This window comes from Pseudomonas sp. RIT-PI-r (assembly GCF_001297015.1).
In the GTDB taxonomy this organism is placed as follows: domain Bacteria; phylum Pseudomonadota; class Gammaproteobacteria; order Pseudomonadales; family Pseudomonadaceae; genus Aquipseudomonas.
In genome coordinates this window covers 173,015-230,685 of sequence record NZ_LIGE01000025.1, presented here as the reverse complement: position 1 = coordinate 230,685, position 57,671 = coordinate 173,015, and the positions used below count along the sequence as shown (strand labels likewise).

The window sequence follows — 57,671 nt, the reverse complement described above, 5'->3', positions numbered from 1 at the left end:
CTTTATCTTTTCATCGGTGGTGAATGGATCAGTGCCGAAGGGCGCAATACCGCTGCTGTCGTCAACCCTGCGACCGGCCGGGAAATCGGCCGCGTCCCGCTCGCCACCGCAGGCGATCTTGATCACGCCTTGGAAGTGACTCGCCTGAGCTTCGAGCAGTGGCGCCAGACCGTGCCTGACCAACGCGCCAAGATCCTCAAGCGTGCCGCCGACCTGATCCTCGAACGTGCACCGCAGATTGCCGCGCAGATGACCCTGGAGGAAGGCAAGCCGCTGAATGAAAGCCTGGATGAAGTGACCCGTGCGGCGGAGTATTTCGAATGGTTCGCCGAAAGCGCCCGGCGTATCGATGGCCGTGTGGTCCCGGCTAACCGGCCAGGCGTGCTGCAACTGGTCAAACGCCTGGCCATCGGCCCGGTGGCCGCATTCACACCGTGGAATTTCCCGGCCATCACCCCGGCACGCAAGCTCTCGGCAGCACTGGCCGCCGGTTGCAGCGTCATTCTCAAACCGGGTGAGGAAAGCCCCTCCACAGCGTTGGCCCTGGCGCGTGCACTCGACGATGCAGGATTGCCCAAGGGTGTGTTGCAAGTGGTCTTCGGCGTACCGGATCAAGTGTCCAGCCATCTGATCGCTTCGCCGATCATTCGCAAAGTGACCTTCACCGGTTCGGTGCCTATTGGTCGCCTGCTGTCTGCACGCGCTGCCGAAGGCGTGAAGCCCATTACCCTTGAACTCGGTGGACACGGACCGGTGCTGGTGTTCGAAGATGCCGACATTGAAAAAGCCGCCGTTGAGGGCGTCGCCAACCGCTTTCGCGGCACCGGGCAGGTGTGCATTTCATCCACTCGGTTTCTGATCCAGCGTGGCGCCTATCAAGCTTTTATCGATCACTTTGTCGCGGCGACCCAAGCCCTGAGAATCGGTGACGGCCTGCATCCGGATACTCAGGTCGGACCTTTGGCCAACCCAAGGCAATTGGCAAAAATGGAAGAACTGGTCGCCGATGCCGTCGAGAAAGGTGCACGGGTATTGGTCGGTGGCGAAGCCTTGTCAGGCGAGGGCTACTTCTTCCAGCCCACCGTTCTGGCAGATGTGCCGATGAACGCCCGCGTCATGCACGAAGAACCCTTCGGCCCCATCGCCGTACTGATGCCGTTCGATGAGCTGGCCGATGGGCTGCAAGAAGCCAACCGCTTGCCCTACGGACTTTCGGCCTACGCGTTCACCTCCAGCGCGCGCACGGCCATTGACGTCGCCGACGGATTGGAGGCCGGGATGATCGGGATCAACCAATATCGCATCGTCGCGACCGAGCTCCCGTTCGGCGGCATGAAAGAAAGCGGTCACGGCTCCGAAGGTGGCATTGAAGGCATCGAGCACTATCTCACCCACAAATTCATCAGCCAGGTTTAAGGAACTCGCCCATGTCCAAGCTCAATTTCAGCAGTCCTCGCGAAGCCGCGCGCGCGTTCACGCCAAAGCTGTCGCAATTCGTCGACTCGACGCTTTATCCGCAGATCTGGAGTGACCCGGCGCTGTCCCCACGCGACCGTAGCCTGATCACCGTGGCGGCATTGATTGCCGCTGGTCACTCGGAAGAGTTGCCTGCTCACTTACGCCGCGCGGCTGGCAACGGTGTAACCCAAGACGAACTGGCGGCAGCGATCACGCACCTGGCTTTCTATGTGGGCTTCCCTGGCGCCATCACTGCGTCTGCTATCGCCAACGCCACGTTCAGCGAAACGGAGAACAACTGAATGAAAGCCATCAACATCAGAGAATTTGGTGCGCCAGACGTCCTCGAACTCGTCGAGGTCGCCGATCCTGAAGTCCGTCCTGACGACCTGCTGGTACGTGTCTATGCCGCCGGGGTGAACCGTGCGGATCTGACTCACCGGACCGGCGGGTACGGCCATCCGAATTTCGGTGACTCGCTGATCATCGGTCTGGAAATCGCCGGCGAAGTGATCGGCAAAGGTAGCGCGGTGACCGGGTTCGAGGTCGGAGATCGAGTCATGGGCGTGGTCGGCGGCGGTGCCTACGCAGAGCTGGCCCGCATCGACTACCGCATGGCCATGCACATCCCCGCGCAGCTTGACTATGTACACGCGGCAGCCATACCCGAGGTCTTCGTCACAGCCCATGAAGCGATGATGCATCTGGCTCGGCTCAAGGCTGGCGATTCGGTGCTGATTCACGCGGCCGCCGGCGGCGTCGGGTCTGCTGCGGTGCAGTTGGCTTACGCCACCGGCGCCACGGTGTATGCGACAACCGAAGGTAGCAAGCTGGCGCGTGTCGAGCATTTGGGCGCTGACGTGGCGATCGATTACAAGACGCAGGACTTCGCTGAAGTGATCGCCGACAAAACCCAGGGGCGCGGCGTCGATGTAATCATCGACTTTATCGGTGAGCCCTACTTCGCCCGCAACATCGCGTCCCTTGCACGCGGCGGCCGCTTGGTTCAGGTGGGAATTCTCGGCGGTGGCGGCAACGTCACCGTGGCACTGGAGGACATTCTTTACCGCCACTTGCAAATCATCGGCACGGTGATGAAGTCGCGCACGCAACCGGAGAAGCACGCCATGATCAAACGCTTTCGCGAGCACTGGCTGGATCGCTTCGAGGGTGCCGGCAGTCTTGAGCCGGTTGTCGATAGCACGTTTGCGCTAGCGCGGGCTGCCGATGCGCATCGCCGGATGGAGTCTTCCGAAAACGTCGGGAAAATCATTTTGACGATGCAGCCTGATGACCTGGTTTAGTGCTGCTCATCTCTAGATAAAACTGAAAGGTGCCTGTGACGGGCACCTTTTTTCCGTTGAGAAAGTGATGCTTCTTTAAGACCAGAAGCCTTTATGCGGCTCAGCCGCCTCCCCCTCCAGCATCGGCCCCAACACACTGACCTTGCGCTGCCCCTTGGCGAACACCTCGCGGCACGGCAGCGAGAACGTCGGGTTCTCCGGGTGGTCGCCCGTCAACCCCAGCAGCGCATGCTCCGACAAGGCATAAACCACCCGCCCGATCCCGGTCCAATAAACTGCGCCGGCGCACATGCAGCAAGGTTCGGCGCTGGTGTACAGCGTGCACAGTTCCAGATCCTGCGGCGACAGCAGTTTTGCCGCAGCGGCGGCCGCCACCAACTCGGCGTGCTGCGTCGGATCACCTTGCGGCGGCATCGAGTTGTTCCCCGCTTCGACAATCACCTTGCCGTTGCGATCGGCCACCAATGCCGCGAACGGATGGCGACCGCGTTGCTTCGATGCCTCGGACAAGGCGATGGTCTGGCGCAGCAACGTCAGATCAAGCTCGCTGACGCCGGCCGGGATGAGCTGAGTGAATTGATTCATGGGTAACTCCTGGGCAGTGGAAAACAAAAGTCAGTCGGCCAGTTCAGCGCCGATGGTTTCGGTCGATTTTTTATCGTTGTTGAGCAGGATGTTGAGGACGATGGCGGTGATCGCTCCGAGGAATATCCCGCTGTCGAGCACCAGTTTCAGGGTCGGCCCGACGTGTTCGAACAGCGCCGGAAAGGACATCGGCAGGACGCCGACGCTCACCGATACGGCGACGATAATGCCGTTGCGCGTGCCCTCGAATTGCACCCGCGACAGTTCCTGAATCCCCGCCACCGTGGTCATGCCGAACATCACGATCGCGCAGCCACCGAGCACCGGCGTCGGCACTGCGGCGATCAACGCGCCAAGTTTCGGGAACAGGCCCATCAGCACCATAATTGCCCCGGCAGCGGCCACAACGAAGCGGCTTTTGACGTTGGAAAGCGCAATCAAACCAGTGTTCTGGGTGAAGGCGTTGTAAGGAAAACTGTTGAACAAGCCACCGAGCATGGTCGACAACCCATCGGCGCGAAACGCGTTGCCGAGGGTCTGTTGCGTGGTCGGTTTGCCGGTCAATTTGCCGATCGCCAGGCAGTTGCCGGTGGTCTCAGCCATGATCACCAGCATCGCCAGGGTCATGATAAGAATCGGCACCGGCGCGAATTCCGGGGCGCCGAAGGCCATCGGCGCACTCAGTTCAAACCACGCCGCTTCGCTGACCCGGTTGAAGTGAGTCATGCCACAAGCCGCTGCGATCAGGCTGCCGACGAACAGGCCAATGAGCACGCTGAGGTTGCCGAGGAAGCCCTTGCATTTGGCATAGATCACCAGCGTCACGCTGACCGTGGCCAGCCCCAGCAACAAGTTCGCCGGATTGCCGAAATCCGCCGAGTCGGGATTGCCGCCGCCCAGCCAGATCGCCGCCGCCGGCATCAGCGAGATGCCGATAATGGTGATCAGACTGCCAATCACCACCGGCGGAAAAAAGCGCAGCAAGCGGCTGAACACCGGCGCCAGGGCAATGGTGATAAAGCCCGCCGCGATCACCGCACCGAAAATCTGACTGAGGCCGAATTCCTTGCCGATCATGATCATCGGCGCCAGGGCAATGAACGAGCAGCCCTGAATCAGCGGCAGCCGCGCGCCGAATTTCCAGAAGCCGAGGGTCTGAATCAACGTCGCCACACCCGAGGTCAACAGGTTGGCATTGATCAGCAATACCACCTGCGCCGAGGTAAGCCCCATCGCACTGCCGAGAATCAGCGGCACCGCCACTGCTCCCGCGTACATCACCAGCACATGCTGCAAGCCAAACGTGAACAACTGTCGCAGTGGCAAAACTTCGTCCACCGGATGAATGCGTTGTGTGGTCATTTCACACGCTCCTGAAGGTGCGGCATCTGTTGAGATCGCGGGCGCTCAGGGGCGTTTGAAGGGTAGATCCGCCCCGGAGATCGTTTGACGCGAGGGCATATTTGAACGTTTATTGCGATGAAACAAATTAGCAACCATCGCTTTTTTCGATGGCACGAATCTGGCATTCGTTACCTGCTTTCAACCCCCATCTTCGACCCGGGAGTCCACCGCTTGCGCTTCTCACTCGATCAACTGTTGATGTTCGTCCAAGTGGTCAAAAGCGGATCGTTCTCCGCCGCCGGGCGCAAACTGGGCAAGACCCAATCGACCATCAGCGCGGCGATTGCCAACCTCGAAACCGACCTTGGCGTCGACCTGTTCGATCGCAGCAACCGTAGCCCTGCCCTGACCGCCAGCGGCCACAAATTGCTGGTGCAGGCCGAAGCCGTGCTCGAACGCTGCATGACCTTCGAAGCCCACGCCGATTGCCTTTCGGACAACGTCGAAACCAGCCTGACATTGGCGATTGAAACGCCATACGGCCCGATCATGCCGGTGCTCAAAGCCTTCGAAGCCGCGTTCCCCTTCGTCGACCTGATCATCCGCCATCCGGTGTACGGCGACGTCAGCGAACTGGTCAGCAGCGGCGAAGCGGTACTCGGCGTGGCGTTCTCGCAGCCCGGCTACCCCAAGGAACTGGCGTTCCAGCAACTGGGCAAACTGATCATGCTGCACGTCTGCCACCCCGAGCATCCATTGGCCCAACTCGATAACGTCAGCTTCGACGACCTGCACGTCCACCGGCGCCTGGCCTTCAGCGCCCACGCGAGCAAACTGCCGAGCAGCGAATACCTGCGCTCGACCCAGTTGTGGCAGGCGGAAAGCTATCTGGCGTTATTGGAAATGGTCCGCGCCGGGCTCGGTTGGGCCACCCTGCCCCGCCAGCTTGTTCAGCGTGAACTGGCCAAAGGGGAACTGGTGGAACTGCAGCTCTCGGCGTATCCGCATACCGACTGGCAGATTGGTGTGGATTTGCTCTGGGCGCGGCAACGGCCGCTGGGTAAAGCGGAGCGGTGGCTGAAGGATAAATTGCAGGGGAATAAGGTGTATGAGCTGGATCGCAACGGGCAGATCACCACGCTTTGACGTGGGAACGAAGAGGCCCGCGAAAGCGGGCCTCTATCAAGGGCTTTTTTAGCTACGCCAATCTGACTGTTTCAGTCTGAGCCTTGTTAGCAGGGCGAATCTTGAACCAGATGGAGTACATCGCAGGCAGGAACACCAGCGTCATGATGGTACCGACGAACGTGCCGCCGATCAGGGTGTAGGCCAGCGTGCCCCAGAACACCGAGTGTGTCAGGGGAATAAACGCCAGGATCGCCGCCATTGCCGTCAGCAGGACCGGTCGCGCACGTTGCACCGTGGCTTCGACCACGGCGTGGAACGGGTCCAGCCCTTCCAGCGTGTTGTGATGGATCTGCCCGATCAGAATCAGCGTATTGCGCATCAGGATCCCCGACAACGCAATCAACCCGACCAGCGCATTGATGCCAAACGGCTGATTGAAGATCAGCAGCGTCGGCACCACGCCAATCAAGCCTAATGGAGAGGTGAGGAAGACCATGATCATCGCCGCGATCGAACGCACCTGCACAATGATGATCAGCAACGTCAAGGCGATCATGATCGGCAGCAACGGCAGGATCGCCTTGCCCGCCTTGCCGGACTCCTCGATGGCACCCGCCTGCTCGATGCGGTAACCGGACGGCAGCGTGTCGATGATCGGCTGCAACTGCTTGATGATCGCACTCGATACATCCGGTGGCTGCAAGCCTTCGGCAATGTCGCCACGCACGGTGATGGTCGGCGTGCGATCACGGCGCCGCAGAATCGGATCTTCCATGCGCACATCGACCTCGCCGATTTGCGACAACGGGATGCGTTGTCCCGACGCGCCGACCAAAGTGAAACCCTTGATCTGCGCCGGATCGAGCCTGATATTGCCCGCAGCACGCCCGACGACCTGCACAGAACGAATATCCTCGCGCACCGCGGTGATCGGCACTCCGCTCAGCAGAAACTGCAATTGCTGGGCGACCGCATTCGAGGTCAACCCCACGGCTTGCAGACGGTCCTGATCGAGACTGAAATGCAATGTCGGGGTCAGCGGTCCCCAATCGGTGTTCACGGTTCTCATCATCGGGCTGTCTTGCAGCACGCCCCGGACTTGCTCGGCGATGTCGCGCAACTTCGCCGGATCAGGCCCCATCACCCGGTAGGCAACCGGGAACGGCGAATAAGGACCGAAAACAATTTGTGTTGCCCTGACACGGGCCTCCGGCGCGAGCCCTTCTGCAACCGCTTCGCGCAGCCGGAACTTGAGGGCTTCGCGTGCTTCCTGACTGTCTGTAAGCACCACAATTTTCGCAAACGAGGGGTCGGGTAATTCCGGCGCCATCGCCAAAAAGAAACGCGGCGCACCCTGGCCGATATAGGCCGTGACGATTTTCGCCTCATCCTGTTTGTGCAACCAGGCCTCGACCTTGGCGGCGGCGGCGCTGGTCTGCTCGATCGAAGTCCCATAGGGCATTTGCACCTCGATCATCACCTCGGGGCGGTCGGAGGTTGGGAAGAACTGTTTCTTCACCAGGCCCATGCCTGGCACGGCGACGAAAAACAGCGTGACCACCGTACCTGCCACTAGCCATTTTCGCGCGATCACGGCAGTCAGCAGCCGGCGGAAGCGGTTGTAATTCGGCGTGTTGTAGATCGCCGCGTGGCCACCTTCGACCTTCTTGATGTCCGGCAACAACTTCACGCCCAGATACGGGGTGAACGCCACCGCGACAACCCAGGAAGCGATCAGCGCGATGCCGACGATCCAGAACATGTTGCTGGTGTACTCGCCGGCAGTGGACTGGGCAAAACCGTTCGGCAAGAACCCGATTGCGGTCACCAGCGTACCGGACAGCATCGGCGCCGCCGTATGGCTCCAGGCATACGCGGACGCTTTGATGCGGTCGTAGCCCTCCTCCATTTTCACCACCATCATTTCAATGGCGATGATCGCGTCATCGACCAACAGCCCGAGCGCGAGGATCAATGAGCCGAGGGTGATGCGATCGAAATTCTTGCCGGTGGCGGCCATCACCACGAACACGATCGCCAGGGTCAACGGCACAGCTGCGGCGACCACCACGCCTACTCGCCAGCCCATACTCAGAAAGCACACGAGCATGACCACCAGCAGCGCGACAAAAAACTTGACCATGAACTCGCCGACCGCCGAGTCGATATTGACTGCCTGGTCGGTGACTTTGGCGAGGGTCATGCCCAATGGTATTTCTGCATTGATCCGCGCGGTTTCCGCATCCAGCGCCTTGCCCAGATCCAGACCGTTCCAGCCCTCGCGCATCACCACACCCAGCAGCAGCGCGTCTTCGCCGTTATTACGCACAAAAAAGGTGGCAGGATCTTCGTAACCGCGTTCAACCGTGGCCACATCAGAGAGCTTGAGCGTGCGCCCCTGCACGGAGACCGGCGTATCGCGAATTTTCTGCACATTGTCGAAAGCACCGTCCAGACGCAGAAACACCTGAGGCCCATGGGTTTCGATGGAGCCGGCGGGCGTCAGCACGTTCTGACCGTTCAGCGCGGCGAAGATGTCCTGCGGCGACAAGCCGAGGGTCGCCAAGCGGTCATGGGAAAACGAAACGTAGATGCGCTCGGCTTGCTCACCGATGATGTTGACCTTCTTCACCCCCGGCACATGCAGCAGACGCTGGCGCATGGCTTCCGCATCACGCACCAGCAAGCGCTGCGGCTCGCCTTTGGCTTTCAAGGCGAACAGCGCGAAGGTCACGTCGGAAAACTCATCGTTGACCATCGGACCGATCACACCGGACGGCAGCCTGATGGCTTCATCGTCGAGTTTCTTGCGTGCCTGATAGAACTCTTCCTGCACTTGCGCGGGTGGCGTGCTATCGAGCAACGACACCATCGTGAACGCCAGTCCCGGACGGGTATAGGTTTCCGAGCGGTCGTACCACTTGAGTTCTTGCAGGCGCTTTTCAAGGGGTTCGGCGACCTGATCCTGCATCTCTTGCGCCGTCGCGCCCGGCCACGCGGTAATCACGGTCAACTGCTTGACCGTAAACGGTGGATCTTCCGCACGTCCCAACTTAAAGAACGACAACGTCCCTGCAACAGCGATCAGAAAAATCAGGAACACCGTGATCGCCCGCTCGCGCACGGCGATGGCCGAAAGGTTGAAGCGCCCCTGGCTCATGGGCGACTCCCGGCAACGCTGGCTTCGCTCTGCTGCGGCAATCGTACTTCTTCGCCATCGCGCAGCAGATGGGCGCCCAACGCTACAACCTGCTCACCGGCAGTGAGATCGCCGGCGATGCGTGCCGAATCATCACTCAACCCCAGCACCTGAACCGCTCTCCAGGTCACTGTTGCCGGTGTTCCGGCGATCACCCATACACCGGGTCCTTTGCCCGGGTCGTAAACAGAGGCGATGGGGACTTGTAACGCCTGTGTCTGAGTGGCGCCGTCGGCAATGCTGAGGGTCACGGTCGCACCGATTGGTGCGTTGGCCAGCGGTCCCTCGAGCACATAGCGCGCTTCGAATGTGCGCGTCGTGCGGTCTGCGGAGTCCGAAAGCAGCCGCAGTTTTGCCGTCACCGCCGCTGAATTGACCCCGTAGAGGTTCGCTTGTGCGGTGGAGCCGGCTGCCGGACGCAGGGTTTCGGGCAAATGCACGATGGCTTCACGCTGACCTGCGCGCGCCAGGCGCACCCCCGGTTGTCCCGGGCTGACCACTTGTCCTGGCTCGGCGAGCGTTTCCACCACCACGCCATCCGCATCAGCGACCAGCAACGCATAACCTGAAGCATTACTCGCTACGTCCGCTTGCGCTTGCGCGGCGTTGAGCTGCGCCTTTGCCGTCTCCGCGGCGGCTCTGTACTGGTCGTAGGCTGATGCCGAAATGGCGCCAACGCCGACCAGTTTGCGATAGCGAGCCTCGTCGTCGGCTGTCTGTTTGGCGCGGGCGCGAGCCGCTATGACCTCCGCCTGCTGCGCCCGCGCTTGCAGTCCGAGGTCGATCGGGTCGAGACGCATCAGCGGCTGCCCGCGCTTGACGGCCTGCCCTGTATCCACCAAACGTTCGAGCACCTTGCCCGAAACGCGAAACCCCAGGTCGCCCTGAACACGCGCCGCGACCACTCCGGTGAAAGAGCGAGCGACATCGGCTGATGCTTGAACGGCAGCGGATCTGACCAGTGGCGCCTGTGTGCGGGGATCTGCAACGCTGGAAGATTCGCCACAGGCGCTCAGGGCGAGAGGCAACAAGCATGCGGCAATGGGGAAAGGTCGGAGCCGGCGCATAGATTCCCTTACTGAGGAATAGGATGATCATCATATTCTCAGTCTTGTGACCATTATCGTCAATAGTCACTATATGAGAAATAACTGCATCCTGACCATCAGCAATATCGGCCTGCAAATCGACTGACAGGCCCGACTAAAAACGGTAGCTCACCGAAGTCCCCAGCCCGCTCGCACTGTTCTTGTATCTGGCACTGTAGGCACCTCTCGATGCCGAGGTGTCGTTAACCTCGACGCTCTCCTCCCAAAGGTAGGAATAAGCCAGGTCGATCGTGACATTTTCCATGGGCGTCCAGCCTGCCCCGACGCTGAGCACCTTGCGGTCGCCCGTCGGAATGCGCGGCCCCCGATTGGTGTTGTTGGCCGGTGACTGATCAACCGAGAAACCGGCACGAAGCACCCATTGGTTATTCAATTGATAGGCCGCACCGATCGCGTGAGCCCAGGTGTCGTGCCAGTTCTGCTCTTCGCTGATCGTCCCCAACTGGCCACTCAGCAACGTCGGCAAGCCACTGTTCTCGATCGTCAGCTCCTTGAAGCGGCTCCAGCGCGTCCAGGTACTGCCCAGATAAAGCGTCCAGTCGTTATTGAATTGATGCGTGACCGAAAAATCCACCGACTCCGGCGTGTCCACGTCCAGCGATGCGTCATAGCTGCGGCCGCTGACGCCCAGCACGCTGAAGATGCCATCGGTGACCTTGGTTTTCGCATCCAGGTGGTAACTGACTTTGGAGTGATAGGTCAGCCCCAGGCGGGTCCGGTCTGTTGCCTGCACCAGCACGCCGGCGTTGAAGCCCAGCGCGGTGTCATCGCCGGTGCTTTTCAGCTTGCCGTCATTACGCCCCGGGCTGAGTGGATTGGGGACCATGCCCGATATCTCGCCGCTGATACGGTTAATGGTCGGGCCGAAACCGATCGAGACTTTTTCGTTAAAGGCGTAGCTGATGGTCGGCTGGAAAGTCAGCGTGGTGACTTCGCTCTTGTTGGCGTAATAGCGCCCGGCATAACCACTGCCGTAGTCGGTGATCAGCCCGAACGGTACATAAAATCCGACGCCGAATGCCCAGTGGTCATCAATCGGTTTGACGTAATACCCCATGGGCACGGTGGTCGTCGGCACCATGTCGCCATCTTCATTGCCGCCGAACGTACTGCGCGTCCGGCTGATATCCGACTTGGCGAACAGCGTCGCCGCGCCCACGCTGACCTGCTCTCGTTTAAGCCGCGCCATGCCCGCCGGGTTGCCGTAGATCGTACTGGCGTCTTCGGCTGAAGAAGAGCGCCCGGCAAAACCGGAGCCCATCCCGCTGATGCTTTGTTCGTTGAGTGCAAAGCCACCGGCAAACACATTGGAAGACGCAAGTACGAAGGCCAGGCCCACGGGGCTCTTGAGCATTGTTTTTTTCATTATTGGACTCTATGGAGATCACTGGAATAGAACATCTAGCACTACAGCGAAACCATATTATCCATGTGACCTATTCAGTCAATGGTCACTTAAGACTAAATTCAATGCCCTCCCGGCACTGATGTGCCGTTGGGCAGGAAACGTAATGAGGGGATGTCGTTTGACTCGAATCGCCTGAAAACCTTGCTCAGCGATGGGTCAAGGCATGAGGCTGCGCAGGATGAGATTGGTGGTCAGCGTGGGCGCTTGCTCGATCAAATCCAGATTGTGTTGCAACAGCAGCGGATTGACGAAAGGTCGCAGCGCCAGATTGATCGCCTCGACGGTCTCGTCCAGCGGGGTCTTGCGCTCGAACTCCCCCGCTTCTCGACCATGGCGCACGATGTCGAAGATAAAGGCCTTGATCTGCGCCTCGTACACCTGGGCACTGTTCCAGCGCTCCGAAGCGGAAAACGCGGCGATGTCGTAGAGCTTGCGATCATTGAAGAACAGGTCCACGCCCGTAGCGATCACGGTTTTCACCAACCTGCGCAAACGCTCGGTGGCTGAAATCGCCTCGGTATTAACCGCTTGTTCGACTGCCGCAGCGATTTGCCCAAGACAGTTGGCGCAAATGGCCTCGCCAATCGCCTGCTTGGAATCGAAGAATTTATAGATGTAGGCCTTGGAAAAACCGATGGCCTTGGCCAGGTCGGAAACCGTGGTTTTACCGTAGCCGTATTGGCTGAAATGCTCGTTGGCCGCGGCGACAATCTGGTTACGAATGTCGTGTTCGGCGGGGCCGCGAGTGCTCGGCGAGGAGGCAGATAGGGATGGCTGATTCATGGGGGCAGCTTACTCATCCTCTCGAATACTGACAACTCGCCGAGCATTGTTGAACGTGTTACACGACTGCAGCTTCAACCGTTCTGGAACGCCACGCAAACCCCAAAACCATCAGCAGCCCCAGGCCCGCCATTGCCGCGCCGGCCAGGGAGATCGCCGGATAACCCAAGCCGCTGCTGATCACCGCACCGCCCAGCGCCGCGCCAATCGCATTGCCGAAATTGAAGGCGCCGATGTTCACCGCCGAGGCCAGATTGGGCGCGTCCTTCGCCGCTTCCATCACACGCATCTGCAGCGGCGGCACCAGGGCGAAACTGGCAATACCCCAGATCAGAATGGCCACGGCGGCCGGCAGCGGCCAGCGCATCAGTACGGTGAACGCCAACAGGACCAGAATCAGCACGCTCAGCGAAACGATCAGGGTGCGATCGATTGAGCGGTCAGCGGCTTTGCCGCCCCACATGTTGCCCAGCGTCAACCCGACACCGTAAAGCATCAGCATGGCGGTGATGAAGGCGGTGGACGCATGGGTCTCGCTGCTGAGGATCGGCGCGATGTAGGTGAAGACGGTGAACATGGCACTCGAGCCGACCACGGTCAGGGCCAGCGCGGCCAGCACCGGGCCGCGGCCCAACACGCGAATTTCTGCCATGACACCGACGCTTTGCGGCGCCCGCACGTTGGGCAGAGCGAACCACAATGCGGCCATGGTCAGCACGCCCAGGCCGGTAATCCCCCAGAACGCGGGGCGCCAGCCGAACAGACCGCCAACCCGGGCGGCCGGCGGCGCACCGCCGATGGTCGCCAGAGTCAGGCCCATGAACATCGCCGCCACTGCCCCGGCGCGTTTTTCCGGGGCGACCAGGGTAGCGGCGACGACGGAGCCAACGCCAAAAAAAGCACCGTGGTTCAGTGAGGTCACGACCCTGGCGACCATCAGGCTGTAGTAATCGGTGGCCAACGCTGACATCAGATTACCCAGGGTGAAAATCGCCATGAGCCCGATCAGCAGATAGCGCCGGGGAATCCTGCCGGTGGTGAGGGTCATCAGCGGTGCGCCGAGCAATACGCCTAGCGCATAAGCACTGACCAGCAAACCGGCTGCGGGAATGGAAACGCCCAGATCCGCAGCGATACCCGGCAACATGCCCATGGGGGCGAATTCTGTAACGCCGATGCCGAAGGCACCGATGGCGAGTGCAACAAGTGGTGGATTGATACGCATGAAAAGCTCCTCATCTATGCTGCCAATGCTACGATCCCGCCCTTTCAGGCGGTAGATAGCGTTTTTGGCAATCACCTTTGCGTAGGAGGCACAAGTGGATTTCAACGGCAGGTCAGGTGAAATGAGCGTGTTCACCACCGTGGCGCAGGAAGGCAGTCTGTCGGCCGCCGCACGTGCGTTGGGCCTGACACCCTCGGCAGTCAGTAGGATCATCGCGCGCACCGAGCAACGGCTTGGCACCCGCCTGCTATTGCGCACCACACGAGCGCTCACCTTCACCGCCGAGGGCGAAGCGTTCCTGCGCGGCGCCCGGCGTATCCTCGCCGACATGGACGAGGTCGAAGACGCCATCGCCGACCAAGGCGTGCCCAAGGGGCGATTGCGGGTCAGTGCCGCCCTTGGTCATGGACGCCTGGCCATCGTTCCATTGGTCGCAGCCTTCAGCGCGCGTTACCCGAACATCGTCGTCGACCTCACCCTCGGCGACGAAGTGGTCGACATTCTCGGCGGGCAGGCCGACGTCGCGGTGCGCTTCGGTCATCTGCCCGACAGCCCGCTGACCGCACGCAGGATTGGCACCACCGGCCAGGTCGTGGTGGCATCGCCCGAGTATCTGCAGCGCCACGGCGTCCCGCAGGAACCGGAAGACTTGCTACAGCACAACTGCCTGCGCTTCAATTTCAAGCGTGCCGAACCCAACTGGCCATTTATCGGCGATGGCAAAGCGTTTTCCCTGAAGGTCAGCGGCAACATCGAATGCAGCAGTGGTGAAGCGTTGGCACAATTCGCCCGAGTCGGTGCCGGCATTGCCCGTATCGGAGAGTTCAGCGTGAGCGAGGATCTGCAGCGCGGCGAGCTGATTGCGCTGCTGGAGGCCTGGAACCCCGGAGACCAGGAACCGATTCATGCGGTGTTCGTTGGTGGCGCGGCGATGCCGGCGCGGGTGCGATTGTTTGTGGACTTCTTGCTGGAGCATCACCGGATGTCAGCCGGGGCGTAAGCTGATATTTGCGGATACTCGTGAAGTTGATGGCTGTCGTTAAAGACAGATTTCGGCCAAGAGCAGCCGCCCACGCATGGCCTTTTCCAGCCCAAAACGATAATAATCGGAGCGGAGACGGCCTATTGAAAATTGGCGACATGGCTGAATCCGTCTCTTCTTCAGCATTCCATTATCGAAATCAGAGTAAGACTCATGGGCGCGCCCATCATTATCGGCAACAGCTATGACCTCTGGGTCAGCAACAGCATGAAAGATACTTTTTGCGATGTACTAACCGCTGTCGCGACCTTGGAAGGCCATGATGTGAAGGCCATATATGAGGAGGCACCAGGTGTGGCCGGCACCTATGGTGTTCCAGGCGTGGGTATCCTTCTCGACGAGTTCTATCTCTATCTTGGTGGATTTTCCGGGGTTCGACGCCACCTCGATGTTTGCCGAGTACGGCTAGACGAAGTCAGAGGATATTGCAGACTGTCGCCAGTTGCTGCCGAACGCATGGCACACCTACTGGCATGGGCCGCATACCATATGGATGGCAACCCGATACCTGTAGGCGGCTCTTTCTATGAAAGCTGGCCTCCTGGCGTAGCTGAAACAAGGTAATACCCGCCTGCTTTCAGCCAGAAGGGGAAGTTCGGTTCCTGTGTTAACCCCCAAATGAAAGCGGTCCGCAATACATCAGGGTGTTGCACATAACCATCTGGGCGACTATGAATCCCAAGGCAGTTCCCAGAAAGCCAATGCCCGCGACGATCCACGGCAAACTTGCTTTCACGCGGTATCTCAACAGCCAGGCCGACGCTGATGCACCAACCAACATGCCGGGCATTGAGAACACATGCCCGAGCCCAAACAACCCTTCGGGGTGGTCGAGGCTGGCGATGATGTTCATGTAGATCGACAGTGTGGCCACCGCCGCGGCTGTCGTACCAGTCAGAAACAGGGCAGGCGTTCGAAAAATCGAGCCCAGTACGAACACGGCTGCGGGGACTGCAACAAGGTAACCACTGCCTGTATACAGCGGGTTCGCACCTATACTGGCGTAAAGGAGAACCGGAGTGATTAACAGGATGGAATAGGCTAGATCATCTCTGCGGCCAACTGTCATCCCAATCCTCGCTTTCAGTATCGTGCTTGGTGGAATAGCGTAGCTGACGCAAACATTCTTGCTTGGAGGCTCCGTTTTGGGCCGATTACGGCCCTCACGACAGGCAGAGATCGGCCAAAAGCAGTCATCCTGGTTTAGCATTATCTGGAATGACTTAGGTTTCGACATCAAATCTGCCCAATAGCGCGGCGCCGTCAGTGGCACCTAAAATTTGATCGATCGCAGCGATTTTTTGGGATGCGTCGTCGAGCGCAAAGTCAGCATTGGTGTAAACAGCCTCCGCCTCGTTATGAAGTGCATAGGCAATATGCGCCGCCACGCGAACATTCGTCGGGGCGTCTACAACGCTACCCAGATAATCAACAAGTAAAGTCTTGATCTCTAGCAATGCGAGGGCGAGTAGTCTGTTTTGGTCTGTCTGCATATCGGGAACCTGGATATTGCAATGCGGGGTTCGAAACGAATTTCCCGAGGTTATACAAAACGTTGGATAGGCAAAAGCAAATGACCGCTCCGGGGCCGAAACATTTCGCTTATGACAGGCTGCTTCTGGCCGATAGCAGCTGATCACGAATGGCAAATTTCGGCCCAGCTTTTAAAACAAACGGAAGCAAGTATTCAGCTTACTGTCTGTGAGGTGCAACCCGCAGCAGTCGGCCGCTCAGGCGCAGGCCGTCACGCATATTCATCCCCATTAATGCGAGATTGGTGGCCCCTGCGATCAGTTCAATTACCTGCACGAAGTAAAAACGCGTATCCAGACTTCCCGCCGACGCCCATTGGTTAAGCAAAATGGCGCACGGCAGCAGAACCAACAGGCCATTGGCGGCAATGAATGGCATGCGTTTCTTCTTCAAAGCGACCAGTCGTCCTTGTCGTTTCCGACTCATTAACACTCCACTTGCACCGGTCGCAATCATTGCCGGTACCAGTATCCAAAGCCCGGGACTCACAATCAGGTGCTTGAGTGTGGCTGTCGAGTGTCGGGAGCCGATGAGTTCGACAAAAATGGTCGACAGAAAGAAGGTGGCGATCGATCAACGAGCTTTCACAGGGTCTGGCAGATCAAAGCGACTCACCCGCCGAGCTTCCACTGGATACAACAAAGCCCTGACTATTCAGGGCTTTGTCGGTTCTGGGCACGCGCGACCTGCTCCACATGGGTGGATCGCTTGCGCGTTTTTTCAGCTCTTTACGCGTACTTGCGAGAAGCACTCTCCTGATTGACCAACGGCTTTGCCACTCCAGATCGCTGATGGAATGCAGACGAGGCCATCAAACAACAACCGAGCCGTGCGCATCAGTCCGCACCCGAGCAATCGCTCGTCCTGCAAGCGCAACTCCACAGTGAACTCGCCCGTCGGATGTTCGATCGACAGGCGTTTCACCTCGCCCTCCTCCGCCACCGCCATGACCGCCGCCACACTGCCTTTGATCAGGCAGGCGGCAGCCACGCTGACCGCGCCGAACACGCCAATGCTGGTGTGGCAGCGATGGGGAATGAAACTGCGTGTAGTGATTGCACCACCTACCTGCGGCGGTGCAATCAGGCACATCTTCGGTACGTTGCGCTGACTCACATCACCCAGGTTCATGCGCCGCCCCGCTTGCATGCGGATGGACTCCAGACGCTGTTTCAGTGAAGCATTGACGTCGAGTTGCGCGGGACTCTCATAGCCACTGCAACCAAGCTCTTGCGCGTTGATCAGCACCACGGGCATGCCGTTATCGATGCAGGTCACTTCAACGCCGTCAATCACGTCCCGGGCGTTGCCGGTCGGCAGCATGGCGCCGCAGCTGGCGCCAGCGACATCCTCGAATTCGACAATCAGCGGTGCGGCCTGCCCCGGCACGCCGTCGATACGCGCGTCGCCGTCGTAGCGCGCCTCACCATCAGACGTTGGCACATGGGCGATGGCGATCTGTCCGGTGTTTTCCATGTAGATCCGCACTGGGGTGACATCGGCTGTCACTGCTACCAACCCACGCTCGATGGCGAACGGACCGACACCGGCGAGGATGTTTCCGCAGTTCTGACCGTAATCGACGCGCGGCTCATCCACCAGCGCTTGGGCGAAAAGGTAATCGACATCGGCACCCGCGCGGCTCGACGGTCTGACGATCGCCACTTTGCTGGTCAGCGAATCAGCGCCGCCAATGCCGTCGATCTGCCGCGCATCCGGCGAGCCCACCACCGCCAGCAGCACGCGGTCTCGCAGCGCAGGTTCTTGCGGTAAATCGTCGGCCAGAAAGTAAGCACCTTTCGACGTACCGCCGCGCATCAGCAGACAGGGAATGCGGGTCTGCGCCATGCTCAGTCTCCCAGTTCTTCAAGACTGTCGACGTAACGCAACCCCTTTTCCGCCAGGCGCGCGCGCATGTTGTAGATGTCCAGACCCAGTTCGCCCTTGGCCAGGCGCAGGGCCTTCTGTTCCTCCAGGTCGGCGCGGGCGCGACTGGCTTCGACGACTTGCTGCAGCTCGGTGCGTCGCACGACCACCACACCATCGTCATCAGCAACAACCACATCACCCGGGTGCACCAGTTGCCCGCCGCACACCAGCGGCAGGTTGACCGAGCCCAGGGTTTCTTTAATTGTGCCTTGCGCGCTGATGGCACGGGACCAGACCGGGAAGCCCATTTCGCGCAGGGTGTGGGTGTCGCGCACGCCCGCATCAATCACTAGCGCCCGAACGCCGTGGGCCTTGAGCGAGGTGGCCAAAAGGTCGCCGAAGTAGCCGTCGGTGCACGGCGAACTCGGTGCAACCACGAGAATATCGCCGGGCCGGCATTGTTCGACGGCCACGTGGAACATCCAGTTGTCACCCGGGGCGACCAGTACCGTGATGGCTGAACCACTGATCACCGAGCCTTGTTGAATCGGTCTGATCGAACTCGCGAACAGGCCTTTGCGACCCTGCGCTTCATGAATGGTCGCCACGCCGAAGCGTTTCAACTCATCGATTAGCGCTGCTTCGGCGCGCTGAATATTGCGCACGACAACGCCAGTCTTGCCGATATGTTCGCTCATCCCAGATTCTCCGTGACACGCGGGAAAATACTCTGGTAACCCTCGCCATGGACGATGTTGCGGGTTGAGGTGATCCCGACATTACGCTTGGCTTGCACCCCGCGTTGCAGGGCGACGCGCGTGTAGTACTCCCACAAATGCTCCTGCCCGGCCATGCACTGGATGGCCGCGTACTTCTTGTCCCAGACATCAGTGATGTCGAGCAGCACATCGGGGCGCCATTCGCATTGCTCGGGCTGGTGCGGCTCGAAACTGTAGACCGGCGGTGCGCCGACGATTTTCTCACCCGGTTTATAGCCTTCGGCCTGGGCGATGATGCGCGCCTCCTGGGTCAGGTTCATGGCCAGCGGGTGATCGTAGTTATACGGGTCCTTGAGCGAGTGACTGAGGACGAACTCCGGTTGCACCCGGCGGAACACATCGGCAAGACGGAACAAGGTTTCCTTGTCGGCGCGCATCGGGTAATCGCCGATATCGAAGAACTCGACACTGGCCCCGAGAATGTCGGCGGCGGCCTGAGCCTCTTCGCGACGTGCGGCTTTGACCTTGTCTTCGCTCATCTCGCCCTTGCGCCACAGCTTGGCGGATTCGCCGCGCTCGCCGAACGACAGGCAGACGATGTGAACGTGGTAACCCTGCTGTGCATGCAGGGCGATGGCGCCACCGGCACGCCAGACAAAATCGGCTGAGTGGGCGCTGACAACCAGCGCGTTTTTGGTTGAATCGATCATTGCGGATTCTCCTCTTGCGTTGCGAAAGAGCATCGCATCGCACCCCGCCGACGGAGTAATGCGTTCGAGTGTTCGAGGTATGCGTTTTTTTTATTGCCACTCGAAAATAGCGGCGGCATAGTCGTCGAATTCGCCGACCCGCAGAGCCCTTGCCCATGGAAAACCTTGAACTGCCGAGCCTGATGCACGTGCGCGCCTTCGTCCGCGTGGCTGATCACGGCAGCGTCTCCAAGGCGTCAATCGCGCTGTACCGGGCGCAATCGGTGGTCACCCGCTCCATTTCCGAGTTCGAAGAACGGCTGGGCGTGATGCTGTTCGAGCGCCACGCCAACGGTATGCGCCTGACCGATTTCGGTGAACGCTTGCTACCCCGTGCGCGAAGGGTATTGGCGGAGCTTGGGAGCGTGCCGACATTGCTCGGCCAAGGTGAGAAAGCCGCGATTGAACCGCTTTATCTGTTCCAGGCGCGACGCCTGCAAGTGTTCGTCAAACTCTGTGAAACCCAGCACATGCAGACAGTGGCCAACCTGCTGGGGCTGAGTCAGCCTGCGGTCAGTTCGACGCTGAAAGTGCTGGAAAATGGCTGCGGCCAATCGCTGTTCGAGCGCACGCCGCGTGGTTTGCAACCGACCCGCGCCAGTCATGACATCCTGTTTGCAATCCGCCGTGCGCTGAACGAACTGCGCCATATCGACAGCGACATCACCGCCCTTCGTGGTGCCTTGCACGGTGTTGTGCACGTCGGCGCCCTGCCCCTCGGCCGCACCCGCATCCTGCCCGAGGCCATCGTGCGCCTGATGGCAGAGCATCCCGGCATTCAAGTGATCACCAATGAGAGTCCCTTCGACCTGCTGGCGACCGAGTTGCGTGCCGGCGATGTGGATTTCATTTTGGGTGCACTGCGTTCATCGACTTATGCCAGCGACTTGGTCGGTGAGTCACTGCTGACAGAGGAAATGGTCGTGCTTGCGCGGCGTGATCATCCGCTCTACGGCAAAACCGGCCTGCAAGATCATCTCGCTAACGCGCAGTGGGTATTGCCGCGCGCCGGTTCTCCGGCGCGCAAAATGCTCGACGACTGCTTCGTCGGTTTCGGCATTCCGGCGCCTTCCCCGGTGGTGGAAAGCGCCGACATGGCGATCATTCGCGGACTGTTGTTACGCTCGGACATGCTCGCGGCCGTTTCAGCGCATCAACTGGAACAGGAGATCGCGTCCGGCGAGTTGTGCATTTTGCCGCTGGAATTGAAACAGACCGTCAGAGCCATTGGTCTGACCTACCGCAGCGGTTGCCTGCACTCACCCGTCGCGCAGGCGTTGATGGAGATGATCCGCCGAGTGATCCGAACTCAGGCCAATGAGGCGCTTAAAGCAGGCTCAACGGATAGCTGATGATCAAGCGATTCTCGTCGAACTCATTGCTGCTGTAATCGCGGCGAATGCTCGAGTTGCGCCAGCGCAGGTTATGAAATTCTGCGTCCATTCCTCGGCTTTGCCCTGCGCATTGGCCGGGTTGGTGAAATTACGATTGATGTAGAAGTTGCGCAGGTTGAGATTGGCGCTGGCGTCTTCCACAAAGCCTGCGGCGCTCGCCTCGACAGGCAGAGCACAAACGGCGGACAGCGTGAAGACTACGCGGGTATTGGCGGTGATTTTCATTGTTATTGTTATCCATTTTTTTGGGATGAAGCAGTCCGCTACGCCCGCATGAGCCGGGCGCAGTGAAGTCATTCAATGGTGTTGCGAAGCGGCCCGGAACGAGCCGCCGATGACGCCGTGTCGTTAGCGTGGGGCCTTGCCCGCTACCGAATAGAGCACCTGCTGATTACGGGTTTTCATGAATTCCTCGAGGCTTTGTCCGCGCATCGCCGCGTAGATCTGCAGATTCGGCACCCCGACCACGGCAGCGAGCTTTTCCAGCACGAAAAAAATCGCCCCGTAGTGAATCAATCCGCGCCAGTCGCGACGTCGCAGCAGATCCCGCTCTTCATCGCTCAGCCCTGCTTCATCGAACAGCGCCTCGGGTTGGTCGAGGAAACGCTGACGCCAATGCGGTTCGATCATGCGGTGCAAAAACTTGTTCAACCGATAGCCCTTGGCGCTGCGTTCCAGGGTGAACGGATAGGTGCCTTCAAGCTTCTCGATACCCGCCAACTGATGCTGCATGTGCTGCAAGTGCCGCGCAACGACGTCGACGGGAACGGCTCGATCCTGGTTTTCCAGCAGCAGTGTGGCAATGCCGGTCATCGAAGGCAGGTAGTAATCCTGGTGCAGGTTTTTCACCGTGGCCGACAGCGCGCCGCGCATGATCAGCCAGGTGATCACTTCCGAACCTTCCATACCCCCCAGCGCGGCGTACTCGGCGTGGGTCATTTCGGTCAGGCGCTCGGGATCATTGACCAACAGGTCAATGAACTGCTGGTCCCACTCCGGGTTGTTGAAACCACAGCGCTCGCCGTGCACCTGGTGGGAAACGCCGCCGGTCGCGACGATGGCCACTTTCAAGTCCTCGGGGTAGCTTTCAATCGCCCGGCGCAGCGCCTGACCCAACTTGTAGCAACGCCGCGCACTCGGCACCGGGAACTGCAACACGCCAACCTGCAGCGGCACGATTTCCACCGGCCAGTCCGGCTCGCACGGCAACAGCGCCGACATCGGCGAGAAGAAGCCATGATCGAGCGGCTTGTCACGGAAGAAACTCATGTCGAATTCATCCGCCACCAGGCTCTCGCCGATGTGCCGTGACAGCGCCGCATGGCCAGCGATCCCCGGTAACTCGCGTGGATTACCGCCCTCATCGGCGACTTCGTAACGCTCATCGACACCGAGGGAAAAGGCACCATAGTGATCAAAGAAAAACGACGTCACGTGGTCATTGAAGATATAGAACAGCACATCCGGTTGCTGCTCCTTCAGCCACACCTTGATCGGCTCAAAGCCACGGAAGATCGGCGCCCAGGCGGCCTCATGCTGCTTGTCGTGATCGACCGCAAAGCCGATGGTCGGGGTGTGAGATACAGCGAGGCCACCAATGATGCGTGCCATAACGAGTTCCTTTGTTGAAAAAGATTAATGCGCCAGCAAAGCCCGACTGACTCGGCGCCGTGCATGACCGTTGGCCAGGATCGCCAGTGCAGCGATAAAGGCAGGCACGCTCAACAGGGCAAACAGCAGCGGCAACCCCAGCCCGAGGCTGAGCACCGCGCCACCGATGAGTGAACCAAAGATAGCCCCGAAGCGGCCGATACCCAGCATCCAGCTGACGCCCGTGGCGCGGCAGTCCGTCGAGTAGTAACCGGGCGCGAAAGCATTGAGGCCGGTTTGCGCGCCGCTCATACAGAAACCTGCCGCCACCACGCCGAATGCCAGCAGGCCCGACTCAAGGCTGAAGGCGCCCAGCAGCAGAATGAAAGCGCCACCCAGAGCGTAAGACGTGGCAATCACCGCGTTCGGATTTCGCCGGTCCATCGCCCACCCAACCACGATGGCGCCGACAGTACCGCCAATCTGGAACAGTCCGGTGATGGTCGCGGCCCGTTCGATGGACAGCCCACCTTCACGCAGCAGGGTCGGCATCCAGCCCATGGTCAGGTAGATCACCAGCAACCCCATGAAGTAAGTTGCCCACAAGGCGAGAGTGCCGAAACGATAGTGATCGGTGAAGAGCAAGCGCAGCGGTGCTTTTTGCTGAGCCTGCGGTTCGGCGATGACGAATTTCGTCGCTGCGCTGAACGTGCCGCCCAGCTTGTTCAGCACCTTGGCAATCTGACTGGCGGGCGCGTTGCGTGCGGCGAGAAAACGCGCCGACTCAGGCAGCAACAGCCACATCAACGGCAGCAGCAACATCGGCAGAATCCCGCCGGCGAGCAACACCGACTGCCAGCCGTGATGGGGAATCAACCACGCGGCGAGAAATCCGCCCAACCCCGACCCCATATTGAATCCGGTGAACATGATCGTGATGAACAGTGACCGATTGCGTTCCGGCAAATACTCGGAAAGCAGTGTGGTGGTGTTTGGCAACGCTGCGCCCAGCGCCACACCGGTCAGCAGACGCAAGGCAGCCAGCTCGTAGGGATTACGTGCAAAGGCGCATGCAAGGCTGAGCACGCTGAAGCCAGTCACCGCCGTCAGGAGCACCTTTTTGCGGCCGATTCGGTCGGCGTAAGGGCCAGCGGTCAGCGCGCCGATCGCCAGCCCAATCATGCCCGCGCTCATCACCGGGCCGAACGCCGCTTTCGACAATCCCCATTCTTGAATCAGCGAGGGGGCAATAAACCCCATCACCGCGACGTCGAAGCCATCGAAAAGCACGATAAAAAAACATAAACCCATAATCAGCCACTGGTACGGGACCACTTTGCGGTTGTCGATCCATGCTTTGATATCGACCGTTTCACTACTCATGCTGTCACCTTCTTATTTTTGTAGAAGTCCCGACGGACAAGGCCTGTAAGTAGACCGTCCACGCTGAACGATGGAGGTGACTGTAAAGCCGCAGGTATACCGCCCGCCTCTGGGAAATCCTTAAGCAGGTATCGGTTTTTCTTATCGGGGGATGAACAGAGATAAAAACAGAGCGTGGTAGAACGAGGGGTTGATGACCGTGGCGCTAGCGGCCGCTAGAGGATGACGAAACGCTAATAACTGCTGCGTAATCGGTTCGCTCAACCGTTTCTCACGCACGACGGACGGCACGCCATTGCGCGCGACCTTGAATCCCTCCAGCGCCCGGACATGCTCCGGCGTAGTCCGCAAGCCCCTGATTTACACAACAACCCTTATGTAATCCAAAAACACGCCGATACCGTGCAGCAGCATGGAAGCACCGCTGCAACACTGACTCCCTGGAAGGAAGGAACCCGATCAATGTTGGAATACCTCTGGCGCAACATCCATTCCCCGGACTACTTGCCCAACGTACTGGAATGGATGATCCATATTCTCCTCAGCCCGTTCATGGTGATCATGTGCCTGATGGTCGGGGCGCTTGCCGGCAAATGGTGGAGAGCACTGCCCTACGGCAGTCTGACTTGTTATGTGGTCTTTCTGAGCCGGTCTTCTTTCTATCGGTGGGAAAGCATTTTCCCCATAGCCGGCCTGCCTGCGCTGGCGATTGATGGCGCGCTGTTGGCGCTCCTCGGTTTTTACTTGAAAGGCGTACTCAGAACCCGCGCAGACGCAAAACCCGAAGGCCATTGGCTGCGCAGGCTTTATCAAGGCCTTAGGGTCGTCATGCTGACAGTCATGGTGTTGTTCTGGGGAATCGTCGTGCTGTTTGTCGTGGTCTTCACTGTCTCGGTCGCGACCCAACCGCCATTGGTGCACTAAGCAGCCTTCTGCTGGCCAGCGGCTGTACGAAAAACCGCAGAATGGCAACCAGTAAGTGTTCGTACGGAGCCTGAAATCCCGATCAGACAGATAGCATCAACCTGTTTTCGGGCATCTGCTTTCGGCCAGACCCTTAGGTTCATGACCGAACACTTTGCCGTGGAAAACCTCGTATGCATGGCCATTTGCGGCCGTCTTGGTAGTCATTAACTGGCCAGCGGAATCACCGCTCGTCGCCTCATGTAGGCATGTAACCGCAATGCTCGGCAATGCAGCCATCGATTGAGTCGCAATGCGTGGCTCGACCTGTACAACAACTTTACAAGCTACTGATATACATAGAATTAATTTTTTTCAATGCATTGGTCTGAAAGTTTTCCACCCATTGAAATCCTCAGTTTGTCATCACTTACGATAAAATTTGTTTCACTTGATTTCTAAAATCGGTCGGTTTTTTCCTTGGCCAACCGAGAATTCCTACTACCTTCAAATGGGCTTGTTTTTGCGCTTTAGGCTTAGCGCATTCCTACTATGAAGGAGCGTAGAAGATGGTCTTGGGAATTCACTCGACAGTGCAACGTCAATCCGGAGGGGAATGGCGTTCGTTGAAATTGGCTGGCGCCGCTTTTTCGTTGGTAGCGGCCATAGCATTGGCTTCGCAAGCTCTCGCGGCTGATGGGGAAAAGCCAAAGGCTGCCTCGGAAGCCACCAAGGCAGCGAACAATGCGTTGCTAAATGAGCTGCCGTTCAACGACAAGACCTCGTTTGAACTGGCGCACAAAGGCTTTATAGCGCCGTTGCCGTCGACGGTCATAAAAGGAGGGGCGGGCAATGTCATTTGGGACCCTGCCAAGTATGCCTTTATCAAGGAAGGCGAGGCTGCACCGGACACTACCAACCCAAGCCTGTGGCGTCAGTCTCAACTGATCAATATTTCTGGTCTGTTCGAAGTCACCGATGGCATCTATCAGGTGCGTAACTACGATCTTTCGAACATGACCATCGTTGAGGGTAAGGACGGCATCACCATCTTTGACCCATTGATTTCCACCGAAACCGCGAAGGCAGCCCTCGATCTTTACTATCAGCACCGGCCGAAAAAACCAGTGGTAGCAGTGATCTATACCCACAGCCACGTTGATCACTATGGTGGCGTACGTGGGGTGATCAACGAAGACGATGTAAAGGCCGGAAAGGTCAAGGTTTACGCTCCTCTGGGCTTCGTCGAACACGCAGTGGCAGAAAACGTCATGGCCGGCACCGCCATGAGCCGCCGGGCCAGTTACATGTACGGCAACCTGCTACCTCCTTCGGCGACTGGTCAGTTGGGCGCGGGCCTGGGCACCACCACGTCGGCCGGCACCGTGACACTGATACCTCCGACCGACATCATCAAGACCACCGGTGAAACCCACGTTATCGACGGCCTGACCTACCAGTTCCTTTATGCGCCCGGCAGTGAAGCACCGGCGGAAATGCTCTATTACATCAAAGAGAAAAAGGCGCTCAACACTGCCGAGGACTCCACCCATACCCTGCACAACACCTACTCGCTGCGCGGCGCGAAGATCCGCGAACCGCTTCCATGGTCCAAGTACCTCAACGAAGCGCTGAAACTGTGGGGTGACGATGTACAGGTGATGTACGCCATGCACCACTGGCCAGTCTGGGGCAACAAGGAAGTGCGTGAGCAATTGTCTTCCCAGCGCGACATGTACCGCTACATCAACGATGAAACCCTGCGGATGATCAACAAGGGTTACACGATGGTGGAGATTGCCGAGCAGTTCAAACTGCCCAAGGCGATCGCCAACAAGTTCTCCAATCGTGGTTATTACGGTTCGGTGAACCATAACGTCAAGGCCACCTATGTGCTGTACCTTGGCTGGTTTACCGGCAACCCGGCCACATTGAATGTATTGCCTCCGGAGGAAGGCGCCAAACATTACGTGGAAATGATGGGCGGCGAAGACGCCGTGCTCAAGAAGGCCAAGGAGTACATGGATAAAGGCGAATTCCGCTGGGTCGCCGAAGTGGTCAATCATGTGGTGTTTGCCAACCCGAGCAACCAAGCGGCGAAAAACCTGCAAGCCGATGCGCTTGAGCAGTTGGGTTACCAGGCCGAAAGCGGCCCATGGCGCAATTTCTACCTCACCGGAGCACAGGAACTGCGCGATGGAGTGAGGAAACTGCCTACTCCGGACACGGCCAGTCCGGACACTGTTCGCGCCATGGATCTCGATTTGTTCTTCGATTTCCTGGCCATGCGCCTCAATGGTCCGAAAGCGGATGGCAAGCGTTTGTCGCTCAACTTTGACTTCACTGACCTGAAGCAGAAGTACTCAGTGGAAATGGAGAACGGCGTGCTTAACCACACTGAAGGCGTTGAAGGCAAAGACGCTGATGCCAAAGTGACCCTGACTCGCGACACCTTGAACAAAATCGTGCTGAAAGAAGCCACCCTGAAGGACGCCTTGGCCAAGGGTGATATCAAAGTCGACGGCACGCAGGGCAAGCTCGAAGAGTTGGTGTCGTACATGGATGACTTCGATTTCTGGTTCAACATCGTCACGCCGTAACGACCGAGTCAGTTGATGTTGGTCTGCGGTAGCGATTCAAAACGCTGCCGTAGACCAGCGTCACCAGTATTTCGACAATGGAGCTTCTCATGCGATTCAAAGCACTCGCTGTACCGTTGTGTGTGCTGTCTCTGGCCCTTTCCGGCTGTGCCAGCAAGTACGTGGACCCCGAGCAGTACTCCGGATTTCTCGGCGACTACAGCGTCCTGAAGGAAGAGAAATCTCCTTCGGGTGCAGCTGTCATGCGCTGGATTGATCCGAAAGTCGATGTCAGCAAATTCACCAGCGTTTACGTCGAACCCAGTCAGCTCTTTCCCAAGCCGCAACCTACCGCAAAAATCCCGCAAAAGACCCTCAACGGCATCACCCAGTATTACGATCAAACGTTGAAAAATGCGTTTTCCAGTGCGCTTCCACTCGCCAGCGGCCCAGGGCCTGGCGTGCTGGTGGTACGTCCGGCTATCACCGCAGCCAGTGCCAAAACCAAGGGGCTGCGTCCGTATGAAGTCATTCCGATTGCCTTGGTGGCCGCCGGCGTCAGTGCCGCCACCGGTATTCGTGATCAGGACACCAGTCTGGCGACCGAAGCGGCGTTTCTCGATGGAAGTGACAACAAACTGGTCGCCGAAGTGGTGCGCAAGGGCGCCGGCGCTGACCTCGACAACTCCGCACAGGTTCTGGAGGCCAATGACTTCAAAGCGGTGCTCGATGTCTGGGCGCGGGACATGGTCAAGTCATATGAGCAACTGAAGAAATAGCGCCGACCACGGCCACCTGACGTGAGCCTGCCGAGGTTAGTGGTACGCGAAACGGCTGCTCCTCTCAAGCAGTCGCATTCGCCTCGACAAGATGAACCTCCGTGGCATTGCGCCCCGCCAACCAGGCCAGCACAGACGCGACGACCAACACCGCAGCGCTAAGCTCGAATGTAGCTTTGTAACCGCTCAGGTCAAAAGCCAGACCGCCAATGATTGCGCCTCCCGCGATTGCCAGTTGCACAATGGCTACCAGCAGTCCGCCTCCGGCTTCCGCATCATCCGGCAGCGTCTGCGCCAGCCATGTCCACCAGCCGACCGGCGCGGCCGTGGCAACCAGTCCCCAAAGTCCGAGCAACACGGCGGTCAGCAGCGGTGATTTGCCGAAGCTGACCAACGCCAGCGCGATGGCCGCCATGATCAGCGGGATGACGGTCAACGTGCGGTAGAGGCCGCGACCCATAAACCGTTCGATCAGAAAGGTGCCGATAAAACCGGCCAGTCCCAACCCCAGCAGCATCAACGACAAGGTTGAAACACTGACGCCCGTCACGCCTTCAAGAAAGGGCCGCAGGTAGGTGAACAGCATGAACTGGCCCATGAAAAACACGCTGACGGCGACCATGCCCAAGGCCACTGGCAATTGTTTCATCAACCGCAGAACGTTGCCGCTTCCGGCCTGGCGCTCGACCTTGAAGGACGGCAGGCTGATCAGCAGCCACACGGCGGCCAGCACTGCGACTGGGACCACGCAGAAGAACGCGCCGCGCCAGCCGATCAGCGAGCCAAGAAAGCTCCCCGCCGGAGCGGCGATGACCGTGGCCAAGGCGTTACCGCCATTGACGATGGCCAGCGCTCGCGAAACCTGTTCGGGCTTCACCAGACGCATTGCAGTCGCCGCCGACAGTGACCAGAAGCCGCCAATCGCTATCCCGATCAGGGCACGCCCAAACATGAATGACGGATAACCCGGCGCGACCGCGACGACCGTACCGGAGACGATCATCAGCAAGGTCAGGCCCAGCAGCAATTTCTTGCGTTCGATGCGCGCGGCGACCGAGGCGATCAACAGGCTGGTGATCAAGGCAAAGGCGCCCGACACGGAAATCCCCTGCCCGGCCTGGCCTTCAGTGATGTGCAGTTCTGCCGCAATCGGCGTCAGCAGACTGACCGGCATGAATTCTGAAGCGACCAAGGCGAATGCGGCCAGCGACATGGCCAGCACGGCGCTCCAGCCGCCTGTTCTTTTAGAAGGATCTGTAGAACGAAATGTCATTGGAACGACCTGTGGTGCGAAAAACGTAAGGGTGTGATGCGCAGGGGCAAGCATTTTGTCGCTCTTGCGAGCACTGCCCCTGTAACAGATAGACACATTCTCCCGGTCAATCCGCCCCTTCCCTAGTGCATTCCTCTTGAATGCTTGCCTGATCCTCTGGCGATGCAGGGTGATGGATAGGAAACGTCTCGCGCGCGGATTAGAGTTCGGTCAACAGGAGTGACCCGACATGATCCCTACCCCTCTGCCCGAGGAATCGCCTTTGGCATTGCACATAGACCCGCGCGTAAGCGCACCGGGCGATTTCGCCACGGCCATACCCGGGCTGTCGCTGTTTCGTCGCGACCAACCGGCGCCGCCGGTGGTGTGCATGATCGAACCCAGCCTGATTCTCGTCGGTCGCGGCGAAAAGCGCTTATGGGTCGGTGGCGAGGGTTACAGCTATGACCCTTCGCGGTTTTTGGTGACCTCACTGGATCTGCCCGCCAACTCCGAAGTGACACTCGCCAGTCCCGCACAGCCCTGTGTCGGCCTCGTACTGAAACTGGATGTGAGCATGCTCGCCGAGGTCATCACCAAAAGCGGCTTACCGGCCAAGCGGCAGCCTGCAACGGGCACGGGCGCCGCGATTGGCAGTCTGTCGTCTGCGTTGGCGGGCGCGCTCGATCGCCTGCTGGCATTGCTCGACGAACCCGAGGCGATCCCGGTGCTGGCGCCGCTGATTTTGCGCGAGATCCACTATCGGCTGCTGCATACCGATCAAGGTGCACGGCTGCGGCAGATCACGGCCGTCGATGGTCAGGGTTATCGCATCGCCAAGGCGATTGACTGGCTCAAGCTCAACTACGCAGATGCCCTGCGCATCGACGATCTGGCCGCGCGGGTGCAGATGAGCGCGCCGACCTTTCACCATCATTTCCGCCAGCTCACCGGCATGAGTCCGCTGCAGTACCAGAAATGGCTGCGGCTCAACGAAGCGCGGCGGCTGATGCTGGTCGAGCGCCTCGACGTGTCGCGGGCGGCGTTTGCGGTGGGCTATGAAAGCCCTTCGCAGTTCAGCCGCGAATATGGCCGGCTGTTCGGCACCGCGCCAAGTCGTGACATCGCCCTCCTGCGCGGGCAGCCATTCGAGGCAGAAGCGCTTGGCACAGTCGCGAATTGAACGAAAAACGGTGATCCGCCTCGCCGCGTGTCACCGCTCATAACAATGCACGTCAACCGATGATCAGCGGGTGAACCATGGAACTACGAATCAACCAGAAGACCTATCAGGTCGATGCCGACGCCGATACGCCCTTGCTGTGGGTGATCCGCGATGATCTGGGCATGACCGGCACCAAATACGGCTGCGGGCTGGCGCAATGCGGCGCCTGTTCGGTGCTGGTGGACGGCAATGTGGTGCGCTCGTGCGTTACGCCGGTGGCCGGTGTGGTCGGCCGCGAGGTCACCACCATTGAGGCCATCGAAAGCGATGACGTGGGCAAACGGGTGGTCGCGACCTGGGTCGATCTGCAGGTCGCCCAGTGCGGCTACTGCCAGTCTGGGCAAGTGATGGCTGCCACCGCGCTGCTCAAGCAAAACCCGAAACCGAGTGATGCGCAGATCGAAGCGGCGATGGTCAACCTGTGCCGCTGCGGTACCTACAACGCCATTCATGCTGCCGTGCATGAGCTGGCCTGCAAGGGAGACGCGTGATGAACGTTCGAATCGACCCTTCACAGCAAGCCTCGGTGCTGGATCTGCACGAGCCGATCAATGTATCGCGCAGACGTTTTCTCACCGGTACCGCCGTCGGCGCACTGGTCCTCGGCTTCGGCCTGCCGCTGGGTGCGACGCGGGTGCAAGCTGCCGTTGCAGCGGCGACGGCCGAGCGCGGCACGCAGGTGCCGGCGTTTCTCGAGATCCGCCCGGACAACCGCGTGCGTCTGCTCTGCCCGTTCATGGAAGGCGGGCAAGGCACGTTCACTGCGATGGCGCAAATCGTCGGTGAAGAGCTGGATGCCGATCCATCGACCTTTCTGGTCGAAGCCGCACCGCCCGGTGAGGCCTATGTGGTGTTGGAAAACGGCATGCGCATCACCGGCGGCAGCATGTCGGTGCGCATGAGTTACCCGGTCATGCGTCGCCTCGGCGCCCTCGCCCGCGCCATGTTGTTGCAGGCGGGTGCGCAGCAACTTGGCGTGCCGGTGAGTGAATTGACCACCGAGCCCGGAAAAGTCGTGCACGCCAAGTCGGGCCGCTCGCTGGCCTACGGTGAACTGGCCGAGCGCGCGATGGATCTGCCGGTTCCTGATCCGGCTTCCGTGAAGCTGCGTGATCCGAGCCAGTTCCGCTGGATCGGCAAACCGGTGAAGCGCCTCGATGCTTACGACAAATCCACGGGCAAAGCGCTGTACAGCATCGATCTGAAGGTCGACGACATGCTCCATGCTGCCGTGCAACATGCCCCGCGCCTGGGCATGACCGTGGGCAACCTGCGCAACGAAGAGCAGGTCAAGGCAATGAAAGGCGTGCATTCCGTGCACCGTCTGCCGGGTGCCGTGGCGGTAGTCGCCGAGCGCTGGTGGCACGCCAAACGTGCGGTCGAGGCGATTCAGGTCGACTGGCAAGAACCAACGGCTGAGAGCAAAGTGCGGCCGATGCCCGCCGACTTCTCCAGCGATGGCTGGTTCAAGCGCCTTGCTGAAGATAAAGGCCCGGCCAAAGATGATGAACATGAAGGCGACGTGGCGGCGATTCTCAAGGAAACCAAGACGCGGATCGACGCCACTTACCACAACCAGTACCTGAACCACGGTCAACTGGAACCTCCTTCGGCACTGGCCCGATTCAACCCGGACGGTTCGCTGGAAGTCTGGTTGCCGAATCAGGCGCCGGACATGTTCCGTGCCGACATCGCCAAACGCACAGGGCTGGACCCGTCGCGCATCACCTTGCATTCGCCGCTGCTGGGCGGGTTCTTCGGCCGGCATTTTCTCTACGACTCGGCCAGTCCCTATCCGCAGGCGATTGCGCTGTCCAAGGCCGTTGGCCGTCCGGTCAAGCTGATCTGGAGTCGCGAGGAAGAGTTCCTGCGTGACGTGCTCCGTCCCGTGGCTGCGGTGAACTTCCGTGCCGCGCTGGACAACGACGGCTGGCCGCTGGCAATCGAAGCGATCAGTGCCACCGAAGGCCCGACCGAAGCCCTCGCCGGCAAGCAAGGAGAAAAACTTGACCCAACGGCGCTTGAAGGCTTGTCCGGCAAGTCCTACGCGATCCCCAACAAACGCATCGCGCAGATTTACGCCAAAGGCCCGGCCATGCTCGGTTACTGGCGTTCGGTGGGCAATTCGCTCAACGACTTCTTTTATGAATCGTTCCTCGATGAATTGGCTGACAAGGGCGGCAAGGACCCGTTTGACCTGCGCCTGCATTTACTGCGCGACAACAAACGCCTGACCACGCTGCTGCAAGCGGTGGGTGAACTGTCGGGCGGCTGGAAGCGCGGGCCGTTTACCGCCGAGGATGGCAGCAAACGTGCGCGCGGCGGGGCCATGGCTTCGCCGTTCGGTACCGAGACGGCGGTGATCGCCGAGGGGTCCATCGAGAACGGCCAGGTCAAGGTGCACGACATCTGGCAGGCGATTGACCCGGGCAGCATCGTCAACCCGGCGATTGTCGAGGCGCAGGTCAATGGCGCCGTGGCGCTGGGACTGTCGCAAACCCTGGTGGAAGAAGCCGTGTGGATTGATGGCAAACCCCGGGCGCGCAACTACGACTTGTATCCGATCCTGCCGCCTGCGCGGATGGCTCGGGTCCATGTGCGTGTGGTCGAGAGTGGAGAAAAAATGGGTGGCATCGGTGAACCGCCGTTGCCAGCGGTCGCGCCCGCCGTCGCGAACGCGGTGGCAGCACTAACCGGTCAGCGGGTGCGCAGCCTGCCCATGAGCCGACACACCTTCACTTGATCAGCGCCGGAGCGTCCATGAACAACAGCCGATTCGCAAGAACCGCTGGCTGGCTGGCGGTGCCATGCCTGGTCGCGGCAGGCCTGCTGGCCTGGTATGTCACCCGCGAGCCTGTCTCGCGCCTTGAAACCTATCAGATCGCCGTGGCCGATATCGACCCGGCACTGGTCGCCCGTGGCGAATACGTCGCCAGGCTCAGCGATTGCGTGGCCTGTCACAGCGTGCCGGGCGGTGCGCCATTCGTCGGCGGCCTGGAAATGGCCACGCCGCTGGGCTCGATCCATGCGACCAATATCACCCCGGACACGGAAACCGGCATCGGCCACTACAGCCTGGCGGACTTTGACCGAGCGGTGCGCCACGGCGTGGCGCCCGACAGTCGCCGTCTGTATCCGGCGATGCCCTACCCGTCCTACGCCAAGCTCAGTGACGATGACGTGCGCGCGCTGTATGCGTTCTTCATGAAAGGCGTGGCGCCGGTGAAACAGGCGAACATCCCCAGCGCGATTCCGTTTCCGCTGAACCTGCGCTGGCCGATTGCACTGTGGAATGGCGTGTTTGTCGACGCCGAGCCGTATGCGGCGAAACCGTCGCAGGATGAACAATGGAACCGTGGCGCTTACCTCGTTCAGGGCGCCGGGCACTGCGGCAGTTGCCATACGCCGCGCGGTCTGGCGTTCAACGAGAAGGCACTGGATGAATCCGGTAAACCGTACCTCGCGGGCGCCCTGCTGGATGGCTGGTACGCGCCGAGCCTGCGTGATGATCACAACACTGGCCTGGGCCGCTGGAGCGAACCGGAGATCGTGCAGTTCCTCAAGACCGGTCGCAATAAACACGCGGTGGTCTACGGCTCGATGACTGAGGCGTTCAACAACTCCACGCAGTTCATGAGCGATGATGATTTGAGCGCGATTGCCCACTACCTGAAGTCGCTTCCCGGGGATCGCGAACGGGATGGCGCACCTTGGCAGTATCAAGCGGTGTCGGCAGCGCAACGTCTGGACTCGCCCGGTGCCCATACCTACGTGACGCGCTGTGCTTCCTGCCACGGTCTCGACGGCAAGGGACAACCTGAATGGATGCCGCCACTGGCCGGCGCGACTTCTGCACTGGCCAAGGAAAACGCCTCGGCGATCAACATCACCCTGAATGGTTCGCAGCGCGTCGTGGCTGCCGGGGTGCCGGATGCCTATCGCATGCCGGCCTTCCGTGAGCAGCTGTCGGATCAGCAGATCGCCGAAGTGCTGACGTTCATGCGCAGCACTTGGGGCAATCAGGGCGCTGCGGTCGATGTGCAGGCGGTGGGCAAACTGCGTGAGCACACCGATCCGGCCAGCAGCAGTCCGATCATTCTGCAGATGCGCTAAGAGGAGGTTTTGATGGAAAGCATCGACTTGCTGGTCCTGCGCACAGCGCGGGACTGGCTTGCCGCTGGCGAGCGGGTATTGCTCGCTACGGTGGCGCGCACCTGGGGTTCTTCACCACGGCCGACGGGTTCGATGATGGCTTTGCGTGACGACGGTCGCGTGGTGGGCAGCGTGTCCGGCGGCTGCATTGAGGATGATCTGATCCATCGCTACACCACGGCTCATGGCGGCAGCGCTTTTAGCGACAGCGCACCGCAAGTGGTGCGCTATGGCGTCAGTGCCGATGAGGCGCATCGCTTCGGCCTGCCCTGCGGTGGCACGCTGGAACTGATCCTTGAGTTCAACCCGGCGTGGCAGTCGCTCGACGCGTTGCTGGTGCAACTGGATGCCGGGCAATTGGTGCGTCGGCGTCTGGCGTTGGAGTCCGGTCAGGTGATGCTCGAACCGACCGCGACGCCGGAACAATTCAGTTTCGATGGCGCGCAGATGCTCAACACTCTGGGGCCGGGCTATCGGATGTTGATGATCGGTGCCGGCGCGCTGGCCGAGTATCTGGCGACCATGGCCTTGTTCAACGGCTTCAAGGTGGCGGTGTGCGACCCGCGTCCCGAGTACATCGAAACCTGGGCGGTCGATGGCGTGGAGCGCATCGTCGGCATGCCGGACGACGTGGTGCGCGGCTTCGCGGTCGATCTGCGCACCTGCATCGTCGCCTTGAGTCATGACCCCAAACTCGACGATCTGGCCCTGCTCGAAGCGCTGCACGGTCCGGCGTTCTACATCGGTGCGATCGGCTCGCGGCGCAACAGCCAACTGCGCCGCGAACGCCTGATCGAGCATTTCGGTGAAACCGAGGCGTCGCTTGAACGCCTGCACGGGCCGATTGGCCTCTACATTGGCAGCAAGACACCTGCGGAAATCGCCGTTAGCGTGATGGCCGAGATTCTTGCGGCGAAGAATGGCGCCCGCCTGCCGCAAGCGTTTTCCATTGCCAAGGCCAAAGCGCTGACAGAGTGAGCCGCGCTGCTACTCTGCGTCGGCGTTATCGGCCGGCAACGAAGCGAGCATTTGCGCGCGGCACACTTCAAGAATCTCGTCTGCCAGCGTGGAATCATCCGGGCAGGCACGCGACAGGATACTCGCGCCGACGGCCCGCGACCGCAGGTCGATCATCTTCTTGCCCCCCTCACCCGCCTCGGCCTCCGGCGCCGTCGGGTATTTGTCTCCCAGAGTCTGCAGGGTTTGCTCAATGCCCTCGGCAAACGTCGCTCTCACCTCATCCGACTGGCGCGCCGCGTCGCCGCCCAGCGCGGCCATGGTGCAACCGTCGCCACGTCCGTCGCGATGCTCTCTGTTCACGTAGACGTTGATGAAGCCCGGAACATCCAGCGCTTGGGCGCCGGTCAGCGATTTGCCCAGACTGCACGCCGAGGCTTCGGCCATCAGGTCGGCCTTGGACGCGAAGTGTTTGTAGAAACCGCCATGGGTAAAACCGGCGGCCGCCATGAGATCGGCCACACCGACGCCGTCAAAGCCGCGCTCACGGAACAGCTCTGAGGCGGTTTCAACGATGTGCTCTCGATTGGCCTGCGCCTGGGCCTTGGTCACTCTCACGTGCAATACCTCGTGTTACCGGGGAAATCCTGGGTCCGATGATACATAGATGTTGGCCATAATCAAAACCGTTGACAGTTTAGATTTCGATCATCATCCTAATTGCTCGCACCATCGTTCTTCATTAACGGGCACGGAAGAAACATCAGATGACCGAGCAAACCCTGTTCTCCCCATACACGCTGGGCAATCTCACGCTGTCGAACCGCGTCGTTCTTGCGCCGCTGACACGCAATCGCGCTGGTCAAGATTTCGTCCCCAGCGAATTCGCGGCGACCTATTACAGCCAGCGTGCCAGCGCCGGTTTGCTGATCAGCGAAGCCACGCAGATCTCTCGACAGGGCCAGGGTTATCAGGACACCCCGGGGATCTACACGCCGGCACAGATCGACGGCTGGCGCACCGTGACCGATGCGGTGCATGCCCAGGGCGGAAAAATCTTTCTGCAACTGTGGCATGTCGGCCGCGTCTCGCACGTTGACCTGCAAGAAAACGGCGCCGCCCCGGTGGCCCCTTCTGCGCTGCGCGCCGCTACCAAAGTGTTCGTCAACAACCGTTTCGAAGACGTCTCCGAGCCGCGCGCACTGGACAGCAGCGAACTGCCGGGCATCGTCAACGACTTCCGTCAGGCGGCAGCCAACGCGATCGCCGCGGGCTTCGATGGCGTGGAAATTCACGGTGCCAACGGCTACCTGCTCGATCAATTCCTCAAGGACAACGCCAACCTGCGCACCGATGCTTACGGCGGCTCGATTGAAAATCGCGCGCGGCTATTGCTCGAAGTGACGGCGGCGGTAGTCAGCGAGATCGGTGCAGATCGCACCGGCGTGCGCCTGTCACCGGTGTCGCCGGCCAATGGCGTTTCCAGCAGCGACCCGCAGGCGCAATTCGATTACCTCGTCGAACAACTCGACGTCCTCGGCGTGGTTTACCTGCATGTGGTCGAAGGCGCGACCGGCGGCCCGCGTGACGTGGCGCCCTTCGATTTCGCCGCCCTGCGCCAGCGCTTCAAAAACACCTACATCGCCAACAACGGCTATGACCTCGATCTGGCGACGTCGAAGCTCACTGAAGACCAGGCAGACCTGATTGCCTTCGGTCGTCCGTTCATTGGCAATCCGGATCTGGTGGAGCGCCTGAAACATGGCGCGCCGTTGTCCGCGTTCAATCCCGCCACCCTCTATGGCGGCGGCGCGGCAGGCTACATCGATTATCCGACACTGGCTGAATCGAGCGTCAGCGCAAGCTGAACGCGTTCTGTTTCTAACGTCCTGAAAGAGAGATACCCATGAGCACTCGCCCTACTGTTCTGATCACTGGCGCCTCCACCGGCATTGGCGCGGTCTACGCTGAGCGCTTTGCGCAACGCGGTCACGATCTGGTGCTGGTCGCCCGCGATCAGGCGCGTCTGGATGCACTGGCCGCGCGCTTGCGCAGCGAGCATGACGTCGCCGTCGATGTGATCCCGGCGGATCTGACCCAACCTGGCGACCTGACAACGCTGGAAACCCGCCTGCGCGACGACGCCCGCATCGGCATCCTCGTCAATAACGCTGGCGCCGCGCTGTCCGGCCATTTTGTCGAGCAAAGCACCGACAAAGTGGCGCAACTGGTCGCCCTCAACACCACCGCGCTGGTGCGGCTCGCCAGCGCCATCGCTCCACGCCTGGCCAAGGCCGGTGACGGTGCGATCATCAACATCGGCTCGGTGGTGGGCCTCGCTCCGGAATTCGGCATGACGGTCTACGGTGCGACCAAGGCATTCGTGCTGTTCCTGTCCCAAGGTTTGAGCCTGGAGCTGTCGCCTCAGGGCGTCTACGTGCAAGCCGTGCTGCCGGCGGCCACGCGCACGGAAATCTGGGATCGCTCCGGCGTCGACATCAACACCCTGAGCGAAATCATGGAAGTGGGCGATCTGGTGGATGCTGCCCTGGTCGGTTTCGATCGTCGCGAACCGGTCACCATCCCGCCGCTGCACGAAGCGCAACGCTGGGACGATTTGCAGACCGCGCGTCAGGGCCTGCTGGGGCAAATCCGCCAGTCAGCGGTTGCCCAGCGCTACCAGACGCCTGAGTGATCTTCAGGGCGCGAGCATGTGCGGCGGATTCGATGCAAGCGCAAAGCGTTGCATCGAATCCGTCCTGCAATCCGGAGTCGTCATGAATTCAATACAGACAAATCCCCCTTCGGGTTCGCCAACGTCATTCATCGACGCGGCAAACCAGTCCGTCACCGCCAACGGCGTTCGCTTTGCCTATCGCGACCAAGGCCCGACGCCCCGCGCTTTCCTGCGCCAGTTGAAAGCGATCACCGCGTGGGGCAAACAGCCGCCGCAAGACCTTGGACGCTTGCGGGCGCCGACGCTGGTCGTCAACGGCGACACCGACATCATGGTGCCCAGCGTCAATTCGTTTGAACTGGCCAGGCATATCCCCAACGCAGAGTTGGTGATTTATCAGGATGCCGGTCACGGCGGGATTTTCCAGCACCACGTTGATTTTGTGGCCAAGGCGCAGGCGTTCCTCGATGCCTGACCACGCCCCGGCTACCCTCCCTACAACCGACAAGAGCCGCACCTCGATGAAAGCCTTTCTGATTGATCGCTATGGCAAGCACCCCGGACGCCTCGGCGAAGCGCCAGCCCCTGCAGTGGGGCCTCACGATGTCTTGATCGAGGTCCATGCCAGCAGTGTCAACGTGCTGGACTCGAAGATCAGCACAGGCGAATTCAAGCTGATCCTGCCCTACTCGTTTCCATTGATTCTGGGCAACGATCTGGCAGGCGTGGTGACTGAGGTCGGCTCGCAAGTGACACGCTTCAAACCCGGAGACGAGGTGTACGCTCGCCCGCCGCAAGCGCGAATCGGCACCTTCGCCGAGTGGATCGCCGTGAACGAAAACGCGATCGCCCTGAAACCACGCAACACCAGCATGGCGCAAGCCGCATCCCTGCCCTTGGTGGCACTGACTGCCTGGCAAGTGCTGGTCGACACCGCCCGCCTGCAACAGGGCCAGAAGGTGCTGATTCACGCGGGCTCCGGCGGCGTCGGCAGCGTTGCCATTCAGCTTGCCAAACACCTCGGTGCCTTTGTCGCCACAACCACCAGCACCGCAAATGTCGAATGGGTCAAGGCGTTGGGGGCTGACGTGGTCATCGACTACAAAAAGCACAACTTCGAAAATGCCTTGCACGGCTACGACGTGGTGTTGAACAGCCTCGGCGCCGATGTCCTGGAGAAATCACTCAAGGTACTCAAGCCCGGTGGCCAGCTGATTTCCATCTCTGGGCCACCCACCGCGCAATTCGCAAAAGAGCAAGGCTTGTCCTGGCCTTTGCAGCAGATCATGCGTCTGCTGAGCCTCGGCATTCGGCGCAAGGCACGCAAGCAAGACGTCAGGTACACGTTCGTGTTCATGCGCGCCAACGGCGCCCAACTGCAACACATCAGCGCGTTGGTAGAAGCCGGCATCATCAATCCGGTGATTGATCGAGCGTTCCCCTTTGAATCAGCGGCAGAGGCGCTGAAATACGTCGAACAGGGACGCGCCAAGGGCAAGGTTGTTGTTTCGATCAAATGAAGACGCTGCCTATTGATGAAAAGCGCGAATGCATAAAAAAGGGCGCCTTTTCAGGCGCCCGACCCGGCGTCGCGCCCGAGATGGCAGTTGCTCTGGCCACTCCCCACCGGATTACTCACACCCGATAATACTCGCGATACCAGCGTACAAACTGCTCCACTCCCACCTCAACCTCGACCTGCGGCGAAAACCCGATCCAGTCTGCCAGCGCCGAAACATCAGCCCAGGTCTTGACCACATCGCCGGCCTGCATCGGCAGCAAGTTGCGCTGGGCGTTTATGCCCAAAGCCGTCTCCAGGCAGTCGACGAAATCCAGCAGCGCTATCGGCCTGCCACGTCCGAGGTTGAAAATCCGGTGGCTGCCCTCGCCTTCCTCGTTCGGCACCGGCGGCTTCGGGCACAGGCGGACGATGCTTTCGACAACGTCATCGACGTAGGTAAAGTCCCGCGCCATCTGACCCTGGTTGTACACGTCAATCGGCTGTCCCTGGAGGATCGCTTCGGTGAACTTGAACAACGCCATGTCCGGTCGCCCCCATGGCCCATAGACGGTAAAAAATCGCAGCCCGCTAGCCTTCAGACCGTAGAGATGGCAGTAGCTGTCGGCCAGCAATTCATTGGCGCGTTTGGTGGCGGCATACAGCGAAACCGGATGCTCGACCGCGTCATCGACGCTGTATGGCAGCTTGCTGTTGGTCCCATACACCGAGCTGCTCGACGCGTAGATCAGATGCGCAGGTGGATAGTGCCGGCAGGCTTCCAGCACATTGAGGAAGCCCAACAGATTCGATTGCGCATAGGCATCCGGATTGTCGAGCGAATAGCGGACACCCGCTTGCGCGGCCAAATGCACAACCTCGGTGAACCCCTGCTCTTCGAACAGAGCCATCAAGGCTGGCTTATCGACAATGTCCATGATCTGGAAATGGAAGCCGTGCAGGTCGCTCAATTGCTTGAGGCGTGCCTGTTTGAGTTCCACGCTGTAATAATCGTTGAGGTTGTCGATGCCGATTACTTGATGGCCTTGCAATATCAATCGTCTGACCGTGTGATATCCGATAAAGCCTGCAGCACCTGTAACAAGAACGGACATATTCGCCTCTCCAGCCAAGTCGCCAGGCGATTAGTTATAGCGTTGGTCGACTTGCGGAGTCCAGACTTTATAACTTCCCCAACTATGGGGATTAACCTCCGATCTAAATAGCGAGCGACGACTCTGAAGTGACAGTAAAGTTTCTGGCCTTCCGACAAAAGGATGACGCCTTAGAAAACAATAACCTGCGCACGAGTGCCATCATTAGCAGATAAATGGCGTGTTTTTTGACTGGGAACGTTTGACAGACCGCAAAGACTGGCCGATAACTACCAAGGTTCATTTTTACAGGGCGCGAGCAACTTCTACTCGCGCCCTGTCGTTTCAGAGACAACTACTTAGTTACCTATCGTTAAAGCTGCATGAGCAGACCGTGCGGTAGCTTTGTCTTCAGAAAAGTTAAGCCGCGGCTTATTCCCCATGCGCCGCACAATATAGCGTCACGCCTCAGCTGGACGCACCTTAATGAAACGCTGTGTGATTCAAGATTGAAACACCTCAGTGTTAATAAAATAACAACAGACTTTCGCCATTTGCCCTTACTTAGCCCTCGATAGAGCTTCTGCCTGCATAAACTTTCGATCATTACAGAGTTTACCAGCATGCCAGTTATCAGCTCCGAACGTCCCTTTTGGTACCTTTTGCAATGCAAGCCACGTCAGGATGAGCGCGCTCACCTCAATCTGCTTCAACAGAATTACGTGGTATTCCATCCGCAACTCCTCAGTGAACGAATCATCCGTGGGAAACGACAGCGAGTGCGCGAATCGCTATTTCCCGGGTATTTATTTATCCAACTCAGTCGTAACGACAATTGGGGGCCCTTGCGTTCTACACGCGGGGTCAGTCGTATCGTCGAATTCAATCACGGGCCGGCGACGGTGGCAGAGCACGTCATCGAGCACCTGCGTGTGCGCTGTATCGAATCATCGCTGTCGGGGCCGGACGAGGCGCTGAAACCGGGGCAGAACCTGCAGATCGTCAGCGGCCCGCTGGCACCCTTGGAGGGCGTGTTTCTCGGTTTGCACGGCAATGACCGCGTGATGATCCTCCTGCAATTTCTGAATCGCGAACAATCGGTTTGCTTGCCACTCAGCGTGATCGAACGCCAACAAGCCAACGTTCAGAACTATCACTAACCCCTTGCCTTATATGCCTTTGCTCAGGAGCTATAACATGGCTTTGAAGTCACGATGCCCTGTCGCACTGCTGATGGCCTCGCTCTATCCTGGAATGGCGTGGAGTATCGATCCGCAGGCCATAAATGTTTACGGATTCGATTTCACGCCATCCTTTTTGTTTTCAGAAAGTTATGACGATAACTTTCGCGAAGTGGAAAACAGTAAACAGTCATCGATGATCACCAAACTGGCGCCGACCTTCGAGCTCAAGGCGGAAGATCGCAACAGCGCCACTCGACTGATCTGGCAGCCCACGCGTTATATCTATCACGACGACTCGGATGCCTCGAACACCGCCCAGCGCGTGCGTGCCGATAGCATCATGGAGTTCACCGACCGCCATCGTCTCAAGCTCGACGCCGAATACCGTAAATGGGAGCGCACCGAGTCGACGGCAGTCGAGGGCATCAACGACAAGCTCAACAATAAACGCGTGGGCGGGCTCTACACCTTCGGCGCTAAAAGTGCCGACAACCAAATCGATGTCGGGGCCAGTTACGCGCAACTTCGCTACGACAATGCCGACGGCATCAACGATGACAAGGAACGCAATACCACCGCCCTCACCAGCACCTGGTACCACCGCATCGGCAGTAACACTCGCGGCCTGCTGGAATATGACCACACCGACTTCGATTATCAGCAAGCCAACAGCCCGCGCAGCAGTAAATCCGATGCGGTACTGGCCGGTGCCGTGTGGGACTTCACCGCACGTACAACCGGCAAAGTGCGCCTCGGCTATGAGCGCAAGAACTTCGACAACAGCGAATCCAAAGACCTCGACAACCCGACCTGGCAAGTGGACTTGCAATGGAAACCGCGAACCTATTCGACGTTTACCTTTGTCGCTCGTCAGGCCCTTGCCGAAGGTGACGATGGCGCTGATGCCGTGAAGTCGACGTTCACTCAGGTCGGTTGGCGTCACGGCTGGACCGAACGGATCACCACGGTGGCCCAAGCCGGGTTTGGCCGTTATGTCTACGAAGGCCAAAGCCGTACCGACGATCTGCAGGACTACAACCTGGCCGTGGTGTACGCGATGCGCCGCTGGCTGGATATCGAATTGGGCTATCGGTACCGCGACAACGATTCCGATGCCGACGATGAAAGCTTCACCCGCAACGTGTTCCAGATCAGTTTCAACGTCAGCCTTTAAGAGGGTCTCGACATGAACACACGCACACTCGTCTTGCTGTTCGCCCTGATTTTTGTACCTCATACCTTTGCCGCAGACCCCAGCACCCAATACAAACTGGCCGCTGGCGATGTCTTGCGCATCATCGTCTTCGGTGAGCCAGAATTGAGCCTGAAAAAGATCCGCCTCAGTGATGCCGGGACCTTTTCCTATCCTTTTCTGGGCGAGATTTCCGCCAAGGGACTGACCCCCGGCCAAGTCGAAAAAATCATCGTCGACGGGCTGAAACAGGGATACCTGATCGACCCGAAAGTCAGCCTCAGCCAGATCGAATACCGGTCTTTCTACATCAATGGCGAAGTCAAGAAGCCCGGCAGCTACCCGTTCGTGCCCGGCCTGACCCTGGAGAAAGCCATTGCCCTGGGCGGTGGCTTGACCGAGCGCGCCTCGATCAAGCGCGTGACCATTTTGCGCGGCGATGGCGGCGCGACCCTCACCGATGACGTGACGCGCAACACCACGATTGCCCCCGGCGACACCATTTCCATTGCACAAGGCTTTTTCTAATCATGGACAACAGCCCTAGCACCTACGTCGAACGTCCTCTGCAAGCGCATCTGCATCAGCAGTACAGCGAAGACAAGGACACCCTTGACCTGTTAAAGCTCTGGAGAGTGATCTGGCGCGCCAAATGGAGCATCGCCTGGCTGGTGCTCGCGAGCGCTGCGCTGGCCGCAATTGTGGTCTCGAACATCACGCCGCAATACATCGGCAGCACCACTCTGCTGTTCAACGATAAAACCCCACCGCTGATGTCGTTCCAGCAAGTCAAGGATTCCGGCGGCAACGCCACGGACTACTTGCAGACCCAGCAGGCGCTCCTGCAATCGCGTGATCTAGCCGAACGCGCAGTGAAAAAACTCGGCCTGACCACCCACCCGGTTACCGACCCGCGTCAGCAAGCAAAGCCCTGGTTTACACCGCGCCAGTGGCTGGCTGATCTCGACCTTGATCAATGGATCCCGGGGCTGAGCCGGTTGATGCCGCTGAGCAAAATAGAGGAACCCACTGAAGAAGACGTCTTCAATCAGGTCACGCAGAACCTCATGCTGCACACCAGCGTCAAGTTCGTCGGCAAGAGCCAGTTGCTCGAAATCGAGGTCGAGTTGCCCGACCCGGTTCTGGCCGCTGCGGCGGCCAATGCGTTGGCCCAAGGCTTCACCGACAGCCAGCTCGACACCAGCGAAAAGTCCTCGCAAACCACTACAGCCTGGATGAACACACGGCTGGTCAAGCTGCGCGACAACTTGCGCGTCGCCGAGAAAAAACTTCAGGGCTACCGCGAAGAACAAGGTCTGGTCGACGTTGGCGGCGTTGCCACCATCAGTGCCAACGAACTGGAAATGACCGGCAATCGCATGGTCGACGCCCGGCGCAACCGCGCCGAAGCCGAGAGTGAGTACCGTCAGGCGAAGGCCTTGGGCAACGGCGATCTGAGCCGGCTCTCCAGCGTGCCTGCGGTGCTGAGCAATCCTTTGGTGCAGAAATTTCAGGCCGACCGGGCCGTGGCGCAAGCCAAGGTGGATGAACTGGCGGGCCGCTATGGGCCAAAACACCCGAGCCTGCTTTCTGCGCAGTCCGAATTGCGCACCGCCACCACCAGCCTGCAATTGCAGGTGCAGCAAGTGGTCGCCGGTATTGAACGGCAATACCAGCTCGCCACCGCCAGCGAAGCCTCGTTGCGTCAGTCGTTCAACAGCAACAAGGCGCAGATCCAGGACATTGCGCGTAAAGAGTTCCAGTTGCGCGAGTTCCAGCGTGAGGTCGACAGCTCCCGCGCGCTGTATGAAACCTTCGTCACCCGCTTGAAAGAAACCACCGCCACCGCCGACATGGACTCGACCAAGGTGCGCATCGTCGACCCGGCCATTGTCCCGGTCGACGCGAGCAAACCGCGGAAAACCTTGATTGTCGCGATCGTCGGGTTGATCGCTGCGGTGATCGGCGTTGCCTTGGCGCTGCTCTTCGAGAGCCTGAGCAATACCTTCAAAACCGACGAATCGATCGAAAGCGCGCTGAACATTCCACTGCTCAGCGTCGTGCCACTGGTGACGAAGAAAACCCGTCGGCAACTGGCGCGCTTGTTTGAGGATAACGACAACCCGCGTTTTTCCGAGACCATTCGCAACCTGCGTACCTGGTTGATGCTGCAAAGCAGCGAAATGCCCTCGCAGGTGGTGCTGGTGACGTCGACGGTTGCCGGTGAGGGAAAAAGCACCATTGCCAACAATCTGGCCAGCTCGCTGACGTCACTCGAGCGTGTGCTGTTGATCGATGCCGACATGCGTCAGCCAACCCTGTCGCTGAACTTCGACTTCCCACCAGACAGCCCGGGGCTGGCGAATGTCATTGCCGGCACCGCCAGGCTTGAAGACTGCATTGTCTCGGTGGGCAATCTGGACATGTTGCCGGCCGGCAAGGTCCTGCCGCCACCGCTGGACATGTTTGCCGCCCCGCGCCTGCCGTCGCCGGCCGATTCGCTCAATCCGTTACAGCCACCGCCGCAGGATCTGCTCAGCTCACCGCGCATGGCGCGCATGCTTGAAGCACTGAGGTCGCGTTACCGCCACATCATTATCGATTCACCGCCAGCCGAGATGATCAGCGACGCATTGTTGCTGGCGCGGCATTCGGATGCCGTGATCTACGTGGTCAAGGCCGACAGCACACCGATCAGCCAGGTGCAGCGCGGCCTGGCCATGTTGCAACAGAGCCATGTGCCGGTGTTTGGCACCGTGCTCAACCAGGTCGACCTGCGCAAGGCGCGCAAGTACGGCTATCAACACTCCCGGGCGTTCTATAACTACGATTTCGCGCCCAGGTAACACCTTAGGCGAATACGCCAGCCGCTACGCCCCCTTCTGCCATCGCACAACCCGCTTCACCTCTGCCGAGCTACGGAATAGCCATCGGGCGACACGTCCTGTCCGTTCGATTAGCGCTGATGCATGACTGCTGCCTTGAGGTTAAGCCCATGACGCCGCTCTATACCGCTCACATGACGCACCGCCGGGGCCTGACCTTCTGGGGCCAGTGGCTGTGTGCGCTGTCGTTGACCACGTCGCTGCTGATGTTGCTCGTGCATTGGCGCGTCGGCAGTCTGAACAGCGAATACCGCATCCTGATCATTCTCGCCGTGCTCGGTTCGGTGCCGATTTACAGCGTGATGCAGGTCTACCACAAGCGCCATGGTCTGTTGGTCGGCCTCGGCCGATTGCTCGCAGCGTGGCTGATTCTGCTGGCCGTGCTGGCGGCGATTGCCTTCATTACCCAGACCAGCGCGATTTACTCGCGGCAGGTGATCATGGTCTGGGCGGTGCTGGGTTTCGTGGTCCAGGCGGCAAGCTTTCTGCCCCTGCATTACCTGGCCCGATTGCACTCGCGCAGGGTCTGCAAAGAGCGCCGTTCGGTGATCATCGGCACCTGCCCGACGGCTCATGAGCTGGCGAAAAAACTCTCGCGACCGAACCGCGCGCTGGTGCTCGGTTTCATTGCCGCTGCCGACAATAGCGGCCCGGCGCCAAGCATTCTGCCGCTGCTCGGTCACGTTGCCGCGATCCGCGAGATCATCACGCGCCTGGAGGTGCGCCGCGTCTACATCGTGCTGACCATGGCGCATGCCGCGACCATCGAAGCGCTGTACATCGACCTCTTGGACATGAATGTCGACGTGGTGTGGATTCCGGATTTCGGCAGCATGGTGTTGCTCAACCATTCGATCTCGGAAATCGAGCGGATGCCGGCGATCTACCTCAATGAAAGCCTCATCAGCTCGCACCCGGCGAGCCTGTTTTGCAAGGACCTGTTTGAACGCAGCCTGGCCGGCGCGGCCATTATCCTGCTCAGTCCCTTGCTGCTGGTGGTGGCTGTCGCCGTCAAGCTGACCTCCGCAGGCCCGGTGCTGTTCAAGCAGGCCCGCCACGGTTGCAACGGTGAAGTGATCAAGGTCTGGAAGTTTCGTTCGATGCACGTCCACGACGATCGCGAGGTGCGTCAGGCCACCCGTGACGATGCCCGCCTCACCCCGATTGGCGGCTTCCTGCGCCGCAGTTCCATCGACGAATTGCCGCAGCTGTTCAATGTCGTCTCCGGGCAGATGGCCCTGGTCGGCCCGCGCCCGCATGCCGTCACCCACAACATTTATTACACCGGCAAGGTGCGCGCCTACATGGCCCGCCATCGCCTCAAGCCGGGCATCACCGGCCTCGCCCAGATCACCGGCCATCGCGGCGAAACCGAGACAGTGGAAAAGATGCAGCTGCGCGTCGCCCAAGACCTCAACTACATCAACCAATGGTCGCTGTGGCTCGACATCAAAATTCTCATCAAGACGCCCTTCACGCTGTTTTCGAAAAACATCTATTGACCCCTGCCCGACCGCTTGATCCCCGCCCTGCCCCTGCGTTGACAACCTTCACCACGATCTGAGGTTTGACCATGAATGTGAGCGTATTCGGTATTGGTTACGTGGGCCTGGTCCAGGGCGCCGCACTGGCCGAGGTCGGGCACAACGTGCTCTGCGTCGATGTCGACACGGCCCGGGTCGAGGCGCTGCAACAAGGCACGCTGCCGATCTACGAGCCGGGCCTGAAAAGCCTTGTGCGCGACAATTATCAAAGTGGCCGTCTGCGCTTCGGTACCGACCTGGCCGAGGCCGTTCAGCATGGTGATGTGCTGTTGATCGCCGTCGGCACACCCCCCGACGAAGACGGTTCGGCCGATCTGCAATACGTGTTGAGCGTGGCGCAGACCATCGCGCTGAACATGGATCGGCATCAAATCATCGTCGACAAATCCACGGTGCCGGTCGGCACTGGCGATCAGGTACGTGCGTGTATCGAGCAGGTGCTGGCCGACAGCGATCGCAATCACCTGACGTTCGATGTGGTGTCGAACCCGGAATTTCTCAAGGAAGGCTGCGCGGTCGAAGACTGCATGCGCCCGGACCGGATCATCATCGGCACCGACAGCGCGCATGCAGAAGCGGTGATGCGCGAGCTGTATGAACCGTTCAATCGCAGCCGCGACAAAATCATTGTCATGGATCTTCGCAGCGCTGAGCTGAGCAAGTACGCCGCCAATTGCATGCTGGCGACCAAGATCAGCTTCATGAACGAGATGGCCTGCCTCGCGGAAAAACTCGGTGCCGACATCGAAAAAGTCCGCCACGGCATCGGCGCCGACCCGCGCATCGGTTACCAGTTTATCTACCCCGGCGTGGGCTACGGCGGCTCGTGCTTTCCCAAAGACGTCAAAGCGCTGATCCATGCCGCGACCGGTGTCGATATCGACGCCCGGCTGCTCAAGGCTGTAGAGGCACGCAACCAGGACCAGAAGACCAGTCTTTACAGCAAGATTTTCAATCACTTCGACGGCCACCTGCGCGGCAAGACGTTTGCCCTGTGGGGGCTCAGTTTCAAACCGAACACCGACGACATGCGCGAAGCGCCCAGCCGCGTATTGATGGAGGCTCTGTGGCACGCCGGCGCCAGCGTTCAGGCGTTTGATCCCAAAGCCATGGAAGAGGCCCAGCGCCTGTATGGCGCGCGCGATGACCTGACGCTGGCGGGCACCAAGGAAGCGGCGCTGAAAAATGCCGACGCGTTGATCATCGTCACCGAGTGGCAAGCGTTCCGCGCGCCGGACTTTGATCTGCTCAGCCAGCAGCTCAAACAACCGTTGATTTTCGACGGGCGCAATCTGTTCGATCCGCAGCGTTTGAGCAAACGCGGCTTCACCTACATCTCCGTGGGGCGGCCAACCCCTTCAGTCATTTGAAGGAGCCGCGCCATGCTGAAGCTGGAATTGGTCGGGCATTACTCGGCGAAATTACTGGAGGCCAACCAGGCCTATTCCTTTATCAACTTTGCCTCCATCGGCAGCGTTTTCGCGCAGACCCCAAGCAGCGTCGCCTATTTCTGCGACGGCATGCTGATGTCGACCTTCATGTCGCGCGTCACCGGCAGGACGATTGGCCGGGTCAGCTTTGACTTCACCTCGATCGCTGATCTTGTCCTCGGCAGTGCCGAGCAACTGGGCAAGCGCGTGTACTTCGTCGGTGCCCGGCAGGCCGAACTGGAGCTGTTCATCGTCAAGATCGGGGCGCTTTATCCGCAGTTGACCATCGCCGGTTATCACAACGGCTATTTCGACGCTGCCGAGGCCGAAGACATTCAAGCGGACATCTGTCGCAGCGCCGCCGACATCCTCATTGTAGGCCTCGGCGCCGGACTGCAAGAACAGTTCGAACAGGACGCCCTGCGCGCAGGCTTTCGCGGCGTTGCCTTCACCTGTGGCGGTTTCATCCGTCAGGAAGCCTTGACCACGCGGCAATACTACCCGGCGCTGATCAATCGCCTGCACCTGCGCGCGTTTTATCGAATGTACCGCGAGCCGCATACGATCAAACGCTACCTCGTCGATTACCCCAGCAACTTCTTGCACCTGCTGACGATGCTCGCCCGGCACAAAGTCGCCATCAGTGTGGGGGAATGACCATGCACATCCTCTTTATCCTCAAGGATTTCAAGCTGGGCGGTGGCGTCGAGCGTGTTCAGCAACGCTTGTCCGAGCAGTTTCTCAAGGACGGCCGCCGGGTGAGTTTTTTCGTTATCAACGCAGACGTGGCCGACACGCCGGGCGTGCAACGCTTCAACGGCGGCGGCAGCGGTCTCGTCGGTTTGCTCAAGTCCATCGTTTTGTTGCGCCGGCTCATACAGCGCGAAGGCGTCACCCACCTGATTGCCGCCAAGGAGCAGGCCAACCTCTGCACTTGGTTCGCCACCTTGGGCCATGTCTGCAAAGTCATCTATTGCCGCCACGCGACCCTTGATTGCAGTGAACAGAACACCGGTCCCGCCAGCCTGCGCGTGCTCTACAGCTTGTACCTGTGTGGCAGTGGCAAGGTCGTCACCGTTTCCAATGCCTTGCGTCAGACGCTTATCGAGCTGCTGCCCTGGGGTCAGCAGCGCATCCGGTATTGCCCCAATGCGGTGGTCACCGATCAGCTGTTTCAAGCCTCGCAGGCGCCGCTACCCGGCGGATTGCCCGGCGCTTACTGGTTGGGTCTGGGCCGCTTGGTCGAACCGAAAGGTTTTCAGCTGTTGCTCGAGGCTTACGCACTGGCACTGCGCAGTGCAGCGCTGCCGGATCTGGTGATCGTCGGCGATGGGCCTTTGCGCGAGGCGCTGACCGCTCAAGCCCGTCGTCTGGGCATTGCTCCCCGAGTGCATTTCACCGGGTTCCTGAGCAATCCCTATCCGCTGCTCCGGCACGCGCAACTGTTCATTTTGAGTTCCGTGCAAGAAGGCATGCCGACGGTGTTGATCGAGGCGCTGGCACTGGGCACGCCGGTGCTGGCCAGCGATTGCGAGACCGGCCCCAGAGAACTGCTCGACAACGGCCGACTTGGCCAACTGGTGAGGGTCAACGACGTACCGGCGCTGGCCGCCGGCATGCTGCGCAGCCTGACCCCACGCGATGACGTCACCTTCAGCGAAACCAGACTCACCGACACCCTGCGTCAGTACACCAGCCAGTACGCGGCGCAGGCGTATTACCAGGTATGGAATCAATGAAAAAGCTGCTGATTATCCTGCATGACCTCAGCGCCGGCGGGGCTGAAAAAATGATGGCGCGCCTGGCCGGAGCGCTGGTGGACGCGGGCAATGACGTGACCTTGCTGATGCTCACCGGCGGCGGCATTCACGCCGCGCACCTCGACCCGCGCGTGAAGAAGGTTGAGTTGAATAGTCCGCGCAGCGTCCGTGCAGTGCCGGCTCTTACGCGTTTTCTGCGGGCTAATCGCTTTGACGCACAACTGGCAGCCCTCACCCACGTCAACGTGGTGGCGATTGCGGCGGCGGCGTTGTCCGGCACGCTGGCACGCCTGCACGTCAGCGAGCGCAATGCCTTTTCCCATGACAAGCACGTCAACCCCGACTTCATGGTGCGCGTCGCGTACCTGCTGGCGCCGCTGCTGTATCGGCTGATTCCCAACCCGGTGATCTGTGTCTCGCGGGGTGTTGCCCAGGATCTGGTCGACACCACCATGGCCCGCCGCCAAGACGTGACCATTGCCGATAACCCGGTGCTCGACAACGACTTTCGCGAGAGAACACCGGGCCTGCCCAGCCACAGCTGGCTGCTGGATAAGTCCGGCCCGGTGATTGTCGCCGTGGGTCGCCTGGCGCCGCAAAAAGGCTTCGACACCTTGATCACCGCGTTCGCTGCATTGCCGGACAGCCGCGCCCGCCTGATCATTTTTGGCGAGGGTGCACTCCGGCCCAATCTGCTGGAGCAAGCGCGCGCACTGGGCGTGGCGGAGCGCTTCGATCTGCCGGGCTATGCCAATGCCCCGTTGGCAGAGGTCGCCGCCGCTGATTGCTTCGTGCTGTCGTCGCGCTTCGAAGGCAGTCCCAACGCATTGGTAGAGGCGTTATCCACGGGCACCCCGGTGGTGGCAACCCGTTGCCCCCATGGCCCGCAAGACATCCTCGTCGGCGGTCTGGTCGCGCCGCTGGTCAACGTCGACGATTCAGTCGCCCTGGCGCAGGCGATCACCCTGCAACTGGCCACACCGCGCAACTTTCAGCGTCACTTGCGCCTGGAGGCCGCCGCCCGGTTCATCAATGCCAGCGCGGTGCAGACCTACCTCAAAGCGTTGATCGGGAGCCCGTCATCATGAGCACACTGGCGATCAGGTATTCGACATTACGCGACGGCTTCACCTTGTTCGGCGTGCTGTTCTACATCCAGGTGATTACCTTTGTCCTTGGTCTGGGTGGAGCCGCCAGCTTCGGTGATATCAATAAAGACCTCGAAGGCAACGTGGCCAATCAGATCTGCGGGCTGATCACGCTGTTGGTGCCGTTATTCTTCTTCATCCGCAACAAGGTGTTCCTCAGCAAGACCTTTTATCGCAGCAACTTCTTTTTGTTGCTGTTCATGTTTTCTGTCATCGCCTCGATCGGCTGGTCCCACGACCCGATGCTGAGTTTCAAGCGCTTTATCGCGATGCTCAGCATGGTGTTTTTCGCCGGTTTCATTGCCTACAACTATTCGCTGGAAAAAATCACCTTCATGCTCGGCTGCGCCATCGGCGTGGCTGCATTGATCGGCTTGATCCTGGCGGTGGTCATGCCTGACGTCGCGTTCCTGTCCGGTGGGATTCGCGACGGCGCCTTCAAGGGGATTTTTGCCGAAAAGAATGCCGGTGCGCGGCTCAACGCGATCGCTATTCTGTTGTTGCTACCGATGATTCGCCGACGCAATCACTGGGCACTGTTCTGTGCGTTCTTCTCGCTGGTGGCGATCCTGCTCGCGCAGTCGGCGACCGGGGTGGCGCTGATTGTTTCTGGCGCGATCAGCTACTGGTACTTCCTGACCTTGATCCGTTTGCGCATCAACCATTCGCCGCTGATGTTCCTCGGCTGCACCCTCCTCTATCTACTGGTGTGCCTGTTCCTCTACAGCAACTTCGCGGTGCTGCTGGAAATGGCCGGTCGTGACCCGTCACTGACCGACCGCACCTTGATCTGGGAACTGCTCGCGCCGTTTATCGACGGGCAGTTCCTCAAGGGTTACGGCTTCGGCGCCTTCTGGTCCAGCCCCGATGCCGATGGCTTCATTACCCGCTGGGGTTATATCGGTAACGCCCACAGCGGCTACGTCGAAACCCTGCTCAACGGCGGAATCATCCAACTGAGCGCGCTGGCCCTGATGTTCGGCGAAGCACTGCTCAAGCAATACCGCGCCGTGACCGCCAACCAGACGGCGCAGTTTCGCGCCAGTGCGCTGGTGATCATCGGCTTGTTCGCCGTCACCAATTATGTGGCGTACGTAATCCCCAACTATCGCTCCGCCGAGTTTCTGGTGTTCTGCACCCTGGCCCTGTCTTTCCGCCATCACCTCGCGGCCTACCCCGCAACCTCTCCGGCAGCGCAGCGTCAGCGTGTGTCTGGCAGAGCAGTGCCGCGCGATTCAGCCAACGCGTAACCCAAGGAGAATCACCCGTGCCCAATCAAGCCTTCCCTTCCGTGGATTCAGTGTGCGTCGTCATCCCGATGTACAACGGCGCCGACAGCATCGAGCAGACATTGGCGTCGCTGGTCGGGCAAACCCGCCTGCCGGATCACGTCATCGTCATTGACGATGGCTCCACCGATGACGGCCCACAACGGGTCAGAGATTTCGTCGCGCCGTTTCGCCTGACGCTGCTGCAGCAAGCCAACGAAGGCCAGGCCAGCGCGCGTAATCACGGCATGCGGCACTCGCAAGAGACGTTTGTGGCGATGCTCGATGCCGATGACCAGTGGCACCCGCAAAAGCTCGAACTGCAACTGGCCCTGTATGACGAACTCAGTCGTCAGGGCCGGCCGGTGGGGTTGATCGACTGCTATGCGCAGGTCAATTACAGCGACGGCCGGCGGCAACTGGACAACCGGCGCAAAAGCGGCAGGCACTTCTACGACTTCATCCACGCCAACGTCGTCAATGGCGTTTCCACTGCGCTGGTCAGGCGCGAAGTGATCATGCAACTCGGTGGCTTCGATGCGAGCCTGCGTTACTCCGAAGACCGCTACATGTGGACGCGGATCGCCGAACACTGGGAGGTCCACACAGTGCCGCAAGTACTGCTGGAGCGCACGGTCAACGGCGGCAACATGACCGCGCAACCGAAGAAGTACTACCAGAACAAGATCCATTTTATTGAGGTGTACCTCGCCCGCTACGGCGAGATGCTCAGCCAGCAGCAACGGATCAATTTCGTCCTGAGCAACCACACCGATTTTCTCGAAGCGTTTTCCCGGCGCGGCGAGCATGACCAAGTGCTCGGTGTGTACCGGCGAATGCTCGAGTGTTCCTGGCAAGCGCTGATCTTCGCCAATGGTAAACCGACCTTGCGCTATCTCTATGCCCGCGCCAGAACGTGGCGCAAGGCAACGGCGTCAACTCCAGCTCATTGAATCGGTAACCGCCATGGCCAATCACCGTCTGGTGACATTGAGCTGGATCTTCACCGAGAAATTCGGCCTGATCCTGCTGTCGATGATCACCTTTGTCGTCTACGCGAAGCTGCTGTCGCCGGCCGAGCTGGGTGTGGGCACGATCATCATCGCCATCGTCGAATTGATTGGCCTGGTGTACTCATCGGTGCTGGAAGATCCGCTGGTACGCCTTGAACGGCTGGAAGACAAACACATCTGCACGGCTTTCTGGGCCGGGGTGCTCGTCAGCCTGGTGTCGATTGTCATCATCTCGCTCGCGGCATTCCTGTACACGTCCGACCCGCTGCTGCAATGGCTGACGGCGGTGGCCTCGGTGAAAATCCTGTTGACCATGATGGCGCGGGTCTATGTGGCGCAAATGCGCCGTAGCGGCAACTTCAAGATGCTCGCGTCGCGCACGTTACTGGGCAAAGTCGCGGGCGGCGTCGGCGGCATAGCGGTGGCGCTGTGCGGAGGGGGTGCGTGGGCGGTGATTGCCCAGGCGCTGATCATGGAATGGGTGTCGATCATTGTCCTGATGGGTGCAGACCGGCGACGCATCGCGTTTGCCATCGACCGGACGGTCTTGCGCGAACTGTTGAAGGCCGGTGCACCGGTTGCAATCAATTCGCTGAGTTCACAAACCTTGCAGCGCGGCGTCACCGTGGTGCTGGGGATGACGGCCGGGGCGAACGCAGTCGGCATGTTCAACATGGCGATGCGCATCATCGAGCTGCCGCGCACGGCGATTTATAACGGCCTGCTGAGTTATGCGCTGCCGGCGTTCGCCCGGCGCAGTGCGGAACCCAAGCGCCTGCTCGGGATCATTGGCGACTCGACCGCGGTCAGCGGCTTTGTGTTGACGCCGCTGTTCATTGGCCTAGCGCTCACGGCCAACGAACTCATCCTGTTGATCTTCGGCGCCAAGTGGGCTGACGCCATTCCTCTGTTGCAAGTGCTGGCCTGCACGGCGGCCATCGGCAACACCGCGATGTACGCCACCACCGCACTGGTGGCGGTCAATCGCAGCCACCTGACGATCAAGGCGGAAGTGCTGACGACCGTCCTCGCACTGGCGCTGGTTTACAGCCTCGGCAACGTTTATGGCGGCATGGCCGCAGCTGCCGCTCTGCTCACGCGCATGCTGCTGATCACGCCGCTGCAGATCCGCGGCCTGAACCTGGCCATCGGTTACAGCTGGCGACGGTTTGTCGAGGCCAATTACCGCAGCGTGATTGCCGCGCTGGTCATGGCCGCGACCGTGCTGCTGGTGTCACCGCAACTGGGCTTTCAAGGCTACCTGCACCTGATCGGCAACATCGCGCTGGGCGCGTTGAGCTACGCCGTGGCGTATAGCCTCATCCACCCGCACTGGCCGCAGGAATTCAAATCGGTTTTCACCGCCCGCTGATTCAGTCCCTGAGACAGGAAGACCTCACCATGCGCAAAACCACGTTGATTACTGGCGGGGCCGGTTACATCGGCTCGCACACCGCTTTGGCGCTCATCAATGCCGGGCACCGGGTGCTGGTGCTCGATAACCTGTGCAACAGCTGTCAGGAGTGCATCGCGCGCCTTGAGCAACTGACCCTGACCCGGGTCGATTTCATCAAGGGCGACATCCGTGATTCCGATCTGCTGGACGACATCTTCCAGCGTTACGACATCGATGCCGTGGTGCATTTTGCCAGCCTCAAATCCGTCGCCGAAAGCGTGCGCAAACCGCTCGACTACTACGCCAACAACGTCGCCGGTACGCTTGACCTGTGCCGGGCCATGGCGCGCAACAACGTCTTCCGCCTGGTGTTCAGCTCATCGGCCACGGTGTACGGCGAGCCGACCCGTACGCCGATTGCCGAAGACTTCGGCACCGGTAAACCGGTCAATCCCTATGGCCGCACCAAGCTGATGATCGAAGAGTTGCTGACGGATTTGTGCGAGTCCGATCCGCGCTGGAGCATTGGCCTGTTGCGCTACTTCAATCCGATTGGCGCCCACGAAAGCGGGATGATCGGTGAAGACCCGCGAGGCCGCCCCAACAACCTGCTGCCGTGCCTGACCCAGGTCGCCATTGGCCGGATACCGGAACTCACGGTGTACGGCAGCGACTATCCTACCGTCGACGGCACCTGCGTGCGCGACTACATCCACGTGGTCGACCTTGCCATTGGCCACCTCAAGGCCCTGCTGGTGTTGCAGCACAGCCACGGCATCCATTTCTGGAACCTCGGCACGGGGGTCGGCTACAGCGTGCTGCAGATCATCCACAGTTTCGAGGACATCACCGGCATCAGCATTCCGTACCGCTTTGCACCGCGCCGCGAAGGTGACATTGCCAAGTGCTGGGCCGACCCGGCCAAGGCAGGACGCGAGCTGGGCTGGACCGCGCAACGCGACCTGCCACAGATGATTGTCGATGCCTGGCGCTGGCAGTCGTGCAATCCGCAGGGGTATCAGTCGTCCTTCGAAATTCCAGCGCTGCTTGCCTTCAAATGATGTTCTTACGATCGCTGCCGGCGCTACTGCTGTGGGTTGCGCTGACTGGCAGCGCCGCACAAGCGCCGCCGACTGCCGGGCTGGTGCTGTGGCTGGACGCCGCTGATGCGTCCAGCCTTAGCCTCAACGCGCAAAATCGTGTGCAACGCTGGGGCGATAAATCAGGTCAGTCCCATGACGCGATGGTCGACCAAGGTGCCGAGCAGCCGCAACGTCTGGAAAATGCCGTGAATGGCCATGCGGTCGTGCGTTTCAGTGGTGGGTCGGCGTTTCTGGGCAAGAGCATTCGTAGCGCAAAAGGACCTGTCACGGTGTTGATCGTGTCCCGCCGATTGCCCGAACAGGCCGGGGTCGATCCGTGGCAGCGGTTGTTCAGTTCACGTGTGCAAACCGCTGACAACGATAACGTGTTGCCGAACTTCGCCATCAGCCTGGCGCAAACCAGCGCGTATGAACCGACGGTGTCGGTCCTGGAACTGCAGGATGTGCCGATCGGCCCGTATGCGGTCGGGCGCAATGCCGTCGGTACTTCAGAAAACTTTCGCGGCGATATCGCCGAGGTGCTGGTTTACGACCGCCCGTTTGCGTCCCTCGCCGAGCGTCAGCAGGCTTTCCAGTACCTTGCGCACAAGTGGTCAGTGGCCGTCCCCAGCCATGCCGATACCTGGACCCGCGTCGGTCCACTGGGCAAAGTACCGACGCATCAGCATGCCTATCTGCCGCTGTCCGACCAGGCCAATGCCGGGCGCTGGGCATTCAACACGACGCTGTCCGACGACTTCAACGGCAACACCCTCGACCCTGCGCGCTGGCACGTCAACAATGCCATCGGCAACGAATCGCTCGGGCGCA

Annotated in this window: 50 protein-coding genes and 3 pseudogenes (2 of these 53 running past the window's edge); 33 read left to right on the top strand and 20 right to left on the bottom strand. The window is 59.9% G+C overall.

Annotated elements, in window-relative coordinates:
- The 3 genes in view from AK821_RS12965 to AK821_RS12955 are tightly spaced (at most 11 nt apart) and all read left to right on the top strand, a layout consistent with a single transcriptional unit that may run on beyond the window.
- Positions 1 to 1,416, top strand: partial view of an NAD-dependent succinate-semialdehyde dehydrogenase gene (locus AK821_RS12965; protein ID WP_064390008.1) — the 3' portion only. The gene continues 21 nt to the left of window position 1, outside the view; only the last 1,416 of its 1,437 coding nucleotides appear in the window; its start codon lies beyond the left edge, outside the window; its stop codon occupies positions 1,414 to 1,416.
- A gap of 11 nt (positions 1,417 to 1,427) precedes the next feature.
- Positions 1,428 to 1,760 (top strand): carboxymuconolactone decarboxylase family protein, encoded by a 333-nt coding sequence (locus AK821_RS12960; RefSeq protein ID WP_034154073.1) that lies wholly within the window; start codon positions 1,428 to 1,430, stop codon positions 1,758 to 1,760.
- The gene (locus AK821_RS12955; RefSeq protein ID WP_064390007.1) at positions 1,761 to 2,762 is read left to right on the top strand and encodes an NAD(P)H-quinone oxidoreductase; all 1,002 of its coding nucleotides are present in this window, start codon (positions 1,761 to 1,763) and stop codon (positions 2,760 to 2,762) included.
- 75 nt (positions 2,763 to 2,837) lie between these two features.
- Here the strand turns inward: AK821_RS12955 and AK821_RS12950 are convergent, their stop codons facing one another.
- Complete coding sequence (locus AK821_RS12950; RefSeq protein ID WP_064390006.1) at positions 2,838 to 3,347, bottom strand: nucleoside deaminase; 510 nt, start codon at positions 3,345 to 3,347, stop codon at positions 2,838 to 2,840.
- Positions 3,348 to 3,377: 30 nt separating this feature from the next.
- On the bottom strand, positions 3,378 to 4,709 hold the full coding sequence (locus AK821_RS12945) for a nucleobase:cation symporter-2 family protein (protein ID WP_034154086.1): 1,332 nt from the start codon (positions 4,707 to 4,709) through the stop codon (positions 3,378 to 3,380).
- Between the two features lie 213 nt (positions 4,710 to 4,922).
- Between AK821_RS12945 and AK821_RS12940 the strand changes: the two genes are divergently transcribed.
- Positions 4,923 to 5,837, top strand: coding sequence for a LysR family transcriptional regulator (locus AK821_RS12940; RefSeq protein ID WP_064390005.1), 915 nt, complete (start codon positions 4,923 to 4,925; stop codon positions 5,835 to 5,837).
- Between the two features lie 52 nt (positions 5,838 to 5,889).
- Here AK821_RS12940 and AK821_RS12935 read toward each other — a convergent pair whose 3' ends face one another.
- From AK821_RS12935 to AK821_RS12915, 5 genes are all read right to left on the bottom strand, one after another.
- Positions 5,890 to 8,979 (bottom strand): efflux RND transporter permease subunit, encoded by a 3,090-nt coding sequence (locus tag AK821_RS12935; RefSeq protein ID WP_064390004.1) that lies wholly within the window; start codon positions 8,977 to 8,979, stop codon positions 5,890 to 5,892.
- Positions 8,976 to 10,085 carry an efflux RND transporter periplasmic adaptor subunit gene (locus tag AK821_RS12930; protein WP_064390003.1) on the bottom strand — a complete coding sequence of 370 codons (1,110 nt, stop codon included), beginning with the start codon at positions 10,083 to 10,085 and terminating at the stop codon, positions 8,976 to 8,978. The genes AK821_RS12935 and AK821_RS12930 overlap by 4 nt, the downstream gene beginning before the upstream one ends.
- A 136-nt stretch (positions 10,086 to 10,221) precedes the next feature.
- Positions 10,222 to 11,493 carry an OmpP1/FadL family transporter gene (locus AK821_RS12925; protein ID WP_064390002.1) on the bottom strand — a complete coding sequence of 424 codons (1,272 nt, stop codon included), beginning with the start codon at positions 11,491 to 11,493 and terminating at the stop codon, positions 10,222 to 10,224.
- 198 nt (positions 11,494 to 11,691) lie between these two features.
- Positions 11,692 to 12,318, bottom strand: a complete 627-nt coding sequence (locus tag AK821_RS12920) for a TetR/AcrR family transcriptional regulator (protein ID WP_064390001.1) — start codon at positions 12,316 to 12,318, stop codon at positions 11,692 to 11,694.
- Positions 12,319 to 12,376: 58 nt separating this feature from the next.
- Complete coding sequence (locus AK821_RS12915) at positions 12,377 to 13,543, bottom strand: MFS transporter (protein ID WP_064390000.1); 1,167 nt, start codon at positions 13,541 to 13,543, stop codon at positions 12,377 to 12,379.
- Between the two features lie 94 nt (positions 13,544 to 13,637).
- Between AK821_RS12915 and AK821_RS12910 the strand changes: the two genes are divergently transcribed.
- Both AK821_RS12910 and AK821_RS12905 read left to right on the top strand, forming a co-directional pair.
- Complete coding sequence (locus tag AK821_RS12910; RefSeq protein WP_064389999.1) at positions 13,638 to 14,543, top strand: LysR family transcriptional regulator; 906 nt, start codon at positions 13,638 to 13,640, stop codon at positions 14,541 to 14,543.
- Positions 14,544 to 14,738: 195 nt separating this feature from the next.
- Positions 14,739 to 15,149, top strand: coding sequence for a hypothetical protein (locus tag AK821_RS12905; protein WP_064389998.1), 411 nt, complete (start codon positions 14,739 to 14,741; stop codon positions 15,147 to 15,149).
- A 43-nt stretch (positions 15,150 to 15,192) separates the two neighbouring features.
- On the opposite strand, the gene AK821_RS12900 is transcribed toward AK821_RS12905, so the two are convergent.
- The 6 genes from AK821_RS12900 to galB all read right to left on the bottom strand — a co-directional run bounded on the left by AK821_RS12900 (position 15,193) and on the right by galB (position 19,416).
- On the bottom strand, positions 15,193 to 15,654 hold the full coding sequence (locus AK821_RS12900) for a hypothetical protein (RefSeq protein WP_064389997.1): 462 nt from the start codon (positions 15,652 to 15,654) through the stop codon (positions 15,193 to 15,195).
- A gap of 154 nt (positions 15,655 to 15,808) precedes the next feature.
- Positions 15,809 to 16,078 carry a hypothetical protein gene (locus AK821_RS12895; RefSeq protein ID WP_064389996.1) on the bottom strand — a complete coding sequence of 90 codons (270 nt, stop codon included), beginning with the start codon at positions 16,076 to 16,078 and terminating at the stop codon, positions 15,809 to 15,811.
- Between the two features lie 199 nt (positions 16,079 to 16,277).
- A complete protein-coding gene (locus AK821_RS31035) occupies positions 16,278 to 16,496 on the bottom strand; it encodes a hypothetical protein (protein ID WP_236708309.1) in 219 nt (72 codons plus the stop codon).
- Between the two features lie 342 nt (positions 16,497 to 16,838).
- Positions 16,839 to 17,966 carry a 4-oxalomesaconate tautomerase gene (locus tag AK821_RS12885; protein ID WP_064389994.1) on the bottom strand — a complete coding sequence of 376 codons (1,128 nt, stop codon included), beginning with the start codon at positions 17,964 to 17,966 and terminating at the stop codon, positions 16,839 to 16,841.
- Positions 17,967 to 17,968: 2 nt separating this feature from the next.
- Positions 17,969 to 18,685 carry a 4-carboxy-4-hydroxy-2-oxoadipate aldolase/oxaloacetate decarboxylase gene (locus AK821_RS12880; RefSeq protein WP_064389993.1) on the bottom strand — a complete coding sequence of 239 codons (717 nt, stop codon included), beginning with the start codon at positions 18,683 to 18,685 and terminating at the stop codon, positions 17,969 to 17,971.
- The gene (gene galB, locus AK821_RS12875; RefSeq protein WP_064389992.1) at positions 18,682 to 19,416 is read right to left on the bottom strand and encodes a 4-oxalmesaconate hydratase; all 735 of its coding nucleotides are present in this window, start codon (positions 19,414 to 19,416) and stop codon (positions 18,682 to 18,684) included. The genes AK821_RS12880 and galB overlap by 4 nt, the downstream gene beginning before the upstream one ends.
- 155 nt (positions 19,417 to 19,571) lie before the next feature.
- Here galB and AK821_RS12870 point away from each other — a divergent pair, with 155 nt between their 5' ends.
- The gene (locus tag AK821_RS12870) at positions 19,572 to 20,807 is read left to right on the top strand and encodes a LysR family transcriptional regulator (protein ID WP_064389991.1); all 1,236 of its coding nucleotides are present in this window, start codon (positions 19,572 to 19,574) and stop codon (positions 20,805 to 20,807) included.
- Here the strand turns inward: AK821_RS12870 and AK821_RS31030 are convergent.
- The 4 genes and pseudogenes from AK821_RS31030 to AK821_RS12855 form a co-directional block, all read right to left on the bottom strand.
- Positions 20,782 to 20,880: pseudogene (locus AK821_RS31030) on the bottom strand (OprD family outer membrane porin); the annotation flags it as partial. The gene AK821_RS12870 and the pseudogene AK821_RS31030 overlap by 26 nt on opposite strands.
- Positions 20,880 to 21,074: pseudogene (locus AK821_RS12865) on the bottom strand (OprD family outer membrane porin); the annotation flags it as partial. The pseudogenes AK821_RS12865 and AK821_RS31030, both read right to left, overlap by 1 nt.
- Before the next feature lie 123 nt (positions 21,075 to 21,197).
- Positions 21,198 to 22,460 carry a gallate dioxygenase gene (locus tag AK821_RS12860; RefSeq protein WP_064389989.1) on the bottom strand — a complete coding sequence of 421 codons (1,263 nt, stop codon included), beginning with the start codon at positions 22,458 to 22,460 and terminating at the stop codon, positions 21,198 to 21,200.
- Between the two features lie 24 nt (positions 22,461 to 22,484).
- A complete protein-coding gene (locus AK821_RS12855; protein WP_064389988.1) occupies positions 22,485 to 23,822 on the bottom strand; it encodes an MFS transporter in 1,338 nt (445 codons plus the stop codon).
- Between the two features lie 462 nt (positions 23,823 to 24,284).
- Here AK821_RS12855 and AK821_RS12850 point away from each other — a divergent pair, with 462 nt between their 5' ends.
- From AK821_RS12850 to AK821_RS12840, 3 genes are all read left to right on the top strand, one after another.
- Positions 24,285 to 24,746, top strand: a complete 462-nt coding sequence (locus tag AK821_RS12850) for a hypothetical protein (RefSeq protein ID WP_064389987.1) — start codon at positions 24,285 to 24,287, stop codon at positions 24,744 to 24,746.
- Between the two features lie 548 nt (positions 24,747 to 25,294).
- Complete coding sequence (locus AK821_RS12845) at positions 25,295 to 27,325, top strand: alkyl/aryl-sulfatase (RefSeq protein WP_082355437.1); 2,031 nt, start codon at positions 25,295 to 25,297, stop codon at positions 27,323 to 27,325.
- A gap of 89 nt (positions 27,326 to 27,414) precedes the next feature.
- Positions 27,415 to 28,083 (top strand): DUF3313 domain-containing protein, encoded by a 669-nt coding sequence (locus AK821_RS12840; protein ID WP_064389986.1) that lies wholly within the window; start codon positions 27,415 to 27,417, stop codon positions 28,081 to 28,083.
- Positions 28,084 to 28,147: 64 nt separating this feature from the next.
- Here AK821_RS12840 and AK821_RS12835 read toward each other — a convergent pair whose 3' ends face one another.
- On the bottom strand, positions 28,148 to 29,356 hold the full coding sequence (locus tag AK821_RS12835) for an MFS transporter (protein WP_064389985.1): 1,209 nt from the start codon (positions 29,354 to 29,356) through the stop codon (positions 28,148 to 28,150).
- A gap of 229 nt (positions 29,357 to 29,585) precedes the next feature.
- Between AK821_RS12835 and AK821_RS12830 the strand changes: the two genes are divergently transcribed.
- The 5 genes from AK821_RS12830 to AK821_RS12810 all read left to right on the top strand — a co-directional run bounded on the left by AK821_RS12830 (position 29,586) and on the right by AK821_RS12810 (position 35,690).
- Positions 29,586 to 30,518 (top strand): AraC family transcriptional regulator, encoded by a 933-nt coding sequence (locus AK821_RS12830; RefSeq protein WP_064389984.1) that lies wholly within the window; start codon positions 29,586 to 29,588, stop codon positions 30,516 to 30,518.
- Positions 30,519 to 30,595: 77 nt separating this feature from the next.
- Positions 30,596 to 31,051 (top strand): (2Fe-2S)-binding protein, encoded by a 456-nt coding sequence (locus AK821_RS12825; RefSeq protein ID WP_064389983.1) that lies wholly within the window; start codon positions 30,596 to 30,598, stop codon positions 31,049 to 31,051.
- On the top strand, positions 31,051 to 33,303 hold the full coding sequence (locus AK821_RS12820; RefSeq protein ID WP_064389982.1) for a xanthine dehydrogenase family protein molybdopterin-binding subunit: 2,253 nt from the start codon (positions 31,051 to 31,053) through the stop codon (positions 33,301 to 33,303). The genes AK821_RS12825 and AK821_RS12820 overlap by 1 nt, the downstream gene beginning before the upstream one ends.
- Before the next feature lie 17 nt (positions 33,304 to 33,320).
- Positions 33,321 to 34,673, top strand: a complete 1,353-nt coding sequence (locus tag AK821_RS12815) for a c-type cytochrome (protein ID WP_064389981.1) — start codon at positions 33,321 to 33,323, stop codon at positions 34,671 to 34,673.
- A 12-nt stretch (positions 34,674 to 34,685) separates the two neighbouring features.
- Entirely contained in the window at positions 34,686 to 35,690 is a 1,005-nt protein-coding gene (locus AK821_RS12810; RefSeq protein WP_064389980.1) for an XdhC family protein, read from the top strand.
- Positions 35,691 to 35,699: 9 nt separating this feature from the next.
- On the opposite strand, the gene AK821_RS12805 is transcribed toward AK821_RS12810, so the two are convergent.
- A complete protein-coding gene (locus tag AK821_RS12805; protein WP_177330950.1) occupies positions 35,700 to 36,287 on the bottom strand; it encodes a TetR/AcrR family transcriptional regulator in 588 nt (195 codons plus the stop codon).
- Positions 36,288 to 36,436: 149 nt separating this feature from the next.
- Here AK821_RS12805 and AK821_RS12800 point away from each other — a divergent pair, with 149 nt between their 5' ends.
- The 4 genes and pseudogenes from AK821_RS12800 to AK821_RS12785 all read left to right on the top strand — a co-directional run bounded on the left by AK821_RS12800 (position 36,437) and on the right by AK821_RS12785 (position 39,866).
- On the top strand, positions 36,437 to 37,537 hold the full coding sequence (locus AK821_RS12800; RefSeq protein ID WP_064389978.1) for an alkene reductase: 1,101 nt from the start codon (positions 36,437 to 36,439) through the stop codon (positions 37,535 to 37,537).
- Between the two features lie 38 nt (positions 37,538 to 37,575).
- Entirely contained in the window at positions 37,576 to 38,364 is a 789-nt protein-coding gene (locus AK821_RS12795; RefSeq protein WP_064389977.1) for an SDR family NAD(P)-dependent oxidoreductase, read from the top strand.
- A 175-nt stretch (positions 38,365 to 38,539) separates the two neighbouring features.
- A pseudogene (locus AK821_RS12790) lies at positions 38,540 to 38,821 on the top strand (alpha/beta fold hydrolase); the annotation flags it as partial.
- Between the two features lie 46 nt (positions 38,822 to 38,867).
- Positions 38,868 to 39,866, top strand: coding sequence for an NADP-dependent oxidoreductase (locus AK821_RS12785; RefSeq protein ID WP_064389976.1), 999 nt, complete (start codon positions 38,868 to 38,870; stop codon positions 39,864 to 39,866).
- 115 nt (positions 39,867 to 39,981) lie between these two features.
- Here AK821_RS12785 and AK821_RS12780 read toward each other — a convergent pair whose 3' ends face one another.
- On the bottom strand, positions 39,982 to 40,959 hold the full coding sequence (locus tag AK821_RS12780; protein ID WP_064389975.1) for an NAD-dependent epimerase/dehydratase family protein: 978 nt from the start codon (positions 40,957 to 40,959) through the stop codon (positions 39,982 to 39,984).
- Positions 40,960 to 41,561: 602 nt separating this feature from the next.
- Here AK821_RS12780 and rfaH point away from each other — a divergent pair.
- The 14 genes from rfaH to AK821_RS12710 form a co-directional block, all read left to right on the top strand.
- A complete protein-coding gene (gene rfaH, locus AK821_RS12775) occupies positions 41,562 to 42,098 on the top strand; it encodes a transcription/translation regulatory transformer protein RfaH (protein ID WP_064389974.1) in 537 nt (178 codons plus the stop codon).
- 13 nt (positions 42,099 to 42,111) lie between these two features.
- The gene (locus AK821_RS12770) at positions 42,112 to 43,296 is read left to right on the top strand and encodes an outer membrane beta-barrel protein (RefSeq protein WP_330219028.1); all 1,185 of its coding nucleotides are present in this window, start codon (positions 42,112 to 42,114) and stop codon (positions 43,294 to 43,296) included.
- Positions 43,297 to 43,308: 12 nt separating this feature from the next.
- On the top strand, positions 43,309 to 43,842 hold the full coding sequence (locus AK821_RS12765) for a polysaccharide biosynthesis/export family protein (protein WP_064389972.1): 534 nt from the start codon (positions 43,309 to 43,311) through the stop codon (positions 43,840 to 43,842).
- Between the two features lie 2 nt (positions 43,843 to 43,844).
- The gene (locus AK821_RS12760) at positions 43,845 to 46,160 is read left to right on the top strand and encodes a GumC family protein (protein ID WP_064389971.1); all 2,316 of its coding nucleotides are present in this window, start codon (positions 43,845 to 43,847) and stop codon (positions 46,158 to 46,160) included.
- A gap of 149 nt (positions 46,161 to 46,309) precedes the next feature.
- Positions 46,310 to 47,701 carry an undecaprenyl-phosphate glucose phosphotransferase gene (locus AK821_RS12755; protein WP_064389970.1) on the top strand — a complete coding sequence of 464 codons (1,392 nt, stop codon included), beginning with the start codon at positions 46,310 to 46,312 and terminating at the stop codon, positions 47,699 to 47,701.
- A gap of 71 nt (positions 47,702 to 47,772) precedes the next feature.
- Positions 47,773 to 49,113: a UDP-glucose dehydrogenase family protein gene (locus AK821_RS12750; protein ID WP_064389969.1), complete on the top strand. Its 1,341-nt coding sequence runs from the start codon at positions 47,773 to 47,775 to the stop codon at positions 49,111 to 49,113.
- Between the two features lie 12 nt (positions 49,114 to 49,125).
- Positions 49,126 to 49,830, top strand: coding sequence for a WecB/TagA/CpsF family glycosyltransferase (locus tag AK821_RS12745; RefSeq protein WP_064389968.1), 705 nt, complete (start codon positions 49,126 to 49,128; stop codon positions 49,828 to 49,830).
- A gap of 2 nt (positions 49,831 to 49,832) precedes the next feature.
- Positions 49,833 to 50,912, top strand: coding sequence for a glycosyltransferase (locus AK821_RS12740; protein WP_064389967.1), 1,080 nt, complete (start codon positions 49,833 to 49,835; stop codon positions 50,910 to 50,912).
- Positions 50,909 to 52,021 carry a glycosyltransferase gene (locus AK821_RS12735; RefSeq protein WP_064389966.1) on the top strand — a complete coding sequence of 371 codons (1,113 nt, stop codon included), beginning with the start codon at positions 50,909 to 50,911 and terminating at the stop codon, positions 52,019 to 52,021. Before AK821_RS12740 ends, AK821_RS12735 begins: the two co-directional genes overlap by 4 nt.
- Positions 52,018 to 53,331, top strand: a complete 1,314-nt coding sequence (locus AK821_RS12730) for an O-antigen ligase family protein (protein WP_064389965.1) — start codon at positions 52,018 to 52,020, stop codon at positions 53,329 to 53,331. The genes AK821_RS12735 and AK821_RS12730 overlap by 4 nt, the downstream gene beginning before the upstream one ends.
- Positions 53,332 to 53,348: 17 nt before the next feature.
- Positions 53,349 to 54,302, top strand: a complete 954-nt coding sequence (locus AK821_RS12725) for a glycosyltransferase family 2 protein (RefSeq protein ID WP_064389964.1) — start codon at positions 53,349 to 53,351, stop codon at positions 54,300 to 54,302.
- A gap of 13 nt (positions 54,303 to 54,315) precedes the next feature.
- Positions 54,316 to 55,734 carry an oligosaccharide flippase family protein gene (locus AK821_RS12720; protein ID WP_064389963.1) on the top strand — a complete coding sequence of 473 codons (1,419 nt, stop codon included), beginning with the start codon at positions 54,316 to 54,318 and terminating at the stop codon, positions 55,732 to 55,734.
- Between the two features lie 29 nt (positions 55,735 to 55,763).
- A complete protein-coding gene (gene galE / locus AK821_RS12715; RefSeq protein WP_064389962.1) occupies positions 55,764 to 56,819 on the top strand; it encodes a UDP-glucose 4-epimerase GalE in 1,056 nt (351 codons plus the stop codon).
- Positions 56,816 to 57,671: the 5' portion of a family 16 glycosylhydrolase gene (locus tag AK821_RS12710; protein WP_064389961.1), read on the top strand. 611 nt of this gene lie beyond the right edge of the window; 856 of the gene's 1,467 nt are visible here — the first part of the coding sequence; the start codon lies at positions 56,816 to 56,818; its stop codon lies off the right edge, out of view. Before galE ends, AK821_RS12710 begins: the two co-directional genes overlap by 4 nt.

Coding starts and splice junctions, on each gene's coding strand:
- rfaH (WP_064389974.1), top strand. CDS start 41,562: ATGCCAGTTATCAGCTCCGAACGTCCCTTTTGGTACCTTTTGCAATGC.
- AK821_RS12945 (WP_034154086.1), bottom strand. CDS start 4,709: ATGACCACACAACGCATTCATCCGGTGGACGAAGTTTTGCCACTGCGA.
- AK821_RS12800 (WP_064389978.1), top strand. CDS start 36,437: ATGACCGAGCAAACCCTGTTCTCCCCATACACGCTGGGCAATCTCACG.
- AK821_RS12870 (WP_064389991.1), top strand. CDS start 19,572: ATGGAAAACCTTGAACTGCCGAGCCTGATGCACGTGCGCGCCTTCGTC.
- AK821_RS12915 (WP_064390000.1), bottom strand. CDS start 13,543: ATGCGTATCAATCCACCACTTGTTGCACTCGCCATCGGTGCCTTCGGC.
- AK821_RS12925 (WP_064390002.1), bottom strand. CDS start 11,493: ATGAAAAAAACAATGCTCAAGAGCCCCGTGGGCCTGGCCTTCGTACTT.
- AK821_RS12795 (WP_064389977.1), top strand. CDS start 37,576: ATGAGCACTCGCCCTACTGTTCTGATCACTGGCGCCTCCACCGGCATT.
- AK821_RS12840 (WP_064389986.1), top strand. CDS start 27,415: ATGCGATTCAAAGCACTCGCTGTACCGTTGTGTGTGCTGTCTCTGGCC.
- AK821_RS12845 (WP_082355437.1), top strand. CDS start 25,295: ATGGTCTTGGGAATTCACTCGACAGTGCAACGTCAATCCGGAGGGGAA.
- AK821_RS12895 (WP_064389996.1), bottom strand. CDS start 16,078: ATGCAGACAGACCAAAACAGACTACTCGCCCTCGCATTGCTAGAGATC.
- AK821_RS12735 (WP_064389966.1), top strand. CDS start 50,909: ATGAAAAAGCTGCTGATTATCCTGCATGACCTCAGCGCCGGCGGGGCT.
- AK821_RS12810 (WP_064389980.1), top strand. CDS start 34,686: ATGGAAAGCATCGACTTGCTGGTCCTGCGCACAGCGCGGGACTGGCTT.
- AK821_RS12770 (WP_330219028.1), top strand. CDS start 42,112: ATGCCTTTGCTCAGGAGCTATAACATGGCTTTGAAGTCACGATGCCCT.
- AK821_RS12780 (WP_064389975.1), bottom strand. CDS start 40,959: ATGTCCGTTCTTGTTACAGGTGCTGCAGGCTTTATCGGATATCACACG.
- AK821_RS12850 (WP_064389987.1), top strand. CDS start 24,285: ATGTTGGAATACCTCTGGCGCAACATCCATTCCCCGGACTACTTGCCC.
- AK821_RS12755 (WP_064389970.1), top strand. CDS start 46,310: ATGACGCCGCTCTATACCGCTCACATGACGCACCGCCGGGGCCTGACC.
- AK821_RS12815 (WP_064389981.1), top strand. CDS start 33,321: ATGAACAACAGCCGATTCGCAAGAACCGCTGGCTGGCTGGCGGTGCCA.
- AK821_RS12745 (WP_064389968.1), top strand. CDS start 49,126: ATGCTGAAGCTGGAATTGGTCGGGCATTACTCGGCGAAATTACTGGAG.
- AK821_RS12900 (WP_064389997.1), bottom strand. CDS start 15,654: ATGACAGTTGGCCGCAGAGATGATCTAGCCTATTCCATCCTGTTAATC.
- AK821_RS12760 (WP_064389971.1), top strand. CDS start 43,845: ATGGACAACAGCCCTAGCACCTACGTCGAACGTCCTCTGCAAGCGCAT.
- AK821_RS12905 (WP_064389998.1), top strand. CDS start 14,739: ATGGGCGCGCCCATCATTATCGGCAACAGCTATGACCTCTGGGTCAGC.
- AK821_RS12835 (WP_064389985.1), bottom strand. CDS start 29,356: ATGACATTTCGTTCTACAGATCCTTCTAAAAGAACAGGCGGCTGGAGC.
- AK821_RS12830 (WP_064389984.1), top strand. CDS start 29,586: ATGATCCCTACCCCTCTGCCCGAGGAATCGCCTTTGGCATTGCACATA.
- AK821_RS12955 (WP_064390007.1), top strand. CDS start 1,761: ATGAAAGCCATCAACATCAGAGAATTTGGTGCGCCAGACGTCCTCGAA.
- AK821_RS12920 (WP_064390001.1), bottom strand. CDS start 12,318: ATGAATCAGCCATCCCTATCTGCCTCCTCGCCGAGCACTCGCGGCCCC.
- galE (WP_064389962.1), top strand. CDS start 55,764: ATGCGCAAAACCACGTTGATTACTGGCGGGGCCGGTTACATCGGCTCG.
- AK821_RS31035 (WP_236708309.1), bottom strand. CDS start 16,496: ATGCCATTCATTGCCGCCAATGGCCTGTTGGTTCTGCTGCCGTGCGCC.
- AK821_RS12765 (WP_064389972.1), top strand. CDS start 43,309: ATGAACACACGCACACTCGTCTTGCTGTTCGCCCTGATTTTTGTACCT.
- AK821_RS12825 (WP_064389983.1), top strand. CDS start 30,596: ATGGAACTACGAATCAACCAGAAGACCTATCAGGTCGATGCCGACGCC.
- AK821_RS12880 (WP_064389993.1), bottom strand. CDS start 18,685: ATGAGCGAACATATCGGCAAGACTGGCGTTGTCGTGCGCAATATTCAG.
- AK821_RS12730 (WP_064389965.1), top strand. CDS start 52,018: ATGAGCACACTGGCGATCAGGTATTCGACATTACGCGACGGCTTCACC.
- AK821_RS12860 (WP_064389989.1), bottom strand. CDS start 22,460: ATGGCACGCATCATTGGTGGCCTCGCTGTATCTCACACCCCGACCATC.
- AK821_RS12935 (WP_064390004.1), bottom strand. CDS start 8,979: ATGAGCCAGGGGCGCTTCAACCTTTCGGCCATCGCCGTGCGCGAGCGG.
- AK821_RS12720 (WP_064389963.1), top strand. CDS start 54,316: ATGGCCAATCACCGTCTGGTGACATTGAGCTGGATCTTCACCGAGAAA.
- AK821_RS12740 (WP_064389967.1), top strand. CDS start 49,833: ATGCACATCCTCTTTATCCTCAAGGATTTCAAGCTGGGCGGTGGCGTC.
- AK821_RS12930 (WP_064390003.1), bottom strand. CDS start 10,085: ATGCGCCGGCTCCGACCTTTCCCCATTGCCGCATGCTTGTTGCCTCTC.
- galB (WP_064389992.1), bottom strand. CDS start 19,416: ATGATCGATTCAACCAAAAACGCGCTGGTTGTCAGCGCCCACTCAGCC.
- AK821_RS12960 (WP_034154073.1), top strand. CDS start 1,428: ATGTCCAAGCTCAATTTCAGCAGTCCTCGCGAAGCCGCGCGCGCGTTC.
- AK821_RS12885 (WP_064389994.1), bottom strand. CDS start 17,966: ATGGCGCAGACCCGCATTCCCTGTCTGCTGATGCGCGGCGGTACGTCG.
- AK821_RS12750 (WP_064389969.1), top strand. CDS start 47,773: ATGAATGTGAGCGTATTCGGTATTGGTTACGTGGGCCTGGTCCAGGGC.
- AK821_RS12785 (WP_064389976.1), top strand. CDS start 38,868: ATGAAAGCCTTTCTGATTGATCGCTATGGCAAGCACCCCGGACGCCTC.
- AK821_RS12950 (WP_064390006.1), bottom strand. CDS start 3,347: ATGAATCAATTCACTCAGCTCATCCCGGCCGGCGTCAGCGAGCTTGAT.
- AK821_RS12820 (WP_064389982.1), top strand. CDS start 31,051: ATGAACGTTCGAATCGACCCTTCACAGCAAGCCTCGGTGCTGGATCTG.
- AK821_RS12855 (WP_064389988.1), bottom strand. CDS start 23,822: ATGAGTAGTGAAACGGTCGATATCAAAGCATGGATCGACAACCGCAAA.